Source organism: Campylobacter sp. CFSAN093241, from assembly GCF_012889595.1.
Lineage (GTDB): Bacteria > Campylobacterota > Campylobacteria > Campylobacterales > Campylobacteraceae > Campylobacter_D > Campylobacter_D jejuni.
Genome location: NZ_CP040612.1, coordinates 806647 through 864317, shown reverse-complemented (window position 1 = coordinate 864317; position 57671 = coordinate 806647). Strand labels below are relative to the sequence as shown.

Below are 57671 nucleotides of genomic sequence, written 5' to 3'. Positions count from 1 at the left end.
GAATTTGCTTTTGAAAATATGATTGATCAGCTTAAAATATTTGCTAGCAGCGAAGAGGAAAAAGCTTATATAGAATATTTTGAAAAATTAAAATTAGCGTTTTGTGAAAAAGATGAAGATAGGGTTATAAAAGCTTGGCAAGAAGCTGAATTTGCTTGGATGAAAGTAAAATCACCTTTACAAGTGGGACATCCTTTAGAATATTATGAAGATAATTATACTCATGCGGTGGCATTAGAATGGGATATAAGAATAGAAGATGAAAATGATTTTGATGTTTTGAAATTTGGTAATGAAATTAAGGAAAGTTTTGAACATGTTTATAAAAATATAGGACTTGAAGATTGTGAATTAGAAAAAGAAGTTTTATCTAATATAGAAAAAACTCAACTTTATATTTGCACTCCGATGATATTTTATGGTGCTGAACTTAAAGGTTTATTCTCAGCTCAAGTCGTTCCAAATGATGAGTTTGTAAGTTCTAAGGCGGGCAAAAAAATATTTGCCTTTATAAATTTTGTATATGAAAATGCTAAAACAAAGCCTTTTATGAAAATTTCTAGCGAGGTTTTTGATAAAGAATTTTTGGATTTTGGAAGAAATATTTTATTTTATCAGGAAAAAATTTGGAAAAGGGTTTATGAAGTATCAACTATAGGCCATGAATTTGGTCATATATTTTTTATTGCTAATGATACCGAAAAAACAATGAATCAGAGTGGTTTTTTTAAAAATATAGAAGAATATAAAGCTACTACAGGTGGACTTATAAATTTCTTTTATCATGAACAAGATGACTTGATAATGCCTGTTTTTCATGAACTTATAAAAAGAGCTATTGGACTTATTTCTTGGCAAAGGGTTGATGAAGTTAGACCTTATTATACGGAAGGACTTATTCATCTTAGCTTGCTTTTTGAAAGCGAAGTATTGATTTTTGAAAATAATAATTTGAAGATAAATTTTGATTTAAGGTATTATGAAAAATTTAAAGAGCTAACTTTAAAAAATTATCATGAATTGGCAAAACACTATGCTTTAAGACTTGATGCAAAAGAGTTTTTAAGTAGATTTTGTGAAATTGAAGATAATATTTTTCTTCCTATTATGCCTAAGTGTAAAGAATTTGTTAAATTTTATTATGATTTATACGAGAAAATTGGTAATGAAATTGATAATAGTGGAGAATTTGAAAGATATAAGAAAAAATAATAAAGTTTTTTGAAAAAAACTTAAAAAAAGCTGTTTTTTACTTGATATTGTTTTTTAAATATGCTAAAATTAGGCGTTTCAATTAAAACAAAGGAGCTTTTATGACTAAAGCAGATTTTATTTCATTAGTTGCTCAAACAGCTGGGCTAACAAAAAAAGACGCTACTACTGCTACTGATGCAGTTATTTCTACTATTACTGATGTTTTAGCTAAAGGTGATAGCATCAGTTTTATTGGTTTTGGTACTTTTTCAACTCAAGAAAGAGCTGCTAGAGAAGCTAGAGTACCAAGCACAGGAAAAACAATCAAAGTTCCTGCTACAAGAGTTGCAAAATTTAAGGTAGGTAAAAACCTTAAAGAAGCTGTTGCAAAAGCAAGCGGCAAAAAGAAAAAATAAAACTTCGGCTAGATAAATTCTAGCCTTCTTTCTTAATTGATCCAGATATTTTATATCTTTTATTTACTTTATTTTTTTAAACTTTTATAAAACTATCATTATTAAATAAAAAAGGATATTAAAATTATGAAAGTATATGAAAAAGTAAGTGAGCTTATAGGAAATACTCCTATTATACATTTGAAAAAATTTGGTATCAATGTTTTTGCTAAATGTGAATTTTTAAATCCTAGTCATTCTATAAAAGATAGAGCAGCTTTTGAAATGATTAAAGATGCTTTAGATAGTAAAAAAATTAATCAAGATACTACAATAGTTGAAGCAACTAGTGGAAATACTGGAATTTCTTTGGCTATGATTTGTGCAGATTTGGGACTTAAATTTATTGCTGTAATGCCCGAATCTATGAGTTTAGAAAGAAGAAAAATGATAACACTCTTTGGCGCTAGGTTAGAATTAACTCCTGCAAATTTAGGAATGAAAGGAGCGGTTGATAAAGCAAATGAAATATTATTAAATACTCCAAATTCTTTTATGGTTTCTCAATTTGAAAATATTTCAAATAAAAATGCGCATCGTAAGAATACGGCTTTAGAAATTTTAAGAGATTTGGATAATGAACTTGATATTTTTGTAGCTGGTTTTGGAACTGGCGGTACTATTAGTGGAGTTGGGGAAATACTAAAAGAAAAATTAGAAAAAGTGCATATTGTTGGAGTCGAGCCTCTAAATTCTCCATTGCTTAGCAAAGGTGAAGCGGGAAGCCATAAAATACAAGGAATAGGGGCGAATTTTATACCTGCTATTTTAAATAAAGAAGTTATAGATGAAGTGATCACAGTAAGTAATGAAGATGCTATAAATACAGCCAAAGAACTTGCCAAAAGTGGTTTAATGGTAGGTATATCAAGTGGAGCAAATGTATTTGCCGCAAGTATGCTAGCAAAGAAATTTCCAGATAAAAGAATTTTAACTATGCTAAACGATACGGCTGAAAGATACCTCTCAACTGATCTTTTTGCTTAAGTATAATTATTGAGAATTTAGAAAAATTCTAAGTTCTCTTAAAATTTCTTGTGGATTTAAATCGCTAATTTCTTTATAAAAATGACCTTTTTCATCAATAAGATAAAGCATATTGCTATGTGCTATAGAATAACCCATAAAAGAATCATTTAGATCTATTTTTTGATATTGAACATTATATTGTTTTGTTATTTTTTGAAGAGTTTTTTCATCTTTTGCAATTAAGGCATCTGCTTTTGGGTAAAAGTATCGTAACCATTCGTTTGTATTGCTTAAGTTATTATCTCTATTTGGATCTAAAGAAATAAAAAGAAGGTGAGCCTTAGGATTATTGATTTGCTTTAAGGCTTTGCCTACTAAACTAAGAGTTGCCGGACAAACATCAGGGCAATAAGTATATCCAAAATAGATAATAAGCTTATCTCCTTTAAAATCTTTTAGGGTGGTTTCCTCTTTTAAGTCTGATTTTAAGATAAAATCATAAGAATTTTGATGATTTTTAATAAAAAATATTACACCTAAAATAATGGCAACTATAACTATAAACAAAATAATATTTTTTTTCATTTTTTTAGCTCAAAATCAAAATAAAACCCTATGGGTTTATTATTATCCATAAATTCTACCCTGAAACGCATAGTATCTAAAACGCAAGCAGCAAGAACTATTTTACTTTCATAGTCTGTTGAATTTAATCGATGTATTTTAGGTTTAATTTCGCCCATATACATATTTAATCCATAAATTTTAATTCCTAAGTTGTTATAATTTCCTAGATTTACAATCTTTAGATTTGTAACATCTAAAGATTGTAAGGGTTTGGGATTTAGGGAAATTAAGACTTTTTTATTGTTAAAACTATATGTGCAGTCTTTAACATTAAGATCGCAAGTCAATGGGGTAGAAAAATCAGTTTTTGTTATTTTTTGAGAATCTTTTATTACATAAAAATCAAAAATAATATATAAAATAGCAATAACAAAAGCAAAAGCTAGGATAAAAATAATTTTTCTCATTAATTAAAATTCTTTAGAATCAATATTTTTTAACTCTATGGTTTTGTGATTATTAAATTTTAAATCTAAATTTACCTTCGTGTCTTTAATAATAGGTTTTTTTAGTTTTAAAAGCATTATATGGTAACCTCCAGATTTAAGCTCTGTGCTTGAATGAGCTTTTATAATAATTTCAGGAATTTTTTGCATCATCATTTTTCCATCTTTATGTATATGTGTATGCAGTTCACTGACTTCACTGATATCGCTTTTGGCACTTATTAGAGCAATATCCTTATTAGTATTATTAAAAATAGTAAGAAAAATAGCACTATTTTGCGCATGAGGTGGAGTTTGTTTTACAAAGGCATTTTTTACCTCTATATCATTAACAGCCCAAAGATTTACAGCAAAAAGAGCACCTAAGAGAAGAATTTTTTTCATATTGTATCCTTATTTTTATAATATTAAATATTTGTTCATTATATCAAAAAATATTTTTATTTGAATATAAAATTTTGAAAATTTTTCAATGTGTGTTACCTGTTTGAAAATTTTTTTGCATAGTAACATCAAAATCAAAGAAAAAACCAGTTGGAGCATTATTGTTTAAAAATTCAACCCTAAATCTAGAATCATCGGTAATGCTTCTACCTATAAAATTTATAAGAATATCACCATTAACTATATTAAATTTAGGAATGATATCGCCTATATAGGAATTTAAACTATAAATTTTAATCTTTAAATTAGAATAATGAGGAAAATTCTTAATTTTTATAGTAGTTTTATTGAAAATTTTTATAGGTTTTGGGTAGGCTGAAACTTCAATATTTTTTTTATTAAAAGAAAAAACACAATCTTGTAAATTTAAGTCACAAGTTAGAGGTTGGCATGTATTTAAGCTAAATATACTTTCTTTCTTTTTATCATATAATGTATAAAAAGCTAAAAACAAAATGCCTAAAAAAGACATTCCTATAAAAAAATTTCTTATCATTATAGACAACCTTTTAAAACAAGCCTTTATGATTTGTAAAAATTATATCATAAATAAGGCTGCATTGTTAATATAATTAATATTTTTTAAGAAAAAAAATATTATAATCACAAACATTTTTGACTTAAAAAATTTGAAATACCTAAGGAAAAACATTGTTAAAACGACTTGCTTTATTAATTGCACTTTCTTCATTGATGTTGCATGCCTCAGATCTTGTTAAAATTTATCTTAATCAAGGATTAGATGCTGTTGGTGTAGCGATTGAAAAAGAATTAACTCAAAAGGATTTTTGGTTAAGTGAAATAGGAGATAAAAATATTTCACTTGGATACTATGATGATAATGTTGCTATCGTGCTTACAAATAAAACAGATAAAATTCTCCGTGTTTATTCTTACGAGGACGGAAAAATAAGAAAAGATTTTGAACAAAAAGAAATAATAACTGGATTAATGGGTGATAAAAAAATAGAAGGAGATTTGAAAACTCCAGTAGGTTTTTATGAGTTAGGCCGTAAGTTTAATCCAGGTGATCCTTATTATGGTCCCTTTGCTTTTGCCACAACTTATCCAAATTTACTTGATAAAGTACAAGGAAAAACAGGTGGTGGTATTTGGATCCATGGCTATCCTTTAGATGGTTCTAGACTTGATGAATTTAAAACAAGAGGGTGTATTGCTTTATTTAATAATAATTTGGAGAAATTTGCAAAAGTTGTGCAAGATAAAAAAGTTTTTGTTATGACAGAAGAAAAAGAAAAAATTAGAGCTAAAAAGGATCAAATCGCTAGTTTATTGGCTGATCTTTTTACATGGAAACTAGCTTGGACAAATAGTGACACTAATGCCTATTTAAGTTTTTATGATGAGCAAGAATTTAAACGTTTTGATAAAATGAAATTTGAACAGTTTGCTTCCATGAAAAAATCTATTTTTTCTCGTAAAGAAGATAAAAAGATTAAATTTTCAGATATTAATATCAGCCCTTATCCGAATTTAGAAAATGAAACTATGTATAGAATTTCATTTTATGAGGATTATTACACTAAAAACTATCGGTTTAGAGGCGATAAAATTTTATACGTTAAGATAGATAGTAAAGGTAAAATGAAAATTTTAGCAGAGCAATAAATGTCTTTAATAAAAATTGATCAAAAAGCTTATGAATACAATTTAAGACATATTGCTAAAAAAATAGGGAGTTTTCAAAGATTAATTTGTGTTTTTAAAGATAATGCATATGGACATGGAGCTAAGCTTTTAGCTCCATTAGCCAAAAATTTAGGAGTTTCTTTTGTTGCTGTTAAGAGTGAAGAAGAAGCTCGAGAAATCGAAGAATTTTTTGAGAATATATTAATACTATCACATCGTCCTCATGGTAATGAAAATTCTCGATTTATTTATGCTTTAAATGACATTTCTCAAGTAAAAAATTACAAGCAAGATATAAAAATACATCTAAAAATAGATACAGGCATGCATCGCAATGGAATTTGTGTAGAAAATTTAGAGCATGCTATAAATCTTATTCAAGGTAGTGATTTAAAACTTACTGGAATGTTTACACATTTTGCTAGTGCAGATGAAATGGATGGAAGTTTTTTTGTTCAAAAAGAAAATTTTCAAAAAGCTAAAAAGATAGTAAAAAAATATTTTTCAAATTTATTATTTCATTCGTATAATTCTGCAGCATTATTTAGAGGGAAAATTCCTGAAGATGAATATTGTAGAGTTGGGCTTGTTCAATTTGGATATGGGGATTCAAATTTAAAAAGAGTTTTAAGTTTGTATGCTCATAGATTAAGTCAAAGGATTTTACAAAAAGGACAGAGCATAGGATATGGAGGCATTTTTACTGCTGCAAAGGATATGGAAGTAGCAACTTATGATTTGGGTTATGCTGATGGTCTTTTTCGCTACAATGGAAGGGGGGAGTTAGTGCTTGGAAATGGAAAAGCAATGCTTGGAAAGATGTCAATGGATAGTTTTTCTTGTGAAAATTCTGGTGAGGAAATTTGCGTGTTTAAAGATGCTGATATTTGGGCTGATTTTTTTCATACTATTAACTATGAAATTTTAGTAAAATTAAATCCTAATATTCAAAGAGTTCTAGTATAAATATGTTTAATATAGTTTTAGTTCACCCTAGAATACCGCAAAATACAGGTAGTATAGGTAGAATGTGCTTTAATGCTGGTTTTAAACTTCATATTGTTAAACCAATTGTTTTTGATATTTCACAAAAGGCTGTTAGAAGGGCAGGACTTGATTACTGGGATAAATTAGAGCCTATTATTTGGGAGAATCTTGAAGAATTTTTGAATGAAAATATGATTTATAAAAATCGCTTTTTTTTCGCAACAACTAAGAGTCAAAAAGCTTATTTTGATGCAGAATTTCAAAAAAATGATTTCTTATTCTTTGGAAGTGAGAGTTATGGTTTGCCTATGGAATTAATGCAATTAAATTGGGAAAATGCTATAACTATACCTATGAAATCTTATGGAAGAAGTTTAAATTTAGCCACAAGCGTTGGTATAATCTCTTATGAAGCTTTAAGACAAAATTTTAGAAATTTTGCTTCTTAAAAGTTTCAAATTTACACAATAGCTTAAAACAAATAAAATCATAAAGTCCTTTTTATAAAAATTATGTTAAAGTAAAATTTAGATTATTTTTTGAGGAGTTTGGATGAATTTAGATATTATGCTAGATTTTGCCAATAAAGCGTCTGATATTATAGCTAATAAGATTGTCCCAAATACAGACATTATTATGGTAGTTTTACTTATTGTTTGTGGGCTTTATTATAGTTTTTTAACTCGCTTTGTTCAGTTTCGTATGTTGAGTTCTGTATTTAAAATTCTTACAGAAAAAAACGAAGGACACGCTAAAGAACATATTTCACCTTTTCAAGCATTAATGATCTCAACTGCTTCTAGAGTTGGTATAGGAAATATTGCTGGAATTTCTTTGGCATTGGCTACAGGTGGAGCTGGTGCTTTATTTTGGATGTGGGTTATGGCATTTTTTGGTGGTGCCTCAGCATTTGCTGAAAGTACCTTAGCTCAAGTTTACAAATCAAAAGATGATACAGGCGGGTTTAAAGGTGGTCCAGCTTATTATATAAAAAAAGCCTTAGGCTCACATTTTTTTGGAGCTTTTTTTGCTTTTATTCTTATTATTACTTATGCTTATGGATTTAATGGACTTCAAAGTCAAACAATGACTTCGTCTTTTAAAGTTTATTATGATATGTTTAATCCAAATGCTGCTGTAGATTTTGCATCAAGTTCTTGGCCAATGATTATTGGTATTGTTTTAACTATTTTTGGTGCATGGATGTTTTTTTCTCACCATACTAAAATAGGTAAAATTAGTTCTTTAATTGTTCCTTTTATGGCTTTAGCTTATGTTTTACTTGCCGTGATTGCTGTTTTAATGAATTTTGATAAAATTCCTTCTGTGATTCATATGATTTTACAAAGTGCTTTTGATTTTAAAGCGATTTTTGGTGGTTTTGCTGGTTCTGCTTTGGTTATAGGGATTAAAAGAGGACTTTTTTCAAATGAAGCGGGTATGGGCTCGGCACCTAATGCAGCTGCAGCAGCTTTGACAAGTCATCCAGCTAAACAAGGTGTTATACAAGCCTTTTCAGTTTTAATTGATGTTGTTGTTTGTACAAGTTCTGGATTTTTAGTTCTTTTTTCTATGGCATATTTAGGACTTGGAGAAAATAAAATTGATGGTGGAATGCCTTTAGTTCAAGAAGCTATGCGTGAGTATTACGGTAGCTTTGGAATCCATTTTATTACTATAGCTATTGTTCTTTTTGCAATAACTTCTTTAATAGGAAATTATTATTATGCTCAAGCTAATGTTAAATATTTAACAAATTCCAAATTTGTAATGAATTTGTTTAGAATTACAGCTGTGGCTATGATTTTTATAGGCTCGCAAATGAATTTAAAACTTGCTTGGAATTTGGCTGATTTGACTATGGCTTTCATGGCAACGACAAATATTATATCTTTATTGCTTTTAGGTGGTATAGTAAATAAAGTTTTAAAAGATTTTAATACGCAACAAAAATCTGGTATAGATCCTAAATTTAATGCTAGCAAACTTGGAATTAAAAACGCTGAATGTTGGGATTAAAATTCATAAGCCTTAGTGGCTTATGAATTAATGATTTAAAACCTTGTTTAAAAATTCTCTCAATCTTTCATTGCTAGGATTTTCAAATACTTCTTTAGGGCTTGCATCAACAGCAATTTTTCCTTTATCCATAAAAAATATACGATTGGCAACATTTCTAGCAAAGCCCATTTCATGAGTTACTACAAGCATAGTTAAACCTTCTTTTGCAACATCTTTCATAATGCTTAGAACCTCGCCTATCATTTCAGGATCTAGAGCTGAAGTAGGTTCATCAAATAAAATAACATCAGGATTCATCATCAAGCTTCTAGCAATAGCTATGCGTTGTTTTTGTCCACCAGAGAGCTTATGGGGCATTATATTTTCTTTGTCTGCTAAGCCCACCTTAGCAAGAAGTAATTTTGCTTTTTTTATGGCTTCTTCTTGACTTAAAATTCCTGTTTTAATGGGCGTTAAACATAAATTTTCCATAACATTTTTATTAGTAAAAAGATTAAAATGCTGAAATACCATGCTAACTTTTTGCCTGATCTTATTAATATCAATTTCTTTATCAAGTATGTTTTGCTTATTGATTAAAATTTCCCCACTATCAGCTAGTTCTAAGCGATTGATGCAGCGTAAAAATGTACTTTTTCCGCCTCCACTTGGACCTATGATAGCTATTACATCGCCTTTTGAGATTGTAGTGTTAATATTTTTTAAAACTTCTAATTCTCCATATTTTTTTTGTAAATTTTTAACTTCAATCATTTTTATTCATCCTAAGTTCAAGTTTTTTTGCAAAATAGCTAAAAATTTTTACACTTACATAATAAACAAGTCCAGTGAAAATAATAGGTTTTGGATTGTAAAGTACGGCTTGCAAGCTTTGACTTTGCATGGTAATATCAATAACACTAATAAATCCTACAACAGAAGTTTCCTTAAATAAAGAAATAAATTCATTAGCTAATGCAGGTAGAATGTTTTTAGTAGCCTGTGGAAGAATAATTTCTTTCATTGAAGTTTTGTAATCAAGTCCCATTGCTCTTGCAGCTTCCATTTGTCCCTTATCTACACTATTAATGCCACTTCTTACAATTTCTGCTATATAAGCCGAGCTATTAAGTCCTAGTGCAAGAATGGCTGCATAAAGGTTATCTATAAAAGTAAAAATTACAAAAGCAAAAATCATCAATTGTAAAATTACTGGTGTTCCTCGTATAATGTCTATATATTCATCTATAATAAAATTAAGCGTTTTAAATTTAGAGAAGTGTAAAATAGCTAAACTAAAACCAATAATCACTCCGATAATAACAGCGCAAGCAGTTAATAAAAGTGTAATAAGATAACTTTTTAAATAAGCTTTTGCATTTTCTGTATAGCCATAGCTTACAACTCCACTAGGATCTTGAATTTTTAATATTTCTATTGGGAAAGAAAAATAGCCCCATAAAATAATAATAACAAAAAAAACAAAAATTCTTATATTTTTCTGATTCAATTTGTAAACCTTTTCAGAGAAATTATTTAAAAAAAGATTTTATAAAAATATCTTTGAATTTTCTCTAAAGATTTAAAAAAATGTGTTAGAATTTCCCAAAAATAAGGTTGTATTTATGGAAATTTTAGATTTCATTCTAATAGTTATTTTTGTGTTTTTAATGATTGTTTTGGTTATAGGTTTCAATCATCAAATGATGCAAAAAAACAAAGAAAGAGAAGAAAGATTTAAAAAATATAAAAAAGGAGAACAAAATGAGTAAAAAAGTATTAATTCCATTGGCTCAAGGTTTTGAAGAAGCTGAATTTATAGGAATTGCGGATGTTTTAAAACGAGCAAAAGAATTAAATCCAGATTTGGAAGTTGTTATAGCTTCGTTAAACAGTGAGTTATTGGTAAAAGGTGCTAATAGCATTAGTATAAAAGCAGATTGTTCTATAGAGGATGTTGATATAGAAAATTTAGATGCTATTGCTTTGGCGGGTGGCTTTGAAGGTATGATGAATCTTAAGAATTCAAATGTTATTTTAAATATCATTAAACAACTTCATAGCAAAAATAAAATTGTTGCCGCAATCTGTGCTTCTCCTATAGTTTTAAATGAAGCAGGTGTTTTAGAGGGCGAGTTTGCTTGTTATCCTAGTTGTGAAGTTGGACTTAATGGAAATCGTGTTAACAAGGCTGTAGTTGTAAATAAAAATGTTATAACTTCAGCAGGTCCAGCTACGGCAATTCTTTTTGGTTTAGAACTAGCTAAAAAGTTATGCGGTGATGAAATTTATCAAAAATTATACGAGGGAATGTTGCTACCTTTGACAAAATAGTTTAAATGGTAGTTTTTCTACCATTTAAATTAAAATAAAGCTTGAGGATTTTCTTTTTTAGTTTTTTCCTTAGGCAGTTCAAAACCTCCAAGCATATGAAAATGCAAATGAAAAACTTCTTGTCCACTATTTTTTCCACAGTTTGTTATCAAGCGATATCCACTTTTATCTACACCTAAAAGAACAGCTAATTCTTGTATGAAACTTGTCATTTTGGCCATAAGTTCAGGATCAAATTCTTGAAAGTCTTTAAAATATTTTTTAGGGATTATAAGTATATGTATGGGTGCTTTGGGTGCAATATCATGAAATGCTAGAAAATCGTCACTTTCAAGCACTTTATTGCATGGAAGTTTACCTTCAACTATGAGTTCAAAAATTGTTTTTTCTTGCATTATTTATCCTTTTTTATTGTTGGTTTGATACAATTATATCTTTAAAGTTTGGTTTTTATGCTGAATTTAAAATAGTTTTTAATAGAATTAGAACTTGAAATATTTTATTTAAGGTAAGAAAATTGCAAAATTTTATAGAACAGATTCAAAAATGTGAGAATTTAAATGATTTGGAAGCCATTAGGATTTCCGTTCTTGGAAAAAAAGGTATTTTAACAGAAGGCTTTACAAAGCTTAAAGAGTTAGAAGATGAGGCGAAAAAAGAATTTGCTGCTAAATTAAATGCACAAAAAGAAATATTTAATGAGGCTTATTTAGCCAAATTTAAAGATTTGGAAAATCTTGCTTTAGAAGAAAGAATGAAACAAGATGCTTTAAATTTTAACTATTTTGATGAAAGTATTACAACAGGTGCCTTGCATCCTGTTATGAGCACCATGGATAAAATCATAGAATATTTTATAGCTTTGAATTTTAGCATAGAAAAAGGGCCTTTAATAGAAGATGACTTTCATAATTTTGAAGCGTTAAATTTACCTAAATCTCACCCCGCAAGAGATATGCAAGATACCTTTTATTTTGATGATAAAAGGCTTTTAAGAACACAAACTTCGCCAGTGCAAATACGGACAATGCTTGCACAAAAACCTCCTATTAGGATGATAGCCCCTGGTGCTGTATTTAGAAGAGATTTTGATATTACGCATACTCCTATGTTTCATCAAGTTGAAGGCCTTGTGGTGGAAGAAGGGCAAAAGGTTAGCTTTGCAAATTTAAAAAGTATATTGGAAGATTTTTTGCGTTATATGTTTGGGGATGTGAAAGTTCGTTTTCGTCCAAGTTTTTTTCCATTTACAGAACCTTCTGCTGAAGTTGATATTTCTTGTGTATTTTGCAAAGGAAAGGGTTGTAGAGTTTGCAAACATACAGGTTGGCTTGAAGTTTTAGGATGTGGAATAGTTGATCCTAATGTTTATAATTTTGTTGGCTATGAAAATGTAAGTGGTTATGCCTTTGGATTGGGAGTAGAACGTTTTGCAATGCTTTTGCATCAAATTCCAGATTTAAGATCTTTATTTGAAGGTGATTTGAGATTATTGGAGCAATTTAGATGATAATTACTAAAAGTTGGTTGAATGATTGGTTAGAACTTGAAGAAATAAGTTCGGATAAAATAGCTAAAACTTTAAACTCTATAGGTATAGAAGTTGATAGGGTTGGCGCTTTAAAGGCTCCAGATAAAGTTGTTGTAGGCTATGTTAAGGAAAAAATTAAACATGAAAATTCAGATAAATTAAGCATTTGTCAAGTTGATATCGGAAGTGAAACCTTGCAAATTGTCTGCGGTGCTGCAAATGTTGATGCAGGACAATTTGTAGCTGTTGCAACTAAAGGTGCTATCATGCCAAACGGTATGGAAATAAAAGAAGCAAAATTGCGAGGAGTGGATTCTTGTGGTATGCTTTGTTCTAGTTTAGAACTGGGTTTTGAAAAAATCAATGAAGGAATTATGCTTTTAGATGAGAGTATAGGGAAATTAGAACTTGGGAGACCTTTAAATACTTATGAAATTTTTAATGATGAGCTAATAGAAGTGGAACTTACTCCTAATAGGGGTGATTGTTTAAGTATTTATGGTATAGCTCGTGATTTAGCCGCAGCTTTAAATTTAAATTTAAAAGAACCAAAACCATTTAAAGAAAGTGAAAATGTTTTAGGTATCGGTAGAATTTTGCGCTTAGCAGCTGAGAAAGAACTTAATGGACTTTATAATTATCGAGCCATAGGGCTAAAAGAAGAAATTCAAACAAATTTATTGCTTAGTTTAAGACTTGCTCAAATTGAAGGTTTGGGAAAAAATTCCATAGAAAATTTATTAAATTATGCAACGCATTCAACTGGTGTTCTTTTTAATGCTTATGATTTAAGTAGTTTTTCTGAAAAAGATGAAGAATTTACCATTAATTTAAGCAAGCAAGTGCATGGAGAAACAAAAGTATCTTACAAAGATAAACTTTTAAGCTTTAGCGGAATTTTCCAAAATAATGAAAGTAGATGTAAAGATGATTCTAAAATAATTATTATTGAGGCTAATTATACCGATCCATTGGTAATTGCAGATGCTAAAATATATCATAAAGATCAAGATGAAAAAATGCTTTATAGAAGTTTTAGGGGAAGTGAACCTAAATTAAATTTAGGAATGGATTTTTTGCTTAGTATTTTTGAGCAGATTCCAAATCTTGTTATTTATAGTTCTTCTCAACAAATTTTAACCGACAAAGAATTACCAATCATACCAATAAGTATTGAAAGTATTGGCGATATAATAGGGCAAAATGTTGATAAAGATGAAGTATTAAAAATATTAAAGAAATTAGGTTTTGAGCTCATACTTTCAGGTGAAGGGCTTATAAATGTTAAAGCACCTTTACATCGTCCTGATATTAAAAATTTATCAGATATTTGCGAGGAAGTTGTAAGAATTATAGGTATTGATAATATTGCCTCCAAGGGTTTAGAATTTATAGAAAAAAATCGTTTAAATTCTGCATATAAAAAGTATATTGAATTTTTAAATTTAAGGAAAAGAGCAGTAGCTAGTGGTTATTTTGAAAGCTTACATTACGTTTTGGATAATGAAGAAGAACTTAAAAGATTGGGTTTTGACTCTGTTAAATTAAAACTAATCAATCCAATTACAGCAGAACTTAATACTTTAAGAACAACCCTTTTAAATCATTTGTTAAATGCAGCAAGTTTAAATGCAAAAAATTCTAAAAAAATTATTAAACTTTTTGAACTAGGGGCTGTTTTCAATGTTAATAATCAAGAATTAAACCATATCGCATTTATCCATTCTGGCTTAAAAGAAGAAGCTAAAATTTCCAACAAGGCAAAACCTGAATCGGTGCAATTTTATGATTTTCTTTTAGACATTAAAAATATTATAGGTGATTTTAAACTAAAATCATCAAAATATAATATTTTAAGCCCTTATGAACAAGCAGATATTTATCTATCGGATATTAAAGTAGGTTTTATAGGCCGTTTGCATTTAAAAATAGAAAATGAGAGAGATTTACCAAAAACATATATTTGCGAACTTGATTTAGATTTAATCAGGCAAGATTTTAAAATAGCTAAGCCTTACTCCAAATTCCCAGCTATCACTAGAGATCTTAGCGTGTTAATACCTAAAGGTTTTGAATACAATCAGATTAAAAATTGTATCGAAGAATTGAATTTAGAAATACTTGAAAATTTTCGTTTAGTTGATATTTATAGTGATGAAAACCTTAAAGAATTTTATAGCATTACTATAAGTTTTTCTTTTAGGGATATAAATAAAACTCTAGAAGATAATCAAGTGAATGAATGTATGGATAAAATTTTAAATACTCTTAAAAATTTGGGTCTTGATTTAAGATGAAAATTTACAAATTGCAAACCCCTGTAAATGCTATACTTGAAAATATAGCAGCAGATAAAAGCATATCTCATCGTTTTGCTATATTTTCGCTTTTAACACAAGAAGAAAATAAGGCTCAAAATTATCTCTTAGCTCAAGATACTTTAAACACTCTTGAAATTATAAAAAATCTTGGAGCTAAAATTGAACAAAAAGATTCTTGCGTCAAAATTATACCCCCTAAAGAAATTTTATCTCCAAATTGTATTTTAGACTGTGGAAATTCAGGAACTGCTATGCGTTTGATGATAGGATTTTTAGCAGGAATTTCTGGTTTTTTTGTTTTAAGTGGAGATAAGTATTTAAACAATCGTCCTATGAGAAGGATAAGCAAACCACTTACTCAAATAGGCGCTAGAATTTATGGAAGAAATGAGGCAAATTTAGCTCCACTTTGTATAGAAGGTCAAAAATTAAAAGCTTTTAATTTTAAAAGCGAAATTTCTTCGGCTCAAGTTAAAACAGCTATGATTTTATCTGCTTTTAGAGCTGATAATGTATGCACTTTTAGTGAAATTTCTCTTAGTCGAAATCATAGTGAAAACATGCTAAAGGCTATGAAAGCTCCAATAAGGGTTAGTAATGATGGCTTAAGTCTTGAAATAAATCCTTTAAAAAAACCTTTAAAAGCTCAAAATATAATCATTCCTAATGATCCTTCTTCGGCTTTTTATTTTGTTTTAGCAGCTATTATTTTACCTAAATCTCAAATTATTTTAAAAAATATTTTGCTTAATCCTACTCGTATAGAGGCGTATAAAATTTTGCAAAAAATGGGTGCCAAACTTGAAATGACAATAACTCAAAATGATTTTGAAACTATTGGTGAGATCAGGGTGGAATCTAGCAAGCTTAATGGCATAGAAGTTAAAGATAATATCGCTTGGTTAATAGATGAAGCGCCTGCTTTGGCTATAGCTTTTGCTTTGGCTAAGGGTAAATCTAGTTTAATAAATGCTAAAGAATTACGCGTTAAAGAAAGCGATAGGATTGCTGTGATGGTTGAAAATCTAAAGCTTTGTGGTGTTGAAGCTAGAGAACTTGATGATGGTTTTGAAATAGAAGGTGGATGCGAACTAAAATCTTCAAAAATTAAAAGCTATGGAGATCACCGTATTGCTATGAGTTTTGCTATTTTAGGTTTGCTTTGCGGAATCGAGATTGATGATAGTGATTGTATAAAAACTTCTTTTCCAAATTTTATAGAGATTTTATCAAATTTAGGAGCTAGGATTGATTATTGAATTAGCAAAAAACTATGGTTTTTGTTTTGGTGTTAAAAGAGCTATTAAAAAAGCAGAACAAATAAAAGATGCTGCAACTATAGGCCCTCTTATTCACAATAACGAAGAAATTTCTCGTTTGCAAAAAAATTTTAATGTCAAAACTTTGGAAAATATACAAGCTTTAAGTAATGAAAAAAAGGCTATTATAAGAACTCATGGTATTACAAAGCAAGATTTAGAAGAATTGAGAAAAAAAGATATAGAAATTTTTGATGCCACTTGTCCTTTTGTTACAAAACCACAACAAATTTGCGAGCAAATGAGTAAGGAGGGTTATGAAGTTGTTATTTTTGGAGATGAAAATCATCCCGAAGTTAAAGGAGTCAAAAGTTATGTAAGTACAAAAGCTTATGTAGTTTTGGATAAAAAAGAACTTCAAAATATAAAACTTCCTAATAAAATAGCTGTAGTAAGTCAAACAACTAAGAAGCCTGAGCATTTTATGGAGATAGTAAATTTTTTAATACTTAAAACCAAAGAAGTAAGAGTTTTTAACACTATATGTGATGCAACCTTTAAAAATCAAGATGCCATTAAAGAACTCTCGCTTAAAAGTGATGTTATGGTTGTTGTAGGGGGTAAAAACTCAGCCAATACAAAACAACTTTTTTTAATTGCAAAAACCAATTGTGAAGATAGCTATCTAATTGAAACCGAAGAAGAGTTAAAAAAAGAATGGTTTTTGGATAAAAAACATTGCGGCATTAGTGCAGGTGCTAGTACTCCTGATTGGATCATACAAAAAGTTATCGCCAAAATAAAAAATTTTAAAATTAATTAAAAAATGTTTTCAAATAGAATAAAAAAGTCAAAAATTTAAAAAAAATTAACAAAAATAAAAAAACTTAACACTAATTAAAGAAAAATAAGGTAAAATCAATCAATTTCTAAAAATTATTTTAAAGGACCATAATGAGCGAGGTGAACAAAAAAGTTCAAGGCGGCGTAGATGATTATCTTGAGGAAGAAGATTTTGGACAGCTTTTAGAAGCTTTTGATAAATCAAGAGAAGAGGCTACAACAGAGGGTGTGATTGTAGAGATCAAAAATGATGAAGTTTATGTAGATATAGGTAAAAAATCTGAAGGTATTTTAGCTCTTAGTGAAATACAAGATGACAATTCTAAGCTATTATTTAATGTAGGCGATGGTATTAAAGTTGCTGTTATGGGTTCTCGTGGTGGCAGATCTTTACTTTCTCATAAAAAAGCTTTGAGAAAAGAAAAAGTTATCGAATTTATTAAAAACTATCAAGAAAATCAAGATGATATTTTTACCGTAAAAGTAGTTGGAAAAAATAAAGGCGGATTGATAGTTGTTGATGAAAATGATGTTGAATTTTTCTTACCAAAATCTCAATATGGCTTCAAAGAAACAAATAATATTATAGGCAAAACGTTTAAAGTTAAAATTATTAAAATCGACAAAGATGAGCAAAGTATCATTGTTTCTCGTAAAAAAACTTTAGATGACGAGAGAAGAAAACGCAAAGAATTGATCAATAATGTAGCACAACAAGAAGATTTAATTGAAGGTATTGTGAAAAAAATTACTACTTATGGTATGTTTGTGGATGTAGGAGGTGTTGATGGTCTTGTTCATTACAGCGAAATTTCTTACAAAGGACCTGTAAATCCTGGAACACTTTATAAAGAGGGTGATAAGGTTCCAGTTAAAGTTATAAAGTATGATAAAGAACGCAAACATTTATCCTTGTCTATAAAAGCGGCTTTACCCGATCCATGGAGCGAGATAAAAGATACTCTTGATGTAGGTGATACCATTAAAGTAATAGTATCAAATATAGAGCCTTATGGTGCTTTTGTGGATTTAGGAAATGATATAGAAGGATTTTTACATATCAGTGAAATTTCTTGGGATAAAAATATTAAAAATCCAAAAGATTATATCAACAAAGGTCAAGAAATTGATGTTGAAGTAATTGAAATCAATCCAAATGAAAGACGCTTAAGAGTTTCTTTAAGAAATTTACTTTCTAGACCTTTTGATGAATTTATGAAATCTTACAAAATTGCAGATGTGGTTGAAGGGGAGATCACCTCGGTAACTTCTTTTGGTGCGTTTGTTAAACTTGGCGGTATTGAAGGTCTATTGCATAATGAAGATGCTTCTTGGGATAGAAACGATAAATGTAAAGACAAATTCTCTCAAGGGGATAAAATCAAGGTAAAAATTATCAAAATAGATGAAGAAAACCAAAAAATATCATTAAGCGCAAAAGAATTAAACAGTTCTCCAGTGCAAGAATATGCCAAAATTCATAAAGTCGGCGATATTGTAAAAGGCACTATCCGTGATATTAAAGATTTTGGTGTTTTTGTAGAGCTAAGTAAAAATGTTGATGCTTTAATTCATAAAGAAGATATAAGCACTTCTATGCTTGAAAATTTAAAAATTGGCGACGATATTGAAGCTGCTATAGTTTTTATTGATGAAAAGAAAAATAGAATTCGCCTAAGTGTTAAAAATCTTGTTAGAATAAAAGAAAGAGAAGTTCTTAATGAAATCAATAATGATGATAAAGTAACTTTAGGTGATATCATTAAAGATCAGCTAGCTTAATGAAAAAATACATTACAATAAGCATTTTGAGTATTTTATTACTCATTTTGCTTGCTGTTGTTTTTACATTGCTTTGGCAATTTAAAGCTAATGTAAATTTCATTCCACAATTTGCTAAAGATACAAATACGCAGCCAAGCATTCAAACCCAAAATCAAGATCTTTCATGGCAAGAAGAATTAGCAAAATGGCCTACAAGAGATTTTACCCCAGCAGCAGAAAAATTTACCTTATATTTTGATGCAGATACTAGCGAGCTTAAGGAGAAAAATAAATATTATCAGCTTATAGTTGGAAAATATGATATTTATTCTATGTTTTGCTTAAGGCAGACTTTAAATTCTTTTAATGTGAAGTATTTTCTTCTTAAATCTGGCGATAGTTCAGAAATCTTTTTGGATACAGGCAATGAAAAACTTATAGATGATATTATCAAAGAATTAAAAAAATATAAAATAAATACAGAAGTAAAGGAAATTTGGTTATGAAAAAAAAGATTATAGTGTGTGATGCTATTTTGGATAAAGGTGTCGATATTCTAAGAAAAGCTGAAGATATTGAGCTTATAGAAGCTGCAAAATTTCCAAAAGATGAACTTATGCAAATGCTAAGCGATATTGAAGTTGCAATTACTAGAAGTTCTACGGATGTAGATGTAAATTTTTTAAATCATGCCAAAAAATTAAAAGCGCTTGTGCGTGCTGGGGTGGGCGTAGATAATGTTGATATTCCAGAGTGTTCTAAACGAGGAGTGATTGTGATGAATGTCCCAACTGCAAATACTATTGCCGCAGTTGAACTAACAATGGCACATCTTTTAACATCAGCTAGAAGCTTTGTCAATGCTCATAATTTTTTAAAAATTGAAAGAAAATGGGAAAGAGAAAAATGGTATGGCATTGAATTGATGAATAAAACGCTAGGGGTTATAGGTTTTGGAAATATAGGTTCAAGAGTAGCTATCCGTGCTAAAGCATTTGGTATGAAAATTTTAGCCTATGATCCGTATATTTCTGCTTCTAAGATTACAGATTTAGATATGGAACAAGCAAAAAATTTGGATGAAATTTTAGAAAAAAGTGATTTTATTACCATTCACACACCAAAAACCAAAGAAACCAATGGTATGATAGGAAAGCAAGAAATTGCAAAAATGAAAGATGGAATAAGATTAATAAATTGTGCTCGCGGAGGATTATACACAGAAGAGGCTTTATATGAAGGTTTAAAAAGTGGTAAAATAGCATGGCTTGGTATAGATGTGTTCGATAAAGAACCCGCAACCAATCATCCTCTTTTAGACTTTGAAAATATTTCAGTTACTTCTCACCTAGGAGCAAATACTTTAGAAAGTCAAGACAATATCGCAAGAGAAGCTTGTGAGCAAGCATTAAGTGCAGCACGAGGCGTGGCTTATCCTAATGCCTTAAATTTACCAATTAAAACTGAAGACTTACCACCTTTTGTAGCTCCTTATATAGAACTTGTTTCTAAAATGGCTTTTTTAGCTGTTCAAATTGATAAAAATCCTATAAAAAGTATTAAATTAGAGGCTGAAGGAATTATTGGTGAGTATGCAAATTCTATGCTAACTTTTGCAGCTGTTGGTGCTTTGGGTGGAATTTTAGGAGAGAAAATTAATTATGTTAATGCAGAATTTGTTGCCAAAGAAAAAGGAGTTGAATTATCTTGCGAAACTCTTCCAAATAGTGGTTATAATAATAAACTTAGCGTTAAAATTATCACCGAAAATTCAAATATCAGTGTTTCAGGAACAGTGTTTAATGAAAATGAACAACGCATAGTTGGATTAAATGGCTTTAAAACTGATTTTAAGCCAAAGGGAAAAATGATTATTTTTAAAAACAAAGACATACCAGGAGTTATAGCTAAAATCAGTTCCGTTTTGGCAGCTAAAAATATCAACATAGCTGATTTTAGGCTTGGTAGAGATGGTTTTGGGTATGCTTTGGCTGTTGTTTTGATTGATGAAAAAGTTCAAAAAGAAGTATTAGATGAACTAAAACAATTAGAGGCGTGTGTATTTGTCCAATATGTTGAAATTTAAAATTTTAATTATAGAAGATGATATAGATTTAAACGAACTGCTTGTTTTAAAGTTAAAATCTAGTGGTTATGAAGTTATATCTTTAGCGGATTTTTTTGGAGTTGAAGATTTGCTCGATAATGAGCAAATTGATCTTTTAATAGTCGATAGAAATTTGCCCAGTGGAGATTCTTTAGAAAAAATTCAAGATTTAAGAGAGCAAGGATATAAAGAAGCAGTTATTTTTCTTACAGCCAAGGCTTTACATCAAGATTTGCTCGAAGGCTTTGAAAGTGGTTGTGATGATTATGTTTGTAAACCTTTTGATTTCAATGAGCTTTTGCTTCGCATTAAAGCAATTTTAAAACGCCATAAAAAAGAAGAAGAAAAACTATCTTTTGGTGATTTTATTTTAGATTTGGTTAGTTATGAATTCTTTTACAAAAATCAAAAATTAGAAATCTCAAATCTTGACTATGAGCTTTTAAAATGTTTTTTTGAAAATCCAAATACCTTGCTTACTAGACAATTTTTAAGCGAAAGTGTTTGGAAAGATGATACTACAAGTGATAAAACAATCAATATAGCTCTAACAAGACTTAGAAATAAATTTCCAAAACTAAAAGATCATATTATAAGTGTTAGGGGTATTGGCTATAAATTATGCTAAAAACTAAAAATATTTTTATAGTTTTTTTTGTTGTATTGGCTTTGATTTTTGGGTTTATTTTTTATACTTTTACTAATTCTTATCTTAATTTCTTGCTTATAAAACAATATGAACAAAAAATCAAAAGCCTTGATGATGTTTTAAAATTTTCTCTCTTAGAGCATTTAAATGATGCTAATATCAAGGATTTTGCTAAAGATACTAGGGCTGATTTTATTATCCTAAACAATGATATGAAAATAAGTTCTGTAAAAAATCCTGATTTTTTTTCTAATCTTAAAGAAGGAGAAATTTTAAATTTCAATTCAAAAAAAATTCTCACTAAAAGCTTTATTTACAAAGGATATAAATATATTATTATTGTTTATCCTCGTTTTTTAGATTTAGAACTTTTTTGGACAAAAATGGCAATCGGTTTTGGAGTATGCTTGCTGTTTGTTTTTATTTTAATGTTGTTGTTAGGTAGAAGAATAGAGAAAAATTTTAATAAAATTTTGGATTTTTTGGATTCTATAGGGGATCATAAAGTTGTTATATTAGAAAAAGGAATGTTTAAAGAATTTAATTTACTAAATGAGAAACTTTTAAAAACTAAGGATAAAATTCTAAAGAATACCCAAAAAAATAAAAAACAAAGCAATAAAATCACTTTAAAAAATACTCAGCTTGCTAGCGTGATTTCTGCTATTTCTCATGAGCTTAAAAATCCATTAAGCGTGATTGATCTTAGCTTAGAGATGCTAAAAGATGAGAAATTGGAAGATAAAAAATTAAAAAAGGAATTACTAGAAAAAATTTCACGTCAAAGCGTTAAACTTAATGCTTTAACCCATAAGCTTAATTTTGTTTTTAATCTTAATAGTGAAGCCTTGCAGATGCAAGAATTTGATCTTTTTTCTCTATGTGGAAAAATCACTAAAAACCCAGGCTTTGAAAGAGTTGCATTGCAAGGTAAAAGCACGAAAGTTAAGGCTGATGAATTTTTAATCGAGCAAGTGATTATAAATTTGCTTTCTAATGCTTTAAAATATAGTCAAAAAGAAGTCATTTTAACGGCAAGAGATCAAAAGATAATAGTGCAAGATTTTGGAAAAGGCATAGAAGAAGATAAAATAAAATTGATTACAAAAAAATTTTATAAAATTGATGTAAAAAGTGATAATTCTTTTGGTTTGGGACTTTTTTTAGTAAAGAAAATTTTAAATATACATAAAAGTTATCTTGAAATTTCTAGCACTTTAGGTTATGGTTCTAGTTTTAGCTTTAAACTCAGTCAAGGATAAAAAATGGCTCTTATAGATTTAATTGAAGCTTCAAAAAAATTTGGAGACAAAATAGTTTTAAATGAAGTAAATTTTAGCGCAAACGAGGGAGAAAAGATTGCTATTATAGGCAAAAATGGAGAAGGAAAATCTACTTTTTTAAAAACGCTTTTAGGCACACTTCCTTTAGATAGCGGTAGAATAATAAGACAAAATGGAAAAAGCATAGCCATGCTTTCACAAACCGTTGATTTTAATGCAAATTTAAGCGTAAAAGAAGCCATCAAGCAAGAGCTTGTAGAAATTTACAATACCTTAGAAGAATATGAAATACTGCATAAAAAATTAGAAGAAGATCCTAGTAATAAAGATTATCTTCAAAAAATAGATACGCTTATGACTTTGATTGATAGTAAAGATGCTTGGAGTATAGAATCTAAAATAATACGCGTTTTAAAAGAATTTAGTTTACTTGAGTATGAAAATCGCATTATATCTACTTTAAGTGGTGGAGAAATACGCCGCGTTGGGCTTTGCATACTTTTACTAAAAAATCCTGATATTTTATTGCTTGATGAACCAACTAATCATTTAGATGTATATATGACAAGCTTTTTGGAAGAATTGCTAAAAAATTCAAAGATGTGTGTGATTTTTATTTCCCATGATAGATATTTTATTGACGCTATAGCACACAAGTGTGTAGAAGTAGAGCAGGGTAAGCTTAGTATTTTTAAAGGCGGATATGCAAACTATTTAGAGAAAAAAACACAAATTTTACAAAGCCTTACTAAGAGCCATGAAACTCTTTTAAAGCAATTAAAAAGCGAAGAAGAATGGCTTAGAAGAGGGGTTAAAGCAAGACTTAAAAGAAATGAAGGACGAAAAGAACGCATTTTTAAAATGCGTGAAGAAGCGAAAAAAAATCCTGGGGCAATCAAACGCTTAAAACTTGAAATTTCAAGAGCGGCTTTAAATTTTAATGGAGAAAAAACGATCAATCGTAAAAAAATGCTTTTTGAGCTTAAAAATATAAGCAAAAATATAAACAATAAAAATCTTTTTAAAGATTTTTCAACGCGTATTTTACAAGGTGAACGCATAGCTATCGTAGGAAGAAATGGTTGTGGAAAATCAACATTGTTAAAAATTCTTCTAGGGCAAATAAAACAAGATAGCGGTGAAATAAAACGCGGAGAGCTTAAGATAGGATATTTTGATCAGGCTAGAAGCTTGGTAAATTCTGATAAAAGCTTGCTTGAAATTTTTTGTCCCAATGGTGGAGATAGGGTTGAAGTTCGTGGTAAAAATATGCATGTTTATGGATATTTGAAAAATTTTCTATTTCCTAAGGAATTTTTAGATAAAAGCGTGGCTCTTTTAAGTGGCGGAGAGAAAAATCGCGTTGCTTTAGCCTTGCTTTTTATTAAAGAATATGATGTTTTGATTTTAGATGAGCCAACTAATGATCTTGATATAGCTACGATTAATATATTAGAAGAATACTTACTTAGTTTTGAAGGGGCTATTTTGCTAGTATCACACGATAGATATTTTGTTGATAAAATCGCAACAAAACTTTATGCTTTTGAGGGAAATGGATATATAAATATTTTACACACTCTTTATACTGAATATCTTGAAAATGAAAAAGAAATTGAAGAATTGGATAATTTTGCTTTAGAGCTTCAAACCCAAGAGCAAAATAATAACCAAAAAGAAAAAAGCTCCAAAAAATTGAGCTACAAAGAAAATGAGATATTAAAAAACCATCCTGAAAAAATAGATTTTTTAGAGCAAAAGATAGCTAAATTAAATCAAAATTTATCCGATCCAAATGTATATCAAGAAATAGGTATTAACAAGCTTTATCAAGAGCTTGAAGTAATGCAAAAAGAACTTGAAATTCTAGAAAATGAGTATTTTTTAGTATTAGAGAAAAGCGAGAATTTATAATTAAAGAGATTTTATATTTTTTATTCTATGGAGCGGGAAACGAGATTCGAACCCGCGACCCCAACCTTGGCAAGGTTGTGCTCTACCCCTGAGCTATTCCCGCAAAAAATAAGTGGTGCCCGAGGTCGGACTCGAACCGACACAAGGTTGCCCTTACCAGATTTTGAGTCTGGCGCGTCTACCAGTTTCACCACTCGGGCTCATTTTTAAGATTTAAAGCTAAAATTATACTTTTTTAGGCTAAAAAATACTTTAAAAATAAAAAGTATTTTCAAAAAGACAATATAAAATTATATAATTTAAATTTTTGGAACAGTTATTGCTTTTGTTTATTAGCAATGTTTGAAAAGATTTTAACTTTAATACTTTAGAGGAAAAAAATGAGAATTACAAATAAACTTAACTTCACAAATAGTGTGAATAATTCTATGGGCGGTCAAAGTGCTTTATATCAGATATCTCAACAACTTGCTTCAGGTTTGAAAATACAAAATTCATATGAAGATGCAAGCACTTATATAGATAATACGCGTCTTGAATATGAAATTAAAACGTTAGAACAAGTAAAAGAATCAACAAGTAGAGCTCAAGAAATGACTCAAAATAGTATGAAAGCTTTACAAGATATGGTTAAACTTCTTGAAGATTTTAAAGTTAAAGTAACCCAAGCTGCAAGCGATAGCAATTCTCAAACCTCAAGAGAAGCTATAGCAAAAGAACTAGAACGTATAAAAGAAAGCATAGTTCAGCTTGCAAATACCAGTGTTAATGGTCAGTATCTTTTTGCAGGTTCTCAAGTTGCAAACAAACCTTTTGATTCTAATGGAAATTATTATGGAGATAAAAATAATATTAATGTAGTAACTGGAGCTGGAACTGAAAGCCCATACAATATACCAGGTTGGGATTTATTTTTTAAAGCAGATGGAGACTATAAAAAACAAATAAGCACTAATGTTAGTTTTACAGATAATCGTTGGGATTTAAATAAAGACCCTGATAAAACCAAATATCTCACAGGAGATTCTAAATGGCAACAACTTATCGGGCAAGGTTATGTAAAAGATGACAAACTAGACCCCGATAAAGACTTTGATAATGATGAATTAAAACTTAATTTTCCTCCAACAACTCTTTATGTTCAAGGTACAAGACCCGATGGAACAAGTTTTAAAAGTGCTGTACTCGTCAAACCCGAAGATACTTTAGAAGATGTAATGGAAAATATTGGAGCTCTTTATGGTAATACTCCAAATAATAAAGTAGTAGAAGTAAGTATGAATGATAGTGGTCAAATTCAAATTACAGATCTAAAGCAAGGTAATAATAAACTCGATTTTCATGCTGTAGCTTTCACACCACAAGCTGATGATAAAACTGAATTAAATAATATTATCCAAGCAGCACAGAATGAAGGTATTACAATGGAAGATGTTACAAACAGGGTGATGACTGCTGCGCTAGGAAATCCCAATAATGGAGATATAACAAAATTAAACAACCCTGTAACTGTAACAATCAACAATCAACAATTCACAATCGATTTAAAACAAACTGATTTTATCAAAAGTAAAATGACAGATACAGATGGAAATGCCACCAATGGAGCTGATTACGATAATGTGTATTTTGAAAAAAATGGCAATACTGTTTATGGTAATGTTTCTCAAGTTATCAAAGGAAACAATGCTTATGCCACTGATTCAACCAAACTTAGCGAGGTAATGGCAGGAGATAGCCTAAATGGTACTACTTTAAATTTAAAAGTCAATTCCAAAGGTGGAAATTCTTACGATGTTACTATAAATTTACAAACTTCAACTGTAAGCTATCCTGATCCTAATAATCCAGGTCAAACCATAAGCTTTCCTATTATGCATACTAATCCTGCAACTGGAAATAGTGGGGTTGTTACAGGATCAAATGATATTACTTATGGTCAAATTAATGATATTATAGGTATGTTTGCTGCAGATAAAATTCCTACAACAACCATACAAGTCAATAATGGTCAAATTAATAATGCAGATTATACCCAAATACAACAACTCATGAAAGATTCACAAGCTACTGTTGATGTAAGTATGGATTATAAAGGTCGTATTAGTGTTACTGATAAACTTTCATCAGGAACCAATATAGAAATTTCTCTTAGTGATTCTCAAAGTGGCCAATTTCCAGCACCTCCTTTTACCACAACTTCTACTGTACAAAATGGTCCAAATTTTAGTTTTAGCGCGAATAATTCTTTAACTATAGATGAGCCAAATGTGGATATTATTAAAGATTTAGATTCAATGATTGATGCTGTTTTAAAAGGCAATATGAGAGCAGACTCCGAAAGTGAAAACCCTAGAAATACAGGTATGCAAGGAGCTTTAGAAAGACTTGATCATTTAGCAGATCATGTTAGCAAGCTTAATACAACTATGGGAGCATATCATAATACTATCGAAGGTGTTAATACACGCACATCCTTTTTAAGCGTTAATGTCCAAAGTATAAAATCAAATGTGATTGATGTAGATTATGGTGAGGCAATGATGAATTTAATGCAAGTTCAACTTGCATATCAAGCTTCTCTTAAAGCTAGTACAACAATTTCTCAACTTAGCTTATTAAATTATATGTAAAATTTTTTATGGTATAATTTAGCTTTGATTTTATTTTCAAGGAAAGAATATTAAAAAAGAAGCCATTTTTACCAGCTCCACGCTTGTTATTTTTTATCTTTGTCTTTGTATGCTAGCACCTGGCATGGGAGAATGGGTTTACAAGGCTAATTTATTTTTATTTGGAGAATTTGCGTATTATTATCCTTTTTTCTTATTTATTTTAAATTATGTTTATTATAAAAGAAATTACAAATTAGCTAATTTTACAAGAAGAGAGCTTTTTGGTATAGGATTTGCCTTTTTCTCGAGTTTGCTTTTATTTGCAGTTTTTTATCCTAATTCAGGCTATATACTAGAGCTTGCTTATGCGATTTTTTCTACTATTTTGGGGCATACTGGGAGCGGAATTTTCGCTCTTTTACTTCTACTATTTTCTTTGGTTTTATTGTTTCCAAAATTTGCAAAAGAAATTTTAAAAATAGAATTAGATTTTACTTATTTATTAAAAGTAGAGCAAGCTTTTAAATCTTTACTTATGCGTGTATTTGGTGGAGAAAACGAGAAAGAAGATGTAGGTAAATCAGAACCTATAGTTCCAAAATTAAATATTTTGCAAGATAGTATTTATGGAAATTTACAAATAAACAAAAAAGGGGAAACCAATAACTTAGAACAGATAATTAAAGATAGCAATATCAATGCAAGTAAAAATTCAATTACCACGGCCAAGGAAAATTTTGAAAAACTAAAAAATCAAATTTTAGATGAAACCATAGAGATTGATAAACAAAGTTTAAAAGAATCAAGAAGTTTTGTTCATGAGCATTCTCAACAAGTGCGAAATTTCGCACAAAAGGCTAGTAAAATGAGCATTAGTCTTGATGAAGATTTTAATTTTATTTCAGAAGAAGAGGTAGATATGATTCCTGAACGTTTTTTAAAACCTAAAAAACTTGAAGATATAAAGCAAATAGATACAAATAAAAATTTAGATGAGCCAAGTTATAAACGTAAAAATATTGAAATTCCAGTTTCTAATCAAGAAGTTAAACCAAAAATTTTTACAAAAGAGCTTGAACTTAGAGAGAATTTGATAAAAAAAGAAAAACTAGAACAAGAATACAAAGCCTATCAAAATGAAATTTTAGAAAATAAAGTAAAACAAGAAATTAAAAAATTAGAAGAATATGATGCGATAAATTCAAGCGATATTATAGAAGGGAATAAATATAGTTTTAATAGCCCAAAAACAATTAAAACAGAAACAGAAGAATCAGACAAAATAAATGAAAATAAAAATCTAGATAAAGCAGACAATATCTTTGAATTTGCTCCCATTGTAGAAGAGTTAAATCATCCTTATATAGAACCTACTCCTATAAAAAATATAAATGAAATAGTTATAGAAGAAAAAAATACACTCGATTTTATCCAAAATACAGAAACTAAAATCGATAATGAAAAAACAAATGATCAAGAAATTAAACTTCAAAAAGCAGTTTTAGCCAAAGAAATTGCTATTAACCAAGCTTTATTGCGTGAAATAGAGCAGGGCGAAATAGAAAAACCAAAAGATTTCACCTTGCCGCCATTAGATTTTTTAGCTAATCCAAAAGAACACAAACAAGAAATCAATGAAAGTGAAATAGATAAAAAAATTTATAATCTTCTTGAAAAATTGCGTCGTTTTAAAATAGGCGGCGATGTTATAAGCACTTATGTTGGTCCTGTGGTAACTACTTTTGAATTTCGTCCTAGTGCAGATGTGAAAGTAAGTCGTATTTTAAATTTACAAGATGATTTAACTATGGCTTTAATGGCAAAATCAATCCGTATTCAAGCTCCAATACCAGGAAAAGATGTTGTAGGTATAGAAGTTCCAAATGATGAAATTCAAACCATTTATTTAAGAGAAATTTTACAAAGTGAAGTTTTTAAAAACGCTAAAAGTCCTTTAACCATAGCTTTAGGTAAAGATATAGTAGGCAATGCTTTTGTAACCGATCTTAAAAAACTTCCGCATTTACTCATCGCAGGAACGACAGGTAGTGGTAAAAGTGTGGGGATAAATTCTATGCTTTTAAGTCTTTTATATCGCAACTCTCCAAAAACCTTGCGTTTGATGATGATAGATCCTAAGATGCTTGAATTTAGCATTTATAATGACATTCCTCATCTTTTAACTCCTGTTATCACAGATCCAAAAAAAGCAGTCAATGCGCTTTCAAATATGGTAGCTGAAATGGAAAGACGCTATCGCTTAATGGCTGATGCAAAAACCAAAAATATAGAAAATTACAATGAAAAAATGAAAGAATTAGGCGGAGAAGAACTTCCTTTTATTGTAGTAATTATCGATGAACTTGCTGATTTGATGATGACTGCGGGTAAAGATGTAGAATTTTATATAGGAAGACTTGCGCAAATGGCAAGAGCAAGTGGAATCCACTTGATTGTAGCTACACAACGACCTTCTGTTGATGTTGTAACAGGACTAATTAAAGCGAATTTACCAAGTAGAATTTCTTATAAAGTAGGGCAAAAAATTGACTCTAAAGTTATTTTAGATGCTATGGGTGCTGAAAGTTTACTTGGAAGAGGGGATTGTTTATTTACTCCTCCTGGAACAAGCTCTATAGTGCGTTTGCATGCGCCTTTTGCAAGCGAATTTGAAATAGAAAAAATCGTGGATTTTCTAAAGGATCAACAAAGCGTAGAATATGATGAAAGCTTTTTAAAGGATCAGCAAAGCGTAGGTGTTACAACAAATGAAAGCTTTGATGGGGAAGCAGATGAGCTTTATGAAGAAGCTAAAAGAGTAATCTTAGAAGATGGAAAAACAAGCATTTCTTATTTACAACGCCGTTTAAAAATCGGCTATAACCGCTCTGCAAATATTATTGAACAACTTACGCAAAACGGGATTTTAAGCGAACCTGATGCCAAAGGACAAAGGGAAATCTTGTAAGATTTTTCTTGTGTTTTTGATATATAAAACTGATTACAAAAGAAGAAATTTAAAAGGCAAAAGCCCCGTAAAAAGGGCTTAAAAATTATTTATCTCTAAGATTTAATTCAGTAATTAACTTACTATAAGAATTATAATCTTTTCTTTTAAGATAAGATAAAAGTCTTTTTCTTTGACCTACAAGTTTTAGAAGTCCTAATCTTGATGAAAAGTCTTTTTTGTAGATTTTTAAATGTTCTGTAAGTTCTGCAATTCTTGCAGTTAAAAGAGCTACTTGAACTTCTGTTGAACCAGTATCACCTGGTTTTTTAGCGAATTTCGCAACTATTTCTGCTTTTTTGGCCGAATCCAAAGCCATGATAGACCTCCTGATTGGTAAAATAATAAAATTAAAGAACTGTAATTTTATCTTAAAAAGCAAAAAATAAACTGAATTTATCTTTTTTAGAAGGTTTTGTCAAAATTTAAGTCTTTTTCTAAGAATTATTTATTATAATTACAGCTATTTCTGTAGTTATAACAAGGAGAATCTGTGCTATTTACCAAAGCTAGCGAATACGCTTTACTTTCTTTAATTTATATTTCTCAAAAAGAAACACCTCAAGATGTAGATTCTTTAGCTTTAGAGCTTGATATTCCTAAAAGTTTTTTAGCTAAAATTTTACAAACTTTAGCTAAAGATGGCTTGTTAAAATCCTTTAAAGGGGCAAAAGGTGGTTTTGTTTTAATCAAAGAACCAAGTCAATATACTATAAAAGAAATTGTTAATAGTGCTGAAAAAAAGGATATCAGTGTATTTGAATGCAGTGGTGGCACTTGTCCAAATAATAAAGAAGAAAATTGCACCTTAATGCCTATGTTAGTAAATTTACAAAATAAAGTAGATGAATTTTTAGATTCTATTACTTTAGAAGATATTATGAAAAATAATGGCAAAAAATAAAATAGTCGATTTAGTTTTTCCTTTCTTGGGGCCTTTAATCGCTCCTGTTTTAAAAGCTAAAAGCTTGACTATTGTTGGTTTTTTAGTTTGTATTTTAGCTATTATTATAGTTCCTTTACCAAGTCCTATTTTGGACTTTTTCTTGGCTTTAAGTATAGCTTTATCGGTATTAATTATTTTAATTTCTATTTATATACCCAAACCGACAGATTTAACAACTTTTCCAACTTTAATCTTGATTATCACTTTATTTAGGCTTTCATTAAATATAGCTACCACAAGGATGATTTTAAGCGAAGGGCAAAACGGCCCTGAAGCTGTGAGTGAGATTATAGCAGCATTTGGAGAATTTGTTGTTGGTGGAAATATGGTCATTGGCGTGATTGTATTTTGTATTTTAGTATTGATTAATTTCATGGTTGTAACAAAAGGTAGTACAAGGGTTTCTGAAGTACAAGCAAGATTTACACTTGATGCGATGCCGGGTAAACAAATGGCTATTGATGCGGATTTAAATGCAGGACTTATTGATGAACAAACCGCTAGAGCAAGACGTCAAGAAGTTATTGCTGAGGCAAACTTCTATGGTGCAATGGATGGTTCTTCTAAATTTATCAAAGGAGATGCTGTTGCAGGAATTATCATAACTATTATAAATATCATAGGTGGTTTTTTAATAGGATCTTTTCAGCACGATATGGCTTTAAGCGATGCTGCTTCTACCTATACTATTTTAACCATAGGTGATGGACTTGTATCTCAAATTCCAGGGCTTATTACTTCTACTGCAACCGCTATAATTATCACTCGTGCAAGCAAAGATGAGGAAAATTTTGCAGAAGGAACTTTAACTCAACTTTTAAGCGAATATCGCACGCTTTTAATAGTAGGTTTTGTACTTTTTATCTTTGCGTTAGTGCCTGGTTTGCCAACTTTATCCTTGGGCTTTATGGCTTTAGTATTTTTAAGCCTTGGCTATCTTACCAAGCAGGTTAAGGAAGGTAAAATTGATATAACTACAGTTAAAAAAAGCAAACCAAGTGCCGCAGCTGCATCTCAAAGTGGAGCAGGTGGGACAACGGCAGCGCCTGCTAAGAAAAGCGAAGAAGAAATTCTCAAAGAAGAAGAGCACAAGATTAACGATATACTCAAAGTTGAAATTTTAGAACTTGAACTTGGATACGGACTTATTAAGCTTGCTGAAAACGAACTTACAGAAAGAATTCGCTCAATGAGAAGAAGTATTGCTGAAAGTTTAGGATTTTTAATGCCAAAAATAAGAATAAGAGATAATTTAAGACTTAAACCAAATGAGTATAGTTTTAAACTCAAGGGCGTGTCTATAGCAAGTGCTGAAATTTATCCGGATAAATATTTAGCCATGGATAGTGGTTTTATCACAGAAGAGATAGAAGGGATTGCTACAAAAGAACCCGCTTTTAACTCTGATGCACTTTGGATTGATGCGAATTTAAAAGATGAAGCAACATTAAATGGCTATATAGTAATAGATCCTGCAAGTGTTATTTCAACACATATGAGCGAACTTATCAAAGCGCACGCAAGCGAACTTCTCACACGCCAAGAGGTACAAAATCTTCTTGATAAGGTTAAAAATGATTATCCAATCATCGTAGAAGGTGCTTTAGGTGTTGCATCTGTAAGTCTTATTCAAAAAATTCTCAAAGACTTGCTTAAGCATCACATACCAATTAAAGATATGCTTACTATTTTAGAATCTGTAAGCGATATAGCAGAAGTAAGCAAGAGTTTTGATATGATTATTGAACATGTAAGGGCGTCCTTGGCTAGGATGATTACAAATATGTATTTAGATGATAAAGGAAATTTGGATATTTTTATCTTAGACTCTGCTAGTTCTGCGGTTTTAATGGAAAATGTACAATTTAGAGATGGAAGTTATCACTTGCCTTTAAGTGTAGCTCAAACAGGTACTTTAGTAGATACTCTAAGGGCTGAAGTTGCCGCAGTAGCAAATGGTCGTATCAAGCCTTTTATACTTTGCGTTGAACCGCAGCTTAGAAAATTCATTGCTGATATTTGTTATAATTTTAGCATTAATATAGTAGTGTTAAGTTTTGCAGAAATTGCAGAAAATACAAATTTTAATACCGAGGGTATTATTAGGATAGAACTTTAAGGAATATAATGAAAATTTATCATCTTTCACATACAGATCTTGATGGCTATGCTTGTCAATTTATAGTAAATTTTTATTTTAAAAATGTGAAATTTTATAATTCTAATTATGGCAAAGAAATTAATGAAAATTTTAACTCTATTATAGGCGATATAGAAAAAGATGAAAATTTCGGAAAAGCTATTATTCTAATAACAGATTTAAATTTAAATTTAAATCAATGCGAAGAATTTGAAAAAATTTGCAAAGAGAAAAATACTAAAATTTTTCTTCTTGATCATCATCAAAGTGGCGAAGAATGTGCTCAAAAATATTCTTGGTATTTACTTGATTCTAAAAGATGTGCAACTAAAATCGTTTATGATTTTTTCTCTAAAATCTGTACTCCTGTTTTAGAACTTTCAAAATTTGTTGATGTGGTTAATGCTGTTGATATTTGGCTAAGCGAGGATGAAAATTTTGAACTTGGAAAGGTTTTTTTAGGCTTGATTGCCAATGCAAAAGAAATAAATCGTGTAATGTTTAAAGAATCTCAAATTGATTATATGTTTTTCTTGCTTGATAAGGCTTGGAAATTTATAGGAAAAGAAAATGCAAATATTTTACTCGATAATGCTACTCATTTTATAAAAAAGGATTATTTTGCCAGAAAAAATGATGATACTCTTTCTAATTTAATTTCTTATTTTGTAGTTGAAAAACTAAGTGAGCTAAAAGAAAATTTCAGCATAGAATATGAAGGCCATAAAGGCATCTTAACTTCAAATATAGGCAATACTTCTGTTATTGGAAATGATTTTTTAGTAAAAAATCCTGATTATGACTTTTTTATTGATGTTAGTTCTAGAAAAACCTTAAGTTTTCGTGCAAATGGAAAAATAGATGTAAGTTTAATGGCTAAAAATTTAGTAGGTGGTGGCGGACATAAAAATGCTAGTGGTGGACTTTTTGCGACATTTAAAGATGGAGCAAATTATAATTATATTAAGGCTCAAATTATTGATTTAATTAAAAGCAAAGAACTTAAAAAGGAAAACAATGAATCAAAACAATAATAAAACCTTAAAAAATGAATTAGAAGATTTACAATATGAGCTTAGCATAGTTTTAGAAGCTATGCTTTTATACGCTGGAGTTAAAAGAGAAAAATTAGAAAATGCAATAGAAGCTTATATTGATAATATAGATAATGTACTCGAAAATTCCAACAAAGAAGGGGTTGATGAAATTTTAGAAGTGGTGGAATTTCTAAAAAATAAATACAAAGATTTTTTTCAATGAAAAAGTGTATTTTAATTTTTTTTAGTTTATATTCTTTAAGTTTTGCTAATATTTATGAAAAATTAAATGATTTTGCTTATGAAAAAAAACCGAATAAAGATTTTAAGATTCAAGAAGTTAAATTAGTGCAATTTTCACAAGAGAATAAAGATTGCCTTGAACTTTTAATAGAAGCCAGTCAAGTTAGAATTTTAAATAGCTATAATTCTTGTCAAAAATTATCTAAAGATGAAAGTTTTCAAAAATTTCTTAATGAAGATTTTTTAAAACTTTATAAAAATAATGGATATTTGATTAATGAAAATTTACAAAATTTGAAAAATACCATGCAGGATATTATGATATATTATAAACTCCGATATTCTTTTAGTAAAGATGTAAAAGATATGAGTAAAAATAAGAATTTGGATATTTTAAATATAGATGAAAAAGATGGTGGCACTTTACTTTACAAAATCAACAATCAAGCTTGCGTTGGAATAGAACTTACAAGACATGACTCAAGAATGGCTATGAAAATATACGGGATAGAAAATTTGGATAAAGAGTGCAAACTATTTATCCAATCACCTTCTTTTAAAGATCTTTCCTACACAAAAAAGGATTTTAAGTGGTATTATTTAGAATAAATAAATGCTTTAATTTTTAAATAAAAATTTTTAAAAACCACACTTAAAGTAAAAGTATCTTGCCTTCCAAGATTTTGAAAAACGCAGTTGTCTAAGTCTTTTTTTTCTTGAATGCTTAAATTTTTCATTAACCTAACCTTTAAAAATATTGCAAGATTTTATTATAGCGAAAAAACTTTATTTTTGCTTTAAATATATAAGTTCTATTTTAAATATAAACGAATATTATTTTAAGGTTTAAAGCTTTTTTCTTAAAATGTAATTAGGTTTTATTGACTTTTTCTAAATAAAGTCTTATACTGAATTTAAATTACGCAAAATAAGGAGGGAAATTGATGAATAAATTTTCTATAGTTTTAACTTTGTTGTTATGTGGAAGTTGTGCTTTAGCCTTAGATCCAAATTTGGAAAAAACTAAGAGTGCAACAGGTATTGATCTGCCTACTGCCAAATGGAATTTACCTAAGGAATTAAATGAAGATGGCACTATAGATGAAACTAAAATGCCAAAAAATTCAGAATATAGCAAAATGGTTATTTTGGGAAATAAAATTCTTAATGAAACAAGCAAATATGTGGGTCCACAAGCCAAAGATCCTAAAAAAAAGATTTGCGGGAAATAATCTTTCTTGTTCAAGCTGTCATACTAATGGTGGAAGTGTGCAAAATCAATCGGGTTTTGTAGGAATTTGGGCAAGATTTCCACAATATAATGCAAGAGGAGATAAAGTAATTACCTTAGCAGATAGGATCAATGGCTGTTTTGAACGCTCTACGAATGGCAAAAGAATGCCTAGTGATACACCTGAAATGAAAGCCATGCTAACTTATATGCAATGGTTATCTCAAGGAGTTCCAGTAGGAGCTAAGATAGAAGGACAGGGACTTAAGAAGATAGATTTCATCTTAAGAGCAGCTGATCCTAAAAAAGGTAAGGCAATTTATATGGATAAATGTGCCGTTTGTCATCAAGAAAATGGATTAGGGCTTAAAAATGAGGATAGCACAGGGGCGTATTATCTTTATCCACCACTTTGGGGTGATGATAGTTATAATACAGGAGCTGGAATGTATCGTCTATCAAAGCTGCTTCTTATATTAAAGAAAATATGTGCCTCAAGGTGCGCCTGACTTAAGTCTTGAAGATGCTTATGATGTAGCAGCTTACATGAATTCACAAGCTCGTCCTATTAAAGCAAATAGAAATAAAGACTTTCCAGATAGAAAGATTAAGCCTTTAGATATGGATGTAGGACCTTATGATGATAGCTTTTCTACAACCCAACATCGCTATGGACCTTATACAAATATGATCAAAAAATAATTTTTAAGGCAATTTTTATTGCCTTAAAAATTTATTATTTCATATTACTTAATTTTTTAACTAGATCTTCTAAATCTTGCATCGAATTGATTGCGCTTGGGTTAATTTGATATTTTCCATTAACAACAAAAGCAGGGGTACCATAGGTTTTAGCTATATCATTAGCTCTTTGAAACTCGCTTAAAATTTCTTTAGCTTTTGGGGTATTTAAAAAATTTAATACTTCATTTTTATTTACATTCATAGCCTTTAAACCTATGTCGTAAAATTCATCTAAATTTGAAAAATTTCTTTGCTTGTTTAAAAAATAAGAAACAAAATAAACATCAGCAAGTTTATGAGATAAACTATCAGAATAACTCGCATCTTTACCATTTTGCTCATCTTTGTATTGAGCAAAGGTAAAAAGCTCATTCATTTCTTTGGAAAATTCCCCATTCATTAAACTTACAGGATAGAGTTTAAAATGTAAATTTGGAAAAGCTTCTCTCAGTTTTTCAAGAGTTCCAAATTTATGATGATTATAACAATGTATACATTTATAAGAAAATGCTTCTATTACACTATTTTCAGAGCTAGGTAAACTTGGATTAAGGGTAATAAAACTATTATTTGCTAATGCAAAACTTGAATAAAATACAAGAGCTAAAACAAATTTGCAAAAAAAATTACGCATATTATATCCTTGGTTAAATAAAATTTTCAAAGATAATTTTATTTAAAAAAAATAAATAAGCCCAAATTTATTTTTGGGCTTATTGTTATTTTTTAGGATTGAATGCTTGATCAACACTAAAAGGCATTGCTTGATAACCCGTGCCTGAACCGCTAAATTAAATTTGAACCGAAGGTTCCTCTTAGCACCCCAGTTAAATTCATCAATTTCAGGTTTTGGTTCCCCAAGACTTACACCTTTGCTAAGATCAAAAGCCATTCCAGCTGTTGCGCTATAAACCATAATAGAATCTTTATCTGGTTCATATTGAGTTAAAGAAGTTACAGGAGAAAACCATTTATTTCCACGATTTTTACCATATTCCCAAATTTGTTCCACAGTTTTATTTTGCTGATCGATTTTATAAATTACAGAACGAGAATATTTTTGACTTGCAAATGCAGGTTGTTCAGCTCCTCTTGCATCACCATTATCAAAAACACTTATATAAATATAACGCTTGTTTGATTTACTATCAATTCTCCAGCCTGTATGCTGCGTCCAAGTGAAATCAAATCCACCATTTTCATTTTCATAACCTGGGCATTTGCTATAATCATCATCGCAAACAATTTTTTTGCCATTTTTATCTACAGGCTGCAATAAATATTTTTGAAATTCTTTATTCCATCCTTTATGTGCCCCTAAAATCCATTTTATTTTTTTATCACGACCAATTTTAACAACAGCACTTTGATGGCGACTAGAAATAATAATACTATCATCACTTGAATCATAATCAACGCTATTTACATGAGCCCAATTCCTACCTATACCTGCTATATCTCTAAATTTGTCGCTTTCATCCATTTTGGCAAGCTCTTCATCGCTTAAAGTTTTACCCGCTTTGCTTGCATCTATATTTAAACACACTGCACCTTGATCTAAAGCTTTGATAATGGTACTTCTATAAGGATCTAAAATCTCATACAATCTCCAATCATCAACAACATTACCATTCTCATCTACTTCTACAATAGTATCACGCACTGTGCGTACATGCTTACCATCTGGACGTAAAGTATTTGCTGAAGCTACTCTTAATAAATAATGCCCATTTTGCATATTGTCCATAGCATGAGAAAAATCTATATAGGCAGCAGGTAATTTGCGATTGAAAATTTCTCTTCCTAAGATATCGTATTTTACATATCTTTGACCAAATCCCCAAGTTAAAGCTCCATCTTTGTTTTGATGAAAGCCCAACATAATTCCACGATTGTAAATATTACCCCAGTTTATTAGTTTATCGTTATCAAAATACCATCTGATTTCACCCTTGATATCTATGATAAAGACATTTGAATTTTCATCCCATTCCATAGCACCACCTACAGGATTATTCCATACAGATTGTGAGCCTTTGCCAGATTGTTTTCCAGGAGCATTATTTACTAAATATAACCTATCTGAAAATTTTGGATCCATTTTTAATACTTTCACATTTTCAAAAGGAGTTCCTCTTTGATCAGTACTTCCACTTGGTTCTATGCTAACCCCTGGAGTTGTAATTTTATAAATCTCATCAATGACTTTTTGACTTTTACCATTTGCAGTTTTAGTATAACTTACCTTTACTGTATTTAAATAAGAAGGATAAAGTCCAAAAATAGGAATTCCACCATAAGTCTTAGCCATTTTAGAATTCACATTATAAGAGATAGTTTGGCCATTTGGTTTAGGAACAATGGTTACTTTTATATCACTTAAAACATAGGCATTATCCATGATAATAGCGGTCAAAGGAGACAATCCATAAGGATTCATTTTAATCGCACCTATTTGCCCTTGAATTTGCCAATCTATTTTCGCTCCACTAGGACCACCCATGGCCATAAAGCATTAGGTGCAAGTAGGGTAGAACCCACCAAAAGTGCCATGCAAAGAGTTTTGCTAAGTCTCATGATAAATCCTTTAAAATTATTTAAGCCATCCTAAAATAGCTTAATAAAATTTTAATAATACGCAACAAAAATAATTTGTTGCGTATTTTAAGAGCATCTTAAAACGACTTGATTCAAATGAATTAAACTAGCTATATTTTGATTTGGATTTTTTGGTTCGCCTATAAATTTAAACACCAAAACCAAAATAACAATCACCAATGCAAAAATTTTAGCATTAGGTTTATTTTTATCTAAAACATAGGCTATAAACATTGCAAAAAGCACGACAAAACAACATAAAAATGCTATAAGACAGCAAATTGCCATATTCATAAACTTTAAACTAGGAATCAAATACCAACCATTGCTATAAAGCCCATTTTCAAAATCAGGTAGAGTTCCTATAAAAAATTTTTGAAAAGCATTGAGATGATTATAAGCATTTTTTGGAACTACAGGGGTATCCATCCCACATTCTCCTGTTGGCAAAAACCAACTAGGAGCCCACTCATGCAAAGGTAAATTAAATGGATAAATAGGAATTTCACGACATCCATCTACACCTGCAAAAGGATTTTCAGAATGAACCACTTCATGAATATGATTTAAAGTTAGACAATGCTCCAAGCCAAGCCAAATTCCATAAAAAGCTAAGCTATAAGAAAAAATTTTTATAATATTATTTGTAGGGTTGATTAATGCAATCATACCGCTTATAGCCATAACAAGCATATCAAATCTTATATACACACATTGTTCGCAAGGTTCCATAAAAAGATATTCTTGAAATAAAAAATGTGCTATACAAGTAAGTCCTATAGTAACTATAATCAAAATTAACCAAGGTTCACGCGTATCTTGCCATTTAGAAAGTGAAAAATTTCTGCATTTATCTTTCATTTTTATACAACTCATTTTTGCTTGCTAAGTTCTTTAGTAATTTCAATCAAAGCCTCTGGAGAGTTGATTGCACTTGGAACGATTTGATATTTTCCATTAACAACAAAAGCAGGGGTGCCATAATTTTGCGAAATAGGATTGGCAATTTCATAACTTTTTAAAAGCTCTGCAGCCTCTGGAGTTTTTAAGAAATTTTCAAAATCAGCTTTACTTACATTCATTGCTTTTAAACCGACACTATAATTATCAGCGTTAGCAATAGGATTTTTAAGAATTACATATTCTTTACCTTCACTCAATACACTAGCACTTATACCTGCTAAAAAAGCACATACAACAATAGATCTTGCTAATTTTACTGGAAATTTCATTACCCTCTCCTTGAAATTTGGATTTGATAAAACTTTTTATTAAGTTTTTATGTAATAACTATTTATAACACTATTAAAATAAAAATATTCTTAAAAAATTTTATAACTAAGAATATTTACTTTAACTAAAAATCAAGAATAGGGGGTTAAAAAATTTAATGCATAAGTTATCATTTTTATGTATATTTTGATAATAATATAAAATAATTTAATTTTTAAATATTCTTTATAGTTTTCAAGAAAAGTAAAATATAATTTTAATTTACGAAATAAAATTATCAATTTTTTACATTATATTTTATGGATAAGTTTATTTCACTCAAAAGGTAAAATCATAAAAGTATGTAAAAATAGTAGCTTAATCTATATCAAAGTAGAATAATCTAGGTGTATATAAAAAAGTTTGAAAATTACAGTTTTCAATACAAAATTATAAATTTTACATATTTTTACCTTTTGTCATATCTTTTTATGATTGATATAAGATTTATTTAATAAAAATATTTCAATCTTTTTTCCTTGTATATAAAAACAAACTTTTTCCTAAAAAAGCTTTTTTTTACTAAGTTAATACTAAAATACCTTTTATAGTTAAAAAGCTAAAAATTTTAGATTTTAGGAAAAGTTTTTATGAAATACCCTTTAGATTGTGAAGAAAATTTTGAAAAATCATTCTTATTTTGGCTAGCAAAATATGTAAAATTTAAACTCAATTCGCTATCTAACAAAGAGTTAAAAAATCCACAAGCTTTAGCAGAAGTTAATTTTGCTCTTACAAAAGGTGTAAAAAACATTGATGAACTTGATGCTCTAGCAAAAAAAGCAAGAAATGCTGGTTTAAGTGGAGTTAATACTTATTTTAATCCTTTAAAAAAAGTGTTTGAATATTTAAATTTTTACAAGCTTTACTCTTTAAAACAGATTGATGAAGAACTTATTGTAGAAGTTTTAGCAAGTATAACAGGTGCTTTATCAGATGCAAGTAAAAAAAATTACCGTATTGCTGTGATTAATTTTTTTGATTTTTTAGACAAGCAAAACGAAGAAGATGAAAAAGCGCATATTTTCGATATCAATCTTAAAAACTGGGCAGGTATAGCGGGTTCTAAAGGGGTGAAATTACCTGAATTTATGAGTGAAGAAGAGCTTAAAAAATTTCTTGATGCTATTGAAAATGCAGATTTTAAAAACAATACCATACGCAATAAACTTATTATTAAAATCATCATTTTTACAGGCATACGGGTAAGCGAAGCTATCAATATCAAAATGGGTGATATTAGCGAAGAAAACGATCTTTATATCATAAGAATAAGAGCTAAAGGCAATAAATATCGTGTTGTAATGATAAAAAAAGAACTTATTTACGATTTGCTTAAAAATGTAAGTATTAATTATATGAGTAAAGACGCCCTACTTTTTGTCAATAAAAAAGGCACTCCACTGACTCAATCTTATGTCAGTCGCATAGTAGAACAGCTTTTATTTCGTGCAGGAATTCGCAAACAAAAAAATGGTGCTCATATGTTGCGTCATACTTTTGCCACCCTGCTTTATAAAAAGCAAAAAGATTTAGTTTTAGTTCAAGAAGCTTTAGGGCATGCGAGTTTAAATACCTCAAGAATTTACACTCATTTTGATAATGATAAATTAAAACTTGCCGCACAGGTTGCAAAGGAATTAAGTGACTCTTGAAAACTATGCTGTTTTTGGTAAATATTTTTACCATGATTTAAAACACACTTTAAAAGCCTTTAATCACAAAGAAAGTAAAAAGTGCTTTAAATTTATAGAAAAATATAAAAATGATTTTTATATTTTAATGCTTGCTGATTATGAGCTATATAGATATTTTCAAGATAAAAATTTCACAAGCAAAAAGGCTTATTTGTCTGTATTTGCTTTTAAAAAAAGAAAAAAATTTCAAAAAGAAGATATCGATGAAGAAAAATTTATTCCTGAATTTATAAATTTTTTAGATCAAGATAATTACAAAGAAAATTTCATCAAAGTTAAAGAGGCAATCTCCAAAGGAAGAGTTTATCAAATCAACCTCACTCAAAATTTTAAATTTCATAGCAAAATGGATTCTTTTGAACTTTTTAAACTTTTGCTTTCTAGACAAGATACTGAATTTAAAGCTTTTATAAAAGATGAAATAAGAGAAATTTTATCCTTTTCTCCTGAACTTTTTTTCAAAACCAAAAAAAGAAAAATATTTACAAAACCTATGAAAGGTACAATTAAGCGCGATAAAGATCCTATAAAAGATGAAGAAAATAAAATCTTCTTACAAAATGATACAAAAAATCTGAGTGAAAATGTTATGATTTGTGATCTTTTGCGTAACGATCTTTCAAAAATCATCACAAAAAAAAGCTTAAAAACAAAACTTTTTGAAATTCAAAGTTACCCTACTTTACATCAAATGACTTCAAGCGTACAAGGAAAACTTAAAAAAAATATTTCTTTACATCAAATTTTTAAAGCCCTCTTTCCTTGCGGTTCTATTACAGGTGCTCCAAAGCTTGAAAGTATTAAATTTATTGAAGAATTAGAACAAAGAGATCGTGGTATTTACTGCGGAATTATAGGTTTAATACGCAAAAATAAAAATAAATTTAGCGTAGCCATACGCACCTTAGAAAAACAAGATGAAATTTATACTTATAGCACGGGTAGCGGCTTGGTTTGGGACTCAAAATTTAAAGATGAATTTGAAGAATTAAAACTTAAAAGTGCAATCTTAAATCCTTGTGATTTTCATCTTTTTGAAACCATGTATTTTAAAAATTCTCAAATTTTATTTTTAAAAGAACATTTATTAAGGCTTATAAATTCAGCTCTTAAATTTAATTTTAACACTCACAAGCTCTTTAAAGATTTTTATAATGTTTTAAATCAAAAAAGTTCTTATAAAAAATATCAAAATTTTACACTTTTTAAACTCGATGAAAAAATTTTCCACAAAAAACACTCTTTATTTTATAATTTTCCCCTACCCTTTAAAAATCCACATAAAGAAGGAATTTTAAAGCTTATTTTATACAAAGACGGAAGATACGAATTTCAACAAAGTGCCTTAAAGCAAAATTCAAACGATATTTTGCTTTTAAGTGATGATAAAATTAACTCAAAAAGTGACAATCTCTATCACAAAAGCTCTTTGCGTACTTTTTATAATCAACACTCATACAAATGGCAGCAAAACTTGTGTTATGACATAGCTTTTTTTAACGAAAAAGATGAACTTTGCGAAGGCTCAAGAACCAATCTCATCTTAGAAAAAAACTCTCAATTTTATACTCCACAAATTCAAAGCGGTATGTTAAATGGAGTATATAGAAATTTCTTAATCAATCTTGGTTTGATAAAAGAAAAAGCATTATTTAAACAAGATTTATTTGAAGCAGAAAATATTTATTGTATTAATTCCGTGCGTGGTTTAAAAAAGGTAAAATTACAATGAAGAAAATTTTATTTATAGATAATTATGATTCTTTTAGTTATACCATCATCTATTATCTTAAAGAACTTGGTTTTGAATGTAAAGTGATAAAAAATGATGCCTTTAAAAAAGCTAAAGAATTAGAAAAATTTGATTTCACTCATCTTATCATCTCTCCTGGCCCTCATTCTCCTAAGGAATCTAAATTAAGCTTAAAAGCAATCAAATATTTTAAAAAAAATAAAAAAATTTTAGGTATATGTTTAGGACATCAGTGTATAGCTGAAATTTTTGGCGGTAGGGTTTCTAAAATGCAAAATCCCATGCATGGTAAAATTTCTAAACTTTATTTTAAAAAAGATCCTATTTTTAAGGGTATTAAAAAAGAAATTGAAATTTGCTTATATCATTCTTTACACATTAGTTCCATGCCTGAAAAATGCAAAATTTTAGCTCATAATTCAGAAAATATTATTATGGCAATTAAACATAAAAAATATCCTATTTATGGATTGCAATTTCACCCTGAAGCGGTTTTAACTCAAAAAGGCAAAAAAATACTTAAAAACTTTATGAAACTTTAGTCTTTTTTGCATTTAAAATATAAATATGAAAATCTAAAATAAAATATCCTTAAAATAATTATCATTAATATAAATTTATAAATAAAAAAACCGATAACAATATAAATTAATTTAAAAAGATTTAAGATGAAAATAGATACTTTGACAAAAAATTTTAGCAATTATCAAACACAAATAAACAAAAACAATGATTTGGCAAGTAATGTTCATAGTGACAATGTGGTTAAAATTCAAATTTCAGATGAAGCAAGAAGTTTAAGTCAAGCAAATTCAAAAAATGAAAAAGAATATGAAATCAAAGTAAGTCAAGAAAAAATAGAAAACCACAAAGACCAAAATTCCATTCAAAGTAGCAAAGGTGGCGGAAATCCCGCATTAGAGGCTTTAATAGCAAAATTAGCTGAAATTTTAGCTAAAATTGCAGAACTTACTCAAAAAATGACAAACGCTAACGAACAAATGAAAACGACATTTCAAAAACAAATTGATGTGCTAATATCTCAAGCAGATGTAATTCAAGCTCAAATTCAAGAACTCCAAAGCCAACAAGCTTGATTATATTTTTTCAAAAGTTTAAGAATGCTATAATGATGCATTTTTAAACTTTTTCAAGGAAAAATATGACTTATCTAGAAATCGAAGGCACAAATCATCTAAGCGGAAATGTTGCAATAAGCGGGGCAAAAAATGCCGCCCTACCCTTGATCGTTTCAAGCATACTTGCTAAAAACGAAGTAAAAATCAACAATGTTCCTAATGTTGCTGATATAAAAACTCTTATATCTTTGCTAGAAAATTTAGGAGCTAAAGTCAATTTTCAAAACAATAGTGCTTTATTAAACACAAACACTCTTAATCAAACCATAGCTAAATATGACATTGTGCGTAAAATGCGTGCTTCTATACTTACTCTAGGGCCTTTGCTTGCTCGTTTTGGGCATTGTGAAGTATCTTTGCCTGGTGGATGTGCCATAGGACAAAGACCTATTGATTTACATCTTTTAGCCTTAGAAAAAATGGGGGCAAATATACAAATTAAACAAGGCTATGTCGTAGCTAGTGGAAATTTAAAAGGCAATGAAATTCTTTTTGATAAAATCACGGTTACAGGTAGCGAAAACATCATCATGGCAGCAGCTTTAGCTAAAGGTAAAACCAAGCTCTTAAATGTTGCAAAAGAACCCGAAGTAGTTCAACTTTGCGAAGTTTTAAAAGACGCAGGACTTGAAATTAAAGGCATAGGTACAGATGAACTTGAAATTTATGGTAGCGATGGAGAACTTTTAGAATTTAAAGAATTTAGCGTTATACCTGATAGAATTGAGGCAGGAACTTATCTTTGTGCAGGGGCTATTACAAATTCTAAAATTACTTTAGATAAAGTTAACGCCACTCATCTTAGTGCAGTTTTAGCAAAACTTCATCAAATGGGTTTTGAAACTTTGATTGCAGAAGATAGTATCACCCTACTTCCTGCTAAAGAAATTAAACCTGTAGAAATCATGACAAGTGAATATCCAGGCTTTCCAACCGATATGCAAGCGCAGTTTATGGCACTAGCTTTAAAGGCTAATGGAACTAGCATTATCGATGAAAGACTATTTGAAAATCGCTTCATGCATGTAAGCGAACTCTTAAGAATGGGTGCAGATATTAAACTCAACGGTCATATTGCTACTATAGTAGGCGGAAAAGAACTTAACGCTGCTGATGTCATGGCTACAGATTTGCGTGCTTCTTCAGCCCTTATCTTAGCAGCTCTTGCAGCTAAAGGCACAAGCAAAGTCCATAGAATTTATCATCTTGATAGAGGTTATGAAAATTTAGAAGAAAAATTTAAAGGTTTAGGTGTTAAAATCACAAGGCTTGAAGAATGAAAAATATCTTTAAAACCTTAAAAGACTTAGAAAATCAAATTTCATGCTTAGATGAAAGTGAGCTTATTAGCCTTGAAAAAGCAAAGGATAGAATTTTAGCTAAAGATTTATACGCTAGAAAAAATTTACCTAGTTTTGACAATGCTGCTCTTGATGGCTATGCTTTTAATTATACTGATATCAATGAGGCTTTGGAGATTAAAGGGACTATTTTTGCAGGAGATAAAAATTTTTATACAGTTGCTAAGAATGAATGCTATAAAATCATGACAGGGGCTAAAATGCCCAAAAATGCTGATACTATCTTAATGTTAGAAGATGAGTATATAGAAGAAAATAAACTCATCATTAAAAAAGCCCCTAAACAATACAATGCCTATCGCTATAAAGGCGAAGAATTAAAAAAAGGTGAAATTTTACTTCAAAAAGGCACCAAACTTAATGATAAACATATCGCCCTGCTTGCTTCTCAAGGGCTTTATAAAATAGAAGTCATAAGAAAAATTCGCATAGGTATTTTTTCAAGTGGAAATGAGCTAAAAGAACCTTGGCAAGAATGCGATGAAGAAAGTATTTATAATGCTAATGCTTTGCCTTTACTAACCATGCTTCAAAATGCTTCTTATTTAGGTATTATCAAAGATAATTTTAAAAGCACTAAAGAGGCTTTAGAAAATACAAATTTTGATCTTTTAATCACTTCAGGAGGTGCAAGCGTTGGCGAGGCTGATTTTATGGAAAAAGCTTTAGATGAATTAGGCTTTACTCCGCTTTTTAAAGGACTAAAAGCACGCCCTGCAAGACCTACTAAGCTTTATAGAAAGGGTGAGAATTTCGTATTGATTTTACCAGGAAATCCCATGGCGGCCTATCTTTCTTGTTTTATTTTTGCTAAAAAAATTATTGCTTTATTAAGTGGAAACCTAGACAATCCTTTAACATTTTATGGCAAAATGGGTATGGATTTAAAGCTTAAAAGCGGAAGAAATAATCTCATCTTAGGAAATTTAGAAAAAGATATTTTTACACCATTTAATGAAAATAAATTTGGATCTGGTATGATACTTCCACTTATTAAAAGTGAATTTTTACTTATAAGTGAAGAAAATATAAGCAAATTAAAAAAAGGTGATGAAATCACGCTTTTAAAAATATAATGTTTGTGTTTTTCACAAACATTAGCTTAATTTATCCTCATCATCATGATCATGGATATATTGTTCATCATTTTCCAAGGTATCAACAAAACGCCCTATCCTTTCCCAGCGAACATTTTTATCTTTATCCCAAGAGAAATATACAAACCAAGGTTTACCTACTATCAACCTATAAGGAACAGAACCCCAAAAACGACTATCATAAGAATAATCGCGATTATCACCCATCATGAAATACTCATTTTCAGGCACATCAAAAACATAAGCATTTCCGCCGCTAAAACCTATATGATTTCCAAGTTCTTTAATATAAGTTGGAGACATAGCAAAATCACCTATGCTAAGAAAGCGTAAAATATCGCTTTCTATATCTTTTTTTGGATCATAATGAATACCTTTTTGTTTATAAGGTTCTTTTACATAAATTTGCCCTCCAAGAGTAACAAGATCATTCGGATAATGTTCTTTCATAAATTCATCACCCTCATGCATTCTTACATAAAGTGTTTTATTTGCATAAACTATCCTATCTCCTCCTGTGCCTACACAACGCTTTACAAAGTGTTCTTTTTCATTTCTAGGATTTCTAAAAACAACTATATCTCCTCTTTGTGACCCTTGTGCTTTTATCAAATGCCCATCTTTATTGAAATCTGGCAAAACAGGAATTTCCAACCAAGGAATATGAGGAGTTGGGATACCATAGCTAAATTTTTTAACAAATAAAAAATCCCCTACCAATAAGGTGTTTTTCATAGAACCAGAAGGAATAACAAAAGCTTGTATAAAGAAAAAAATCACCAAAAGAACAATAACTACAGTTCCAGTCCAAGACTGTGAAAATTTATATAATTTCTTTAAAATTTCCATAGATTTTCCCTAATTAAGTCTATTTTTAGCAGATTTAACTGTGTTTTCTAAAAGCATGGCTATAGTCATAGGACCTACTCCACCTGGAACAGGAGTTATATAACTAGATTTTTTAGATACCTCTTCAAAATCTACATCTCCTACTATCTTTCCACTTTCAAGACGATTGATTCCAACATCAATAACAATCACTCCTTCTTTTACCATATCCGATCGAAGTAAATTCACACAACCTGCTGCTACTATAATCAAATCAGCTTGCCTAGTATAAAGGCTCAAATCTTTGGTTTTAATATGACAAACGCTTACTGTAGCTCCAGCGTTTAAAAGCATAGTAGCCATAGGACGACCTACTATATTTGAAGCACCTATAATAACAGCGTCTTTTCCTTCTAAATCAATTTCATAAGCCTTCAAAAGCTTCATAACTCCAAGTGGAGTACAAGGCAAAAACCCACTTTCTAAGCCTAAATTTAAATATCCTACATTAATAGGATGAAAGCCATCAACATCTTTACTACTTATAATGCTTTCAAGTATTAAATCTTTACAAATATGATCAGGTAAGGGAAGTTGAACCAAAATTCCATGAACACTATCATCGTGATTTAAGGTATTAATCAATGCCAAAAGTTCATTTTGTGTAGTATTTTCATTAAGATGATAAACTAAAGATTTAATTCCACATTCTTCACAGGCTTTAGCCTTAGATTTTACATAAGTTTGACTTGCAGGATCATCTCCAACCAAGATAACAGCTAAACAGCTTTCAATCCCTTTGCTTTTCAAAAATTGATTTTTTTCTTTTAATTCTTCTTTGATTTTTGCGCTTAAAGCTTTACCATCAAGCAAAGTCATTATTTTCCTTCTATAAATTTAATCACTTTTTTAAAGTAAAAATTGTATCATATTAAAACTTCATTAACAAGGTGAAACTTTGAAAATTGTCTTAATGTTTTTTTTATTTAGTATCAGTCTTTTTGGTGCTGATTTTATCACTCTTAAAGAATACTCTAAAATGCTTTATGAAAATCCAAGGGGCATTAGTTGTAAAGAATGTCATGGAGCAAATGGAAGCGAACAAATTTTAGGATATTATATGAAAAATGGTATTAAAACAGCTTATAAAGTTCCAAGTATACAAAATCTTAGTTTTGAGAATTTTAAAAATTCTCTTAATCAGAGTAAAGACGCAAAATCAATCATGCCAAATTACTCTTTAACAAATGATGAAATTGTAACTTTATATAATTACATCAAGCAATTTAGCAAGGAAGAAAAATGACAAACAAAAAAGCTTTTAAAGAAGCGTGTAAATTCATCGCAGGTGGTGTAAATTCTCCAGTTCGTGCTTTTGCAAATGTTCAAAGTGAGCCAAAATTTATTTCTCATGGAAAAGGTGCTTATATTTTCGATATAGATGGAAATTCTTATATAGACTATGTTCAAAGCTGGGGGCCTTTACTTTTTGGACATTGCGATAAAGATATACAAAAAGCTTGTCAAAAAGCACTTCATAAAGGTTCAAGTTTTGGAGCTCCAACTTTATTAGAAACTGAACTTGCCAAGCTTGTTTTATCTGATTTTCCTCATTTAGAAAAGATCCGCTTTGTAAGCAGTGGAACAGAAGCAACCATGAGTGCTATTCGTCTTGCCCGTGGTTTTACTAAAAAAGATAAAATTTTAAAATTTGAAGGATGTTATCACGGGCATTCTGATTCATTATTAGTGAGTGCAGGAAGTGGTGCTGCTACTTTTAACTCTCCTAGTTCTTTGGGTGTTTTAGAAGATGTAGCTAAACACACTTTAGTAGCTAAATATAATGATATAAATAGCGTTAAAGAGCTTTTTGAAAAAAATAAAGATATTGCATGTGTTATCATTGAGCCTATTGCTGGAAATATGGGGTTAGTTCCAGCTAAACAAGATTTTTTAGAAGAACTTGCTAAGATCTGTAAAAACAATCAAACTCTGCTGATTTTTGATGAAGTAATGAGTGGATATAGAGCATCTTACCTTGGTTCCTATGGAATCAATCATATCCAAGCAGATATAATTACTTTTGGTAAGGTAATAGGAGGCGGTCTACCTGCAGCAGCATTTGCTTCTAGAGCTGAAATTATGGATATTTTAAGTCCTTTGGGTGGAGTTTATCAAGCAGGAACTTTAAGTGGAAATCCTTTAGCAATGGCTGCAGGTATAGCAAGTCTTACAAAAGCCAAAAAGAAAACCAAGCTTTATGATAAACTTGGAAAATTAGCAAAAAAACTTACCCAAGGAATGAAAAAATTAGCAGATGAAAAAGGACTTCCACTGCAAGTTTGTCATGTAGGTTCTATGTTTGGATACTTTTTCACCAAAGATCCTGTATCAAACTACCAAGATGCATTAAAATCCGATCTAGCATTATTTTCAAAATTTCACAAAAATATGCTTGAAAATGGAATTTATTTAGCACCTTCTCAATTTGAAACAGGCTTTATATGTTCAAAAATGGATGATAAAATTATAGATACAACACTAGAGGCTGTTAGGGAAAGCTTTAAAAGAATATGAGCAATATTTTAAAAGAAGAAAAAAATCACTTAGAAAATTCCAATAGCAAAAGACAAAAAATCATTCGCAAAACTCTTGAAGCTGCGGATGGTTTAAGTCTTGGTATCTCTATGGTTGTTGCTGTATTTATAGGTGTGGGAATAGGATATTTGCTTAAAAAATTTACTCCTTATCCTTGGCTTTTTTGGCTTGGAGTTTTTTGGGGGATCAGTGCTGCTATACTTAATGTTTACAAAGCTTATAAAGTTCAAGTAAAAAGCTATGAAGAATTTAAAGAAAGAGATGAGTTGATCAAAGAAAAAATTCAAAAAGAAAAGAACAAATAATGGAACATAAAAAAGCTCTATTTTGTATTTTTGCCATTATTCATTTATTTTTTTGGATCATATTTTCATCGTTAAATCATTTTAAATTAGATACATTTTTAAGCTATGAAATAGCTTTTTTTAGTGTTTTATTGATTATTTTTGCTTCTTATTTAAATTATAAAAAAGTCATTATAAAAAAATCAAAAAATTATGAAAAAGATTTTAATTTCATTTCATCACTTTTTATCAAAAAAAAACAAAATTTATCAAAAATTATTCATTTTAAAGTTCTAAAAGACGATTTAAAGCCAAATGTTAAAGAGAAAATCCATTTTTTTGCTATGTTTTTTACTCTCTTTAAATTGATGGCTTATGTAATATTGGTTGCTGGATTTTTATTTTTACATCGCCAAGATAAATTAGATATCTTTGCTTATATTTGTGGAATTTCATCCTTGCTAGTTTGTGTGTTTATTTTTATTTTATATATAAAAAAGTATGAGTCCAAAAAAAATTATTAAATCAATGACAGCACTTTTTGCTGGTATGGCATTTTTATTTGCAGGTAATGCCTTGATAGTAAGCTCTATAGGTGTTATATTAAAAGAAAACGGAGAAAGTTCTTTAGCTGTTGGAGTAGTAAGTTCTTGTTTTTTTGTAGGCGCTCTTATTGGAACCATCGGTACTCATAAAATTATTTCTCGTATAGGTCATATACGCTCTTTTGGGCTATTTGGTGCTATTTTTGGAATTTCAGCTATGCTTCATACAGTAAGCGAAAATCTTATTTTTTGGGCTGTTTTAAGATTTTTCATAGGAATTTGCTACTATGGACTTTTAATGGTCATAGAATCATGGCTTAATGAAAAAAGCAAAAATGCCATTCGATCTAGAATTTTAGGTTTTTATGAAATTGTTTTTTATCTTGCGTTTGGTATTGGAGTTTTAATCATAGCGTTAAATTTAAGCAAACATAGTGTATTTATCCTCAGTGCAACTTTAATTTTACTTTCATCTTTACCTTTAAATCTAATTAAAATCAAAGAACCTGTTTTACCCGCATCAAGTCCTATTTCTATACCTAAAATTTTTGATATAGCTCCTTTAGCTATCGTCACAAGCTTTATAGCCGGAATGCTTATAAATGGCTTTTTTTCTATGGCATCTTTATTTATACTTTTGCAAGGTTTTGATACAAAAGCGGTTTCTTATTTTATATTTTGTGGGGTTTTAGGTGGTTTTATTGCACAAACCATCATAGGAACTATTTCAGACAAACTTGGTCGCAAATTTGCCATTATCACTTGTGCAAGTATAGGATTTATCACTATGCTTATATTTATCTTTTTTAAACTTCATTTATATATGCAATATTTTTTAGGAATTACTCTTGGTATAGGAATATTTTGCTTATATGCTTTAGCACTTGCTAGAGCAAATGATGTTTTAGTAAGCAAAAATAAAGGTGTAGAGTTAGGTCGTGGGGTTCTTTTTTGTTATTCTTTGGGCTCTTTGTTTGGCCCTTTAATTTTAGGTTTTTTAATGCAATATTTTGAAATCAAAGGTTTTATATGGTTTTATATAGTTTCTTTAGCATTTTTAATTCTTTTTGCTATCAATAAACCAAATATTTTAAATAAAAAATTTAAGAAAAAGCCTGGAAATATGGTGATATTTGATGATTAATACTCAACTAGCAAGTCAAATTGCCAATACGCAAAAAAATGATTTAAAAGTAGATAACTCTGCTTCAAAAGATAAAACAAATTTAAAAGACAATCCAAAAGAAGCACTTGCACAAGCTTTAAAGCAAAATTTAGGTTTAAGCAAGGACGCTAGTAGTGAGGAAATACTAGCAAAATTTGTTCAAAATGAAACAGGTACCAAATTAAAAGAACTTGTTAATAAACTTTTAGATCAAATCAATGCTCAAAAAAATCCCGATTCCCCTGTACTTAAACAAGGAAAAAATTTAAATTTAGCTCCTAATTTTGCTAATGAATTAAAAATCTTAAGTACAGAACTTGCAAAAAGTGATACTTTTACACAAGTTTTAGACAGATTAAATCAAATTTTAAAACCTGCCAGTGAAATAAAAAACAATAACTTAGCTCCTTTGTTTAAAAATTCAGGCGTATTTTTAGAAGCTAAATTAAAAGATGCCCTAAACGAAGAATTACTACCCAAAAGTTTTCACTCTCTTTTAAGTACAATCAAAGGTCTTAGTAGCGAAAAACTAAGCGTTCAGATAGCCCAGCTTGCAAATACAAATTTAAGCCCAAAAGACACTTTAAAAGAATTAAAAAATATTATTAATTCTAGCAAAAATGAAAATAAGCAAATTTTAAATCAAAGTTCTTTTAAAGCACTTTTAAATTTAAGTTCTAAATTGGAAAATTTTAAAAATTATATAAGTAAAAATCCCAGTCATGCTCAAGAAAAAATCACCCCTATAGCTAATAAAATTTTAAAAGAATTAAATTCCATCAAAAATGATTTTTTCAAAGCTCTTAATAAGCCAGAAAATTTAATGATAAAAGATCCAAACATCCTTAAGCAAACTGCTACCGCCTTTGAAAAACTTGAAAATACTTTAAAAAATATACTAGGCAATCAAGCTTCTAAAATACAAGATAAAGAAAATATTTTAGAAAATCTTTTAAGTAACAAAGAAAATATGAAAGAAGAAAAACTTAATCATAACACAAAAAACCAAGATGAAGAAAAACATATAAAAGCATCAAAAGAAGATGAAAATTTAGATTCTGGTATAAAAACCCATGAAGAAGATACCCAAGATACAAAAAATGATATTCAAAATAATGAAACAGAAAATAAGCCAGACAATGATATAAAAAATTCTACTCCAAACCAAGAAAAAATTAAAGATGAAAAACAAGAAAAATCAAAAGAAAATATCAAAGAAAATCCAAAATTTTATGAAACAAAAACAGAAAACAAAACTTCAATCAATACAAATACCAACACTTCAAATCCTAATACAAACAATACGCAAAATTTAAATAATACTCAAAATATTCAATCTAACAATAACCAAACTATGCAAAATATTTTTAAAAATCAGGAATTTATAAAACAAAATATTGTAAAAAATTTAGCATTTAATGTAGAAAATTTAGATCTAGAACAAGTGCAAGATTTAAGTAAAAATTTAAGCAATCTTTCTCGTAGACTTAATGAAAGCTTAAAAGAACTTGAACCCTATACTCAAAATGCCAAGCTTAATCAAGCAGAACTTAAAAATCTCGAACACAAACTCAATCTTTCTACCAAAGATCTAGCGCAAATTAAACCAAAAACAGAACAAGATATAGCTGAATCTTTACATCATGATGTAAAATCAACACTTTTGCAAATTTCAAATTTAGCTAAAAATGAAGGCAATGAAGCTGTATACAATCAAGCTAATCGTCTTTTAGCGCAAATTGAAATCAATCAGCTTATGTCTTTAGCTAATGATTCTATCAATACTTATCTGCCTTTTTCTTGGGATGATTTAAATGATTCTAAAATTATGTTTAGACGCGGAAAAAAGGACAAATTTTTTGCTCAGATTAAACTCGAATTTGCAAAACTTGGGGATTTAGAAATTCTTATTTCTTTAAATAATGAAAAATATATAGATATTAATATTATGGCAGAAAATATTGAATTTAGAAAAACCATCTATGAAAATGCCCATGAGCTTAAAAGAAATATCAATAAAGCAGGACTTTTAAGTGCAAATTTCTTTGTAGGTGATATCATAAGAAGTAAATTTGATACTAGAAATATGAAAAATTTAGATCTTGAAATGGGTATGGATAAAAAAGTATGAGCAAAATCAAAAGATCGATTAAAAAAGCTGTAGCTCTAGGCTATCAAAAAGAAAAAAACTCTGCACCAAAAGTGCTTGCAAGTGGCAAAGGAGAAAGTGCTGCTAAAATTATTTCTTTAGCCAAGGAACACGGAGTTCCTATTAAAGAAGATGAAGATTTAATAGAAATTTTAAGCAAGCTTGACTTAGGTGATGAAATTCCACCTAATATGTATAAAGCTGTAGCTGAAGTTTTTGCCTTTATCTATCAAATGGCAAATAAAACTCCTAAAAACTAATCCGCTATTTTTTCTCCAAATTTAATACCCTGCCCTGCTTTTAAATTAAAATTTAAAATCCCTTTTTGAGAGATTAAAACTATAGTAGAACCTAGCTCAAAATTTCCTAGTTCTTCGCCTTTTTTGAAATTTAAATTTTCATATTTTCTAGTAAAATTATGAGAAATTTTAGCATTGGTTTGTATGCTTGCATCAAAATTAAAACGCATTTTTCCTACATTTTGCGCTCCTACAAAAACAAGCCAAAAAATACCTTTTTCATTTTGACATTTCAAGCTCACTCTTTCATTTTTTACATATAAATTACTAATGCGTTCTAAATGTTTTTCATTTACGCTATAAAGCACTCCACTTGTGTAAGTTGCACTTAAAATTTGCATATCACAAGGGCTGTGATAACGATGATAATCTTTTGGAGAAAGATAAATATTGACATAATCAAGCCCATTTTTAAGTTCATCTTTTTCAAAGCTATCTTTTAAAAGCTCCTCAACGCTATAAGTATGCCCTTTTATAGAAAAAGCAAAATGTTCTTCATTTGCCAAAAAAGTACTTCCACACTCTAAAATTTTACCATCACTTGGACTGATAAAACCTTCTTCAAGTTTTCTTGGAATTTGCAAAATTCTTGTAAAAAGAGCATTTAAACTCTCATATTCACAAGGAGCTTTAAATTCACTCATATCGATATTAAAATACTTAACATAATTTTCATTAATAACTTTTTGTATCATTTTAGGAAATTTAATCCCCGCTACAAAACCAAAAAGCCTCGAACTTTCTTTTGAAAAACTCATTTTTTTCCTTTTAAATTTAAAATCACTATTTCACTCGGAGCAAAAACTCTAAGACTTGGCCCCCAAAATCCTGCGCCACTACTCACATAAAGCTTAGTTTTTTCTCCTAAATCATAAAGCCCATGAACAAAACCTTGCTGAAGTTTAACTAAAAACATAAAAGGGAAAATTTGCCCTCCATGTGTATGCCCACTTAAAACAAGATCAAAATCACTTAAATCATAAAGCAAAGCTGTTTTAGGTTGATGTGTGAGTAAAATACTAGCTTTACTTGTATTTAAATCCACTTTTATTCTTGCTAAATCAGGAGCATATAAACCCCTATCAAGTCCGGCTAAATCTCCAAGTCCAGCAATATCTATAAAACCCAAATCTAAATTTTGATTGACTAAAATTTTCATATTAGTATGTTTTCTAAGTAAATCCAAAACTTCATTGATACCATGATAATACTCATGATTTCCCAAAGCATAAAAAGTTCCGTAAGTGGAGTTAAAATCATTAAGTTTTGAGATGTAATTTTTTAAATCTTTAGGATTAGTATCAATCAGATCCCCTACTATTACAACCATATCAGGACTTTGCAAATTCACTTTAGTGATGAGCTTGTCTAAAAAATTTTCATGCAAATTTTTACCTAAATGTATATCAGTAAGCATGACAATTTTTAAATCTTTTTTAAGATTTGGTATTTCAACATCAACACTCTTTACTTCAGGTGTTTTTAGAGCATTATTTATACTTGCATAAATTAAAAACACACTTAAAACTATAAGAGAAAGTTCAAAAATCAAACGCAAAATAAGATTATATGTTTTATCTCTTTTACCCATAAGAGCTAAAATCAATTTAACAAAATCCCAAGCTAAAGTCATAAAAAACAAACAATAAGTCGGCGCATAAAACATGGCTAAAATTTCATACCAAGTATCACTTAAATATTCATCTCTACGAAATATTAAAAACACAGCTTGAGCTAAAAAAAGCACAATAAAAATAAAGGAAAAAATTTTATAAAAATACTTAAAAAGAGTAATTTTCTTGATTAATCTTTTATAAATATAAACATTTGCTAAGCCAAAAATCAATAATACAATGAAAGAAAAAATTAAAAATATCATAAAAGTATTATAACCAAGTAAAATTAAATATCCGTATAAATTTTTCTGTTATAATAAGCTTTTAAATAATTTTAAAGGCTATAAGATGTACCGTTTTGCACCTTCTCCCACAGGTGATATGCACATAGGAAATTTACGCGCAGCAATTTTTAATTATATCTGTGCAAGACAAAAAAATATGGATTTTATCTTACGTATTGAAGATACTGATAAGGCTAGAAATATAGCAGGAAAAGAAGAAGAAATCAAAGAAATTTTAAATCTTT

The 57671-nt window shown here is 29.4% G+C and carries 58 protein-coding genes, 2 tRNA genes and 2 pseudogenes (2 of these 62 only partly in view); 43 read left to right on the top strand and 19 right to left on the bottom strand.

Translation table 11 applies throughout. The annotated features are described in order from the left end of the window. From ciaB to cysM, 3 genes are all read left to right on the top strand, one after another. On the top strand, positions 1–1212 hold the 3' portion of the coding sequence (ciaB, locus tag FBE96_RS04440) for an invasion protein CiaB (RefSeq protein ID WP_002906578.1). The gene continues 621 nt to the left of window position 1, outside the view; the window shows 1212 of its 1833 coding nt (coding positions 622–1833); the start codon falls outside the window, past its left edge; the stop codon is at positions 1210–1212. Positions 1213–1313: 101 nt separating this feature from the next. Continuing rightward, complete coding sequence (locus FBE96_RS04435; RefSeq protein ID WP_002859562.1) at positions 1314–1610, top strand: HU family DNA-binding protein; 297 nt, start codon at positions 1314–1316, stop codon at positions 1608–1610. A gap of 126 nt (positions 1611–1736) precedes the next feature. Further along, on the top strand, positions 1737–2636 hold the full coding sequence (gene cysM, locus FBE96_RS04430) for a cysteine synthase B (RefSeq protein ID WP_002870166.1): 900 nt from the start codon (positions 1737–1739) through the stop codon (positions 2634–2636). A 6-nt stretch (positions 2637–2642) separates the two neighbouring features. On the opposite strand, the gene FBE96_RS04425 is transcribed toward cysM, so the two are convergent. From FBE96_RS04425 to FBE96_RS04410, 4 genes are all read right to left on the bottom strand, one after another. Further along, on the bottom strand, positions 2643–3203 hold the full coding sequence (locus FBE96_RS04425; protein ID WP_002859560.1) for an SCO family protein: 561 nt from the start codon (positions 3201–3203) through the stop codon (positions 2643–2645). Then, the gene (locus FBE96_RS04420) at positions 3200–3652 is read right to left on the bottom strand and encodes a hypothetical protein (RefSeq protein WP_002852445.1); all 453 of its coding nucleotides are present in this window, start codon (positions 3650–3652) and stop codon (positions 3200–3202) included. Before FBE96_RS04420 ends, FBE96_RS04425 begins: the two co-directional genes overlap by 4 nt. Positions 3653–3655: 3 nt before the next feature. Further along, a complete protein-coding gene (locus tag FBE96_RS04415) occupies positions 3656–4075 on the bottom strand; it encodes a copper chaperone PCu(A)C (protein ID WP_002852580.1) in 420 nt (139 codons plus the stop codon). Between the two features lie 85 nt (positions 4076–4160). Then, the gene (locus FBE96_RS04410; RefSeq protein ID WP_002852438.1) at positions 4161–4631 is read right to left on the bottom strand and encodes a hypothetical protein; all 471 of its coding nucleotides are present in this window, start codon (positions 4629–4631) and stop codon (positions 4161–4163) included. Between the two features lie 155 nt (positions 4632–4786). Between FBE96_RS04410 and FBE96_RS04405 the strand changes: the two genes are divergently transcribed. The 4 genes from FBE96_RS04405 (at position 4787) to FBE96_RS04390 (ending at position 8791) form a co-directional block, all read left to right on the top strand. After that, positions 4787–5764: a murein L,D-transpeptidase family protein gene (locus tag FBE96_RS04405; protein ID WP_002852494.1), complete on the top strand. Its 978-nt coding sequence runs from the start codon at positions 4787–4789 to the stop codon at positions 5762–5764. Beyond that, positions 5765–6751, top strand: coding sequence for an alanine racemase (locus FBE96_RS04400; protein ID WP_002852617.1), 987 nt, complete (start codon positions 5765–5767; stop codon positions 6749–6751). It abuts the gene before it with no gap. Between the two features lie 2 nt (positions 6752–6753). Further along, entirely contained in the window at positions 6754–7221 is a 468-nt protein-coding gene (locus FBE96_RS04395) for a tRNA (cytidine(34)-2'-O)-methyltransferase (RefSeq protein ID WP_002852450.1), read from the top strand. Between the two features lie 103 nt (positions 7222–7324). Continuing rightward, positions 7325–8791, top strand: coding sequence for a sodium:alanine symporter family protein (locus FBE96_RS04390; protein WP_002852570.1), 1467 nt, complete (start codon positions 7325–7327; stop codon positions 8789–8791). A 27-nt stretch (positions 8792–8818) separates the two neighbouring features. Here the strand turns inward: FBE96_RS04390 and FBE96_RS04385 are convergent, their stop codons facing one another. Both FBE96_RS04385 and FBE96_RS04380 read right to left on the bottom strand, forming a co-directional pair. After that, positions 8819–9547 carry an amino acid ABC transporter ATP-binding protein gene (locus tag FBE96_RS04385; RefSeq protein WP_002852440.1) on the bottom strand — a complete coding sequence of 243 codons (729 nt, stop codon included), beginning with the start codon at positions 9545–9547 and terminating at the stop codon, positions 8819–8821. Then, the gene (locus FBE96_RS04380; RefSeq protein ID WP_002852595.1) at positions 9540–10283 is read right to left on the bottom strand and encodes an amino acid ABC transporter permease; all 744 of its coding nucleotides are present in this window, start codon (positions 10281–10283) and stop codon (positions 9540–9542) included. Before FBE96_RS04380 ends, FBE96_RS04385 begins: the two co-directional genes overlap by 8 nt. 82 nt (positions 10284–10365) lie before the next feature. On the opposite strand from FBE96_RS04380, the gene FBE96_RS04375 reads away from it, so the two are divergent. Next, positions 10366–10545, top strand: a complete 180-nt coding sequence (locus tag FBE96_RS04375) for a hypothetical protein (protein WP_010891894.1) — start codon at positions 10366–10368, stop codon at positions 10543–10545. After that, positions 10538–11107 carry a DJ-1 family glyoxalase III gene (locus FBE96_RS04370; protein ID WP_002852508.1) on the top strand — a complete coding sequence of 190 codons (570 nt, stop codon included), beginning with the start codon at positions 10538–10540 and terminating at the stop codon, positions 11105–11107. The genes FBE96_RS04375 and FBE96_RS04370 overlap by 8 nt, the downstream gene beginning before the upstream one ends. Positions 11108–11136: 29 nt before the next feature. On the opposite strand, the gene FBE96_RS04365 is transcribed toward FBE96_RS04370, so the two are convergent. Then, positions 11137–11502: a histidine triad nucleotide-binding protein gene (locus FBE96_RS04365; RefSeq protein WP_002860535.1), complete on the bottom strand. Its 366-nt coding sequence runs from the start codon at positions 11500–11502 to the stop codon at positions 11137–11139. Between the two features lie 122 nt (positions 11503–11624). Here FBE96_RS04365 and pheS point away from each other — a divergent pair, with 122 nt between their 5' ends. From pheS to abc-f, 10 genes are all read left to right on the top strand, one after another. Further along, complete coding sequence (gene pheS, locus FBE96_RS04360; protein WP_032586107.1) at positions 11625–12617, top strand: phenylalanine--tRNA ligase subunit alpha; 993 nt, start codon at positions 11625–11627, stop codon at positions 12615–12617. Continuing rightward, positions 12614–14935 (top strand): phenylalanine--tRNA ligase subunit beta, encoded by a 2322-nt coding sequence (pheT, locus tag FBE96_RS04355; protein ID WP_032586105.1) that lies wholly within the window; start codon positions 12614–12616, stop codon positions 14933–14935. Before pheS ends, pheT begins: the two co-directional genes overlap by 4 nt. Further along, positions 14932–16218 (top strand): 3-phosphoshikimate 1-carboxyvinyltransferase, encoded by a 1287-nt coding sequence (aroA, locus tag FBE96_RS04350; protein ID WP_002852577.1) that lies wholly within the window; start codon positions 14932–14934, stop codon positions 16216–16218. The genes pheT and aroA overlap by 4 nt, the downstream gene beginning before the upstream one ends. Then, the gene (locus FBE96_RS04345) at positions 16208–17041 is read left to right on the top strand and encodes a 4-hydroxy-3-methylbut-2-enyl diphosphate reductase (RefSeq protein WP_002867459.1); all 834 of its coding nucleotides are present in this window, start codon (positions 16208–16210) and stop codon (positions 17039–17041) included. The genes aroA and FBE96_RS04345 overlap by 11 nt, the downstream gene beginning before the upstream one ends. Positions 17042–17172: 131 nt before the next feature. Continuing rightward, positions 17173–18843: a 30S ribosomal protein S1 gene (locus tag FBE96_RS04340; RefSeq protein WP_002934819.1), complete on the top strand. Its 1671-nt coding sequence runs from the start codon at positions 17173–17175 to the stop codon at positions 18841–18843. Beyond that, positions 18843–19331 carry a hypothetical protein gene (locus FBE96_RS04335; RefSeq protein ID WP_145599595.1) on the top strand — a complete coding sequence of 163 codons (489 nt, stop codon included), beginning with the start codon at positions 18843–18845 and terminating at the stop codon, positions 19329–19331. The genes FBE96_RS04340 and FBE96_RS04335 overlap by 1 nt, the downstream gene beginning before the upstream one ends. Beyond that, on the top strand, positions 19328–20911 hold the full coding sequence (gene serA, locus FBE96_RS04330) for a phosphoglycerate dehydrogenase (protein ID WP_002852643.1): 1584 nt from the start codon (positions 19328–19330) through the stop codon (positions 20909–20911). The genes FBE96_RS04335 and serA overlap by 4 nt, the downstream gene beginning before the upstream one ends. Next, positions 20898–21560 carry a response regulator transcription factor gene (locus FBE96_RS04325; RefSeq protein ID WP_002860529.1) on the top strand — a complete coding sequence of 221 codons (663 nt, stop codon included), beginning with the start codon at positions 20898–20900 and terminating at the stop codon, positions 21558–21560. Before serA ends, FBE96_RS04325 begins: the two co-directional genes overlap by 14 nt. After that, complete coding sequence (locus FBE96_RS04320) at positions 21554–22843, top strand: HAMP domain-containing sensor histidine kinase (protein ID WP_032586103.1); 1290 nt, start codon at positions 21554–21556, stop codon at positions 22841–22843. The genes FBE96_RS04325 and FBE96_RS04320 overlap by 7 nt, the downstream gene beginning before the upstream one ends. Before the next feature lie 3 nt (positions 22844–22846). Beyond that, positions 22847–24778 carry a ribosomal protection-like ABC-F family protein gene (abc-f, locus tag FBE96_RS04315; RefSeq protein WP_011049804.1) on the top strand — a complete coding sequence of 644 codons (1932 nt, stop codon included), beginning with the start codon at positions 22847–22849 and terminating at the stop codon, positions 24776–24778. 28 nt (positions 24779–24806) lie between these two features. Here abc-f and FBE96_RS04310 read toward each other — a convergent pair. Continuing rightward, a tRNA-Gly gene (locus tag FBE96_RS04310) sits at positions 24807–24881 on the bottom strand. Between the two features lie 10 nt (positions 24882–24891). Then, positions 24892–24978 (bottom strand) — tRNA-Leu (locus tag FBE96_RS04305). 180 nt (positions 24979–25158) lie between these two features. On the opposite strand from FBE96_RS04305, the gene flgL reads away from it, so the two are divergent. Together flgL and FBE96_RS04295 are read left to right on the top strand one after the other, a co-directional pair. Continuing rightward, entirely contained in the window at positions 25159–27411 is a 2253-nt protein-coding gene (flgL, locus tag FBE96_RS04300; protein ID WP_032586101.1) for a flagellar hook-associated protein FlgL, read from the top strand. 109 nt (positions 27412–27520) lie between these two features. Then, a complete protein-coding gene (locus FBE96_RS04295; RefSeq protein ID WP_002858762.1) occupies positions 27521–30361 on the top strand; it encodes a DNA translocase FtsK in 2841 nt (946 codons plus the stop codon). Positions 30362–30446: 85 nt separating this feature from the next. Here the strand turns inward: FBE96_RS04295 and rpsO are convergent, their stop codons facing one another. After that, complete coding sequence (gene rpsO, locus FBE96_RS04290; RefSeq protein ID WP_002852579.1) at positions 30447–30719, bottom strand: 30S ribosomal protein S15; 273 nt, start codon at positions 30717–30719, stop codon at positions 30447–30449. A gap of 174 nt (positions 30720–30893) precedes the next feature. Here rpsO and FBE96_RS04285 point away from each other — a divergent pair, with 174 nt between their 5' ends. Genes FBE96_RS04285 through FBE96_RS04265 form a run of 5 tightly spaced genes read left to right on the top strand, consistent with a single transcriptional unit; the run spans position 30894 to position 35375 of the window. Continuing rightward, on the top strand, positions 30894–31304 hold the full coding sequence (locus tag FBE96_RS04285; protein WP_002852609.1) for an RrF2 family transcriptional regulator: 411 nt from the start codon (positions 30894–30896) through the stop codon (positions 31302–31304). Beyond that, positions 31291–33465, top strand: a complete 2175-nt coding sequence (flhA, locus tag FBE96_RS04280; protein ID WP_002859544.1) for a flagellar biosynthesis protein FlhA — start codon at positions 31291–31293, stop codon at positions 33463–33465. The genes FBE96_RS04285 and flhA overlap by 14 nt, the downstream gene beginning before the upstream one ends. An 8-nt stretch (positions 33466–33473) precedes the next feature. Then, positions 33474–34520, top strand: a complete 1047-nt coding sequence (locus tag FBE96_RS04275; RefSeq protein WP_002859543.1) for a DHH family phosphoesterase — start codon at positions 33474–33476, stop codon at positions 34518–34520. Next, entirely contained in the window at positions 34504–34746 is a 243-nt protein-coding gene (locus FBE96_RS04270; RefSeq protein ID WP_002852415.1) for a hypothetical protein, read from the top strand. The genes FBE96_RS04275 and FBE96_RS04270 overlap by 17 nt, the downstream gene beginning before the upstream one ends. Then, a complete protein-coding gene (locus tag FBE96_RS04265) occupies positions 34743–35375 on the top strand; it encodes a hypothetical protein (protein WP_002852437.1) in 633 nt (210 codons plus the stop codon). Before FBE96_RS04270 ends, FBE96_RS04265 begins: the two co-directional genes overlap by 4 nt. On the opposite strand, the pseudogene FBE96_RS04260 reads toward FBE96_RS04265, so the two are convergent. Continuing rightward, positions 35353–35503: pseudogene (locus FBE96_RS04260) on the bottom strand (hypothetical protein). The gene FBE96_RS04265 and the pseudogene FBE96_RS04260 overlap by 23 nt on opposite strands. Positions 35504–35707: 204 nt before the next feature. Here FBE96_RS04260 and FBE96_RS08635 point away from each other — a divergent pair. The 3 genes from FBE96_RS08635 to FBE96_RS08625 are packed head-to-tail and all read left to right on the top strand — an operon-like array spanning position 35708 to position 36699. Further along, a complete protein-coding gene (locus FBE96_RS08635) occupies positions 35708–35998 on the top strand; it encodes a hypothetical protein (RefSeq protein ID WP_223209693.1) in 291 nt (96 codons plus the stop codon). 37 nt (positions 35999–36035) lie between these two features. After that, on the top strand, positions 36036–36506 hold the full coding sequence (locus tag FBE96_RS08630; protein ID WP_248276693.1) for a c-type cytochrome: 471 nt from the start codon (positions 36036–36038) through the stop codon (positions 36504–36506). Continuing rightward, the gene (locus FBE96_RS08625; RefSeq protein WP_002852472.1) at positions 36487–36699 is read left to right on the top strand and encodes a hypothetical protein; all 213 of its coding nucleotides are present in this window, start codon (positions 36487–36489) and stop codon (positions 36697–36699) included. The genes FBE96_RS08630 and FBE96_RS08625 overlap by 20 nt, the downstream gene beginning before the upstream one ends. A gap of 34 nt (positions 36700–36733) precedes the next feature. Here FBE96_RS08625 and FBE96_RS04250 read toward each other — a convergent pair whose 3' ends face one another. The 4 genes and pseudogenes from FBE96_RS04250 to FBE96_RS04235 form a co-directional block, all read right to left on the bottom strand. Continuing rightward, positions 36734–37375: a thiol:disulfide interchange protein DsbA/DsbL gene (locus FBE96_RS04250; RefSeq protein WP_002852587.1), complete on the bottom strand. Its 642-nt coding sequence runs from the start codon at positions 37373–37375 to the stop codon at positions 36734–36736. A gap of 85 nt (positions 37376–37460) precedes the next feature. Next, positions 37461–39318: pseudogene (locus tag FBE96_RS04245) on the bottom strand (aryl-sulfate sulfotransferase). A gap of 87 nt (positions 39319–39405) precedes the next feature. Beyond that, entirely contained in the window at positions 39406–40215 is an 810-nt protein-coding gene (gene dsbI / locus FBE96_RS04240) for a protein-disulfide oxidoreductase DsbI (RefSeq protein ID WP_002873836.1), read from the bottom strand. Next, complete coding sequence (locus FBE96_RS04235) at positions 40212–40571, bottom strand: hypothetical protein (RefSeq protein WP_002868144.1); 360 nt, start codon at positions 40569–40571, stop codon at positions 40212–40214. Before FBE96_RS04235 ends, dsbI begins: the two co-directional genes overlap by 4 nt. A gap of 630 nt (positions 40572–41201) precedes the next feature. On the opposite strand from FBE96_RS04235, the gene FBE96_RS04230 reads away from it, so the two are divergent. The 6 genes from FBE96_RS04230 to FBE96_RS04205 all read left to right on the top strand — a co-directional run bounded on the left by FBE96_RS04230 (position 41202) and on the right by FBE96_RS04205 (position 47637). Further along, the gene (locus FBE96_RS04230; protein ID WP_002860519.1) at positions 41202–42266 is read left to right on the top strand and encodes a tyrosine-type recombinase/integrase; all 1065 of its coding nucleotides are present in this window, start codon (positions 41202–41204) and stop codon (positions 42264–42266) included. After that, a complete protein-coding gene (locus FBE96_RS04225) occupies positions 42256–44040 on the top strand; it encodes a bifunctional anthranilate synthase component I family protein/aminotransferase class IV (protein WP_002906004.1) in 1785 nt (594 codons plus the stop codon). Before FBE96_RS04230 ends, FBE96_RS04225 begins: the two co-directional genes overlap by 11 nt. After that, complete coding sequence (locus FBE96_RS04220; protein WP_002852589.1) at positions 44037–44603, top strand: aminodeoxychorismate/anthranilate synthase component II; 567 nt, start codon at positions 44037–44039, stop codon at positions 44601–44603. The genes FBE96_RS04225 and FBE96_RS04220 overlap by 4 nt, the downstream gene beginning before the upstream one ends. 126 nt (positions 44604–44729) lie before the next feature. After that, positions 44730–45158 (top strand): flagellum-secreted nonflagellar protein FspA2, encoded by a 429-nt coding sequence (gene fspA2 / locus FBE96_RS04215; protein WP_002858761.1) that lies wholly within the window; start codon positions 44730–44732, stop codon positions 45156–45158. 65 nt (positions 45159–45223) lie between these two features. After that, positions 45224–46480 carry a UDP-N-acetylglucosamine 1-carboxyvinyltransferase gene (gene murA / locus FBE96_RS04210; protein WP_002906006.1) on the top strand — a complete coding sequence of 419 codons (1257 nt, stop codon included), beginning with the start codon at positions 45224–45226 and terminating at the stop codon, positions 46478–46480. Beyond that, entirely contained in the window at positions 46477–47637 is a 1161-nt protein-coding gene (locus tag FBE96_RS04205; protein WP_002906009.1) for a molybdopterin molybdotransferase MoeA, read from the top strand. The genes murA and FBE96_RS04205 overlap by 4 nt, the downstream gene beginning before the upstream one ends. Before the next feature lie 21 nt (positions 47638–47658). On the opposite strand, the gene lepB is transcribed toward FBE96_RS04205, so the two are convergent. Together lepB and folD are read right to left on the bottom strand one after the other, a co-directional pair. Further along, on the bottom strand, positions 47659–48507 hold the full coding sequence (lepB, locus tag FBE96_RS04200) for a signal peptidase I (protein WP_002867474.1): 849 nt from the start codon (positions 48505–48507) through the stop codon (positions 47659–47661). Positions 48508–48516: 9 nt separating this feature from the next. Next, on the bottom strand, positions 48517–49365 hold the full coding sequence (gene folD, locus FBE96_RS04195; RefSeq protein WP_002867475.1) for a bifunctional methylenetetrahydrofolate dehydrogenase/methenyltetrahydrofolate cyclohydrolase FolD: 849 nt from the start codon (positions 49363–49365) through the stop codon (positions 48517–48519). Positions 49366–49444: 79 nt separating this feature from the next. On the opposite strand from folD, the gene FBE96_RS04190 reads away from it, so the two are divergent. Genes FBE96_RS04190 through FBE96_RS04160 form a run of 7 tightly spaced genes read left to right on the top strand, consistent with a single transcriptional unit; the run spans position 49445 to position 55487 of the window. Then, positions 49445–49792 carry a c-type cytochrome gene (locus FBE96_RS04190; RefSeq protein ID WP_002858771.1) on the top strand — a complete coding sequence of 116 codons (348 nt, stop codon included), beginning with the start codon at positions 49445–49447 and terminating at the stop codon, positions 49790–49792. After that, entirely contained in the window at positions 49789–51063 is a 1275-nt protein-coding gene (gene hemL, locus FBE96_RS04185) for a glutamate-1-semialdehyde 2,1-aminomutase (RefSeq protein ID WP_002860511.1), read from the top strand. Before FBE96_RS04190 ends, hemL begins: the two co-directional genes overlap by 4 nt. Continuing rightward, a complete protein-coding gene (locus FBE96_RS04180) occupies positions 51060–51389 on the top strand; it encodes an AtpZ/AtpI family protein (protein WP_002852414.1) in 330 nt (109 codons plus the stop codon). The genes hemL and FBE96_RS04180 overlap by 4 nt, the downstream gene beginning before the upstream one ends. Then, on the top strand, positions 51389–51892 hold the full coding sequence (locus FBE96_RS04175) for a membrane protein (RefSeq protein WP_002860510.1): 504 nt from the start codon (positions 51389–51391) through the stop codon (positions 51890–51892). The genes FBE96_RS04180 and FBE96_RS04175 overlap by 1 nt, the downstream gene beginning before the upstream one ends. Then, positions 51870–53057 carry an MFS transporter gene (locus FBE96_RS04170; RefSeq protein ID WP_002906015.1) on the top strand — a complete coding sequence of 396 codons (1188 nt, stop codon included), beginning with the start codon at positions 51870–51872 and terminating at the stop codon, positions 53055–53057. Before FBE96_RS04175 ends, FBE96_RS04170 begins: the two co-directional genes overlap by 23 nt. Beyond that, positions 53050–55209, top strand: coding sequence for a flagellar hook-length control protein FliK (locus tag FBE96_RS04165; RefSeq protein WP_002871821.1), 2160 nt, complete (start codon positions 53050–53052; stop codon positions 55207–55209). Before FBE96_RS04170 ends, FBE96_RS04165 begins: the two co-directional genes overlap by 8 nt. After that, entirely contained in the window at positions 55206–55487 is a 282-nt protein-coding gene (locus tag FBE96_RS04160) for a FlhB-like flagellar biosynthesis protein (RefSeq protein WP_002852641.1), read from the top strand. Before FBE96_RS04165 ends, FBE96_RS04160 begins: the two co-directional genes overlap by 4 nt. On the opposite strand, the gene FBE96_RS04155 is transcribed toward FBE96_RS04160, so the two are convergent. Beyond that, on the bottom strand, positions 55484–56284 hold the full coding sequence (locus FBE96_RS04155) for a phosphatidylserine decarboxylase (RefSeq protein ID WP_002906018.1): 801 nt from the start codon (positions 56282–56284) through the stop codon (positions 55484–55486). The genes FBE96_RS04160 and FBE96_RS04155 overlap by 4 nt on opposite strands. Further along, positions 56281–57405: a metallophosphoesterase gene (locus FBE96_RS04150; RefSeq protein WP_002871823.1), complete on the bottom strand. Its 1125-nt coding sequence runs from the start codon at positions 57403–57405 to the stop codon at positions 56281–56283. Before FBE96_RS04150 ends, FBE96_RS04155 begins: the two co-directional genes overlap by 4 nt. An 85-nt stretch (positions 57406–57490) precedes the next feature. On the opposite strand from FBE96_RS04150, the gene gltX reads away from it, so the two are divergent. Further along, a protein-coding gene (gene gltX, locus FBE96_RS04145; RefSeq protein ID WP_002871824.1) for a glutamate--tRNA ligase crosses the window boundary here: on the top strand, positions 57491–57671 show its 5' portion. The gene runs 1115 nt beyond the window's last position; only the first 181 of its 1296 coding nucleotides appear in the window; it begins with the start codon at positions 57491–57493; its stop codon lies beyond the right edge, outside the window.

What these genes read in the sequence shown, in the direction of transcription:
- FBE96_RS04435 (WP_002859562.1), top strand. Translation starts at nt 1,314, where the DNA reads ATGACTAAAGCAGATTTTATTTCATTAGTTGCTCAAACAGCTGGGCTA.
- cysM (WP_002870166.1), top strand. Translation starts at nt 1,737, where the DNA reads ATGAAAGTATATGAAAAAGTAAGTGAGCTTATAGGAAATACTCCTATT.
- FBE96_RS04425 (WP_002859560.1), bottom strand. Translation starts at nt 3,203, where the DNA reads ATGAAAAAAAATATTATTTTGTTTATAGTTATAGTTGCCATTATTTTA.
- FBE96_RS04420 (WP_002852445.1), bottom strand. Translation starts at nt 3,652, where the DNA reads ATGAGAAAAATTATTTTTATCCTAGCTTTTGCTTTTGTTATTGCTATT.
- FBE96_RS04415 (WP_002852580.1), bottom strand. Translation starts at nt 4,075, where the DNA reads ATGAAAAAAATTCTTCTCTTAGGTGCTCTTTTTGCTGTAAATCTTTGG.
- FBE96_RS04410 (WP_002852438.1), bottom strand. Translation starts at nt 4,631, where the DNA reads ATGATAAGAAATTTTTTTATAGGAATGTCTTTTTTAGGCATTTTGTTT.
- FBE96_RS04400 (WP_002852617.1), top strand. Translation starts at nt 5,765, where the DNA reads ATGTCTTTAATAAAAATTGATCAAAAAGCTTATGAATACAATTTAAGA.
- FBE96_RS04395 (WP_002852450.1), top strand. Translation starts at nt 6,754, where the DNA reads ATGTTTAATATAGTTTTAGTTCACCCTAGAATACCGCAAAATACAGGT.
- FBE96_RS04390 (WP_002852570.1), top strand. Translation starts at nt 7,325, where the DNA reads ATGAATTTAGATATTATGCTAGATTTTGCCAATAAAGCGTCTGATATT.
- FBE96_RS04385 (WP_002852440.1), bottom strand. Translation starts at nt 9,547, where the DNA reads ATGATTGAAGTTAAAAATTTACAAAAAAAATATGGAGAATTAGAAGTT.
- FBE96_RS04370 (WP_002852508.1), top strand. Translation starts at nt 10,538, where the DNA reads ATGAGTAAAAAAGTATTAATTCCATTGGCTCAAGGTTTTGAAGAAGCT.
- FBE96_RS04365 (WP_002860535.1), bottom strand. Translation starts at nt 11,502, where the DNA reads ATGCAAGAAAAAACAATTTTTGAACTCATAGTTGAAGGTAAACTTCCA.
- pheT (WP_032586105.1), top strand. Translation starts at nt 12,614, where the DNA reads ATGATAATTACTAAAAGTTGGTTGAATGATTGGTTAGAACTTGAAGAA.
- aroA (WP_002852577.1), top strand. Translation starts at nt 14,932, where the DNA reads ATGAAAATTTACAAATTGCAAACCCCTGTAAATGCTATACTTGAAAAT.
- FBE96_RS04340 (WP_002934819.1), top strand. Translation starts at nt 17,173, where the DNA reads ATGAGCGAGGTGAACAAAAAAGTTCAAGGCGGCGTAGATGATTATCTT.
- FBE96_RS04335 (WP_145599595.1), top strand. Translation starts at nt 18,843, where the DNA reads ATGAAAAAATACATTACAATAAGCATTTTGAGTATTTTATTACTCATT.
- serA (WP_002852643.1), top strand. Translation starts at nt 19,328, where the DNA reads ATGAAAAAAAAGATTATAGTGTGTGATGCTATTTTGGATAAAGGTGTC.
- FBE96_RS04325 (WP_002860529.1), top strand. Translation starts at nt 20,898, where the DNA reads ATGTTGAAATTTAAAATTTTAATTATAGAAGATGATATAGATTTAAAC.
- FBE96_RS04320 (WP_032586103.1), top strand. Translation starts at nt 21,554, where the DNA reads ATGCTAAAAACTAAAAATATTTTTATAGTTTTTTTTGTTGTATTGGCT.
- abc-f (WP_011049804.1), top strand. Translation starts at nt 22,847, where the DNA reads ATGGCTCTTATAGATTTAATTGAAGCTTCAAAAAAATTTGGAGACAAA.
- flgL (WP_032586101.1), top strand. Translation starts at nt 25,159, where the DNA reads ATGAGAATTACAAATAAACTTAACTTCACAAATAGTGTGAATAATTCT.
- FBE96_RS04295 (WP_002858762.1), top strand. Translation starts at nt 27,521, where the DNA reads ATGCTAGCACCTGGCATGGGAGAATGGGTTTACAAGGCTAATTTATTT.
- rpsO (WP_002852579.1), bottom strand. Translation starts at nt 30,719, where the DNA reads ATGGCTTTGGATTCGGCCAAAAAAGCAGAAATAGTTGCGAAATTCGCT.
- flhA (WP_002859544.1), top strand. Translation starts at nt 31,291, where the DNA reads ATGGCAAAAAATAAAATAGTCGATTTAGTTTTTCCTTTCTTGGGGCCT.
- FBE96_RS04275 (WP_002859543.1), top strand. Translation starts at nt 33,474, where the DNA reads ATGAAAATTTATCATCTTTCACATACAGATCTTGATGGCTATGCTTGT.
- FBE96_RS04270 (WP_002852415.1), top strand. Translation starts at nt 34,504, where the DNA reads ATGAATCAAAACAATAATAAAACCTTAAAAAATGAATTAGAAGATTTA.
- FBE96_RS04265 (WP_002852437.1), top strand. Translation starts at nt 34,743, where the DNA reads ATGAAAAAGTGTATTTTAATTTTTTTTAGTTTATATTCTTTAAGTTTT.
- FBE96_RS04250 (WP_002852587.1), bottom strand. Translation starts at nt 37,375, where the DNA reads ATGCGTAATTTTTTTTGCAAATTTGTTTTAGCTCTTGTATTTTATTCA.
- dsbI (WP_002873836.1), bottom strand. Translation starts at nt 40,215, where the DNA reads ATGAGTTGTATAAAAATGAAAGATAAATGCAGAAATTTTTCACTTTCT.
- FBE96_RS04235 (WP_002868144.1), bottom strand. Translation starts at nt 40,571, where the DNA reads ATGAAATTTCCAGTAAAATTAGCAAGATCTATTGTTGTATGTGCTTTT.
- FBE96_RS04230 (WP_002860519.1), top strand. Translation starts at nt 41,202, where the DNA reads ATGAAATACCCTTTAGATTGTGAAGAAAATTTTGAAAAATCATTCTTA.
- FBE96_RS04220 (WP_002852589.1), top strand. Translation starts at nt 44,037, where the DNA reads ATGAAGAAAATTTTATTTATAGATAATTATGATTCTTTTAGTTATACC.
- fspA2 (WP_002858761.1), top strand. Translation starts at nt 44,730, where the DNA reads ATGAAAATAGATACTTTGACAAAAAATTTTAGCAATTATCAAACACAA.
- murA (WP_002906006.1), top strand. Translation starts at nt 45,224, where the DNA reads ATGACTTATCTAGAAATCGAAGGCACAAATCATCTAAGCGGAAATGTT.
- FBE96_RS04205 (WP_002906009.1), top strand. Translation starts at nt 46,477, where the DNA reads ATGAAAAATATCTTTAAAACCTTAAAAGACTTAGAAAATCAAATTTCA.
- lepB (WP_002867474.1), bottom strand. Translation starts at nt 48,507, where the DNA reads ATGGAAATTTTAAAGAAATTATATAAATTTTCACAGTCTTGGACTGGA.
- folD (WP_002867475.1), bottom strand. Translation starts at nt 49,365, where the DNA reads ATGACTTTGCTTGATGGTAAAGCTTTAAGCGCAAAAATCAAAGAAGAA.
- hemL (WP_002860511.1), top strand. Translation starts at nt 49,789, where the DNA reads ATGACAAACAAAAAAGCTTTTAAAGAAGCGTGTAAATTCATCGCAGGT.
- FBE96_RS04180 (WP_002852414.1), top strand. Translation starts at nt 51,060, where the DNA reads ATGAGCAATATTTTAAAAGAAGAAAAAAATCACTTAGAAAATTCCAAT.
- FBE96_RS04175 (WP_002860510.1), top strand. Translation starts at nt 51,389, where the DNA reads ATGGAACATAAAAAAGCTCTATTTTGTATTTTTGCCATTATTCATTTA.
- FBE96_RS04170 (WP_002906015.1), top strand. Translation starts at nt 51,870, where the DNA reads ATGAGTCCAAAAAAAATTATTAAATCAATGACAGCACTTTTTGCTGGT.
- FBE96_RS04165 (WP_002871821.1), top strand. Translation starts at nt 53,050, where the DNA reads ATGATTAATACTCAACTAGCAAGTCAAATTGCCAATACGCAAAAAAAT.
- FBE96_RS04160 (WP_002852641.1), top strand. Translation starts at nt 55,206, where the DNA reads ATGAGCAAAATCAAAAGATCGATTAAAAAAGCTGTAGCTCTAGGCTAT.
- FBE96_RS04155 (WP_002906018.1), bottom strand. Translation starts at nt 56,284, where the DNA reads ATGAGTTTTTCAAAAGAAAGTTCGAGGCTTTTTGGTTTTGTAGCGGGG.
- FBE96_RS04150 (WP_002871823.1), bottom strand. Translation starts at nt 57,405, where the DNA reads ATGATATTTTTAATTTTTTCTTTCATTGTATTATTGATTTTTGGCTTA.